Origin of the sequence: Microbacterium phyllosphaerae (assembly GCF_050628115.1) — a bacterium.
GTDB lineage: Bacteria > Actinomycetota > Actinomycetes > Actinomycetales > Microbacteriaceae > Microbacterium > Microbacterium phyllosphaerae_A.
Genome location: NZ_CP192502.1, coordinates 399460 through 455828 on the forward strand (window position 1 = coordinate 399460; position 56369 = coordinate 455828).

Annotated in this window: 53 protein-coding genes and 2 tRNA genes (2 of these 55 only partly in view); 16 read left to right on the top strand and 39 right to left on the bottom strand. The window is 68.0% G+C overall.

Annotation, left to right across the window (positions count from 1 at the left end; translation table 11 throughout):
- Positions 1–589, top strand: partial view of an ATP-dependent helicase HrpB gene (gene hrpB / locus ACQ4LY_RS01770; RefSeq protein WP_431074283.1) — the 3' portion only. Its footprint begins 1964 nt before the window's first position; the window shows 589 of its 2553 coding nt (coding positions 1965–2553); its start codon lies off the left edge, out of view; it ends in the stop codon at positions 587–589.
- A gap of 18 nt (positions 590–607) precedes the next feature.
- On the opposite strand, the gene ACQ4LY_RS01775 is transcribed toward hrpB, so the two are convergent.
- The 5 genes from ACQ4LY_RS01775 to ACQ4LY_RS01795 all read right to left on the bottom strand — a co-directional run bounded on the left by ACQ4LY_RS01775 (position 608) and on the right by ACQ4LY_RS01795 (position 5132).
- Positions 608–1342: an ABC transporter permease gene (locus ACQ4LY_RS01775; RefSeq protein ID WP_431074284.1), complete on the bottom strand. Its 735-nt coding sequence runs from the start codon at positions 1340–1342 to the stop codon at positions 608–610.
- On the bottom strand, positions 1339–2115 hold the full coding sequence (locus ACQ4LY_RS01780) for an ABC transporter ATP-binding protein (RefSeq protein ID WP_431074285.1): 777 nt from the start codon (positions 2113–2115) through the stop codon (positions 1339–1341). The genes ACQ4LY_RS01775 and ACQ4LY_RS01780 overlap by 4 nt, the downstream gene beginning before the upstream one ends.
- A gap of 77 nt (positions 2116–2192) precedes the next feature.
- Positions 2193–2789 carry a TetR family transcriptional regulator gene (locus ACQ4LY_RS01785; protein WP_431074286.1) on the bottom strand — a complete coding sequence of 199 codons (597 nt, stop codon included), beginning with the start codon at positions 2787–2789 and terminating at the stop codon, positions 2193–2195.
- A 34-nt stretch (positions 2790–2823) separates the two neighbouring features.
- A complete protein-coding gene (locus tag ACQ4LY_RS01790; protein WP_431074287.1) occupies positions 2824–3576 on the bottom strand; it encodes an AAA family ATPase in 753 nt (250 codons plus the stop codon).
- A gap of 59 nt (positions 3577–3635) precedes the next feature.
- On the bottom strand, positions 3636–5132 hold the full coding sequence (locus ACQ4LY_RS01795; RefSeq protein ID WP_431074288.1) for an L-serine ammonia-lyase, iron-sulfur-dependent, subunit alpha: 1497 nt from the start codon (positions 5130–5132) through the stop codon (positions 3636–3638).
- Positions 5133–5249: 117 nt separating this feature from the next.
- Here ACQ4LY_RS01795 and ACQ4LY_RS01800 point away from each other — a divergent pair, with 117 nt between their 5' ends.
- Entirely contained in the window at positions 5250–5567 is a 318-nt protein-coding gene (locus ACQ4LY_RS01800) for a hypothetical protein (protein ID WP_431074289.1), read from the top strand.
- 104 nt (positions 5568–5671) lie between these two features.
- Here the strand turns inward: ACQ4LY_RS01800 and ACQ4LY_RS01805 are convergent, their stop codons facing one another.
- On the bottom strand, positions 5672–7402 hold the full coding sequence (locus ACQ4LY_RS01805; RefSeq protein ID WP_431074290.1) for an L-aspartate oxidase: 1731 nt from the start codon (positions 7400–7402) through the stop codon (positions 5672–5674).
- Between the two features lie 71 nt (positions 7403–7473).
- Between ACQ4LY_RS01805 and ACQ4LY_RS01810 the strand changes: the two genes are divergently transcribed.
- On the top strand, positions 7474–8406 hold the full coding sequence (locus ACQ4LY_RS01810; RefSeq protein ID WP_431074291.1) for a LysR family transcriptional regulator: 933 nt from the start codon (positions 7474–7476) through the stop codon (positions 8404–8406).
- A gap of 50 nt (positions 8407–8456) precedes the next feature.
- Here the strand turns inward: ACQ4LY_RS01810 and ACQ4LY_RS01815 are convergent, their stop codons facing one another.
- The 6 genes from ACQ4LY_RS01815 to ACQ4LY_RS01840 form a co-directional block, all read right to left on the bottom strand.
- On the bottom strand, positions 8457–10517 hold the full coding sequence (locus ACQ4LY_RS01815) for a hypothetical protein (protein WP_431074292.1): 2061 nt from the start codon (positions 10515–10517) through the stop codon (positions 8457–8459).
- A 71-nt stretch (positions 10518–10588) separates the two neighbouring features.
- Positions 10589–11635: a family 43 glycosylhydrolase gene (locus ACQ4LY_RS01820; RefSeq protein WP_431074293.1), complete on the bottom strand. Its 1047-nt coding sequence runs from the start codon at positions 11633–11635 to the stop codon at positions 10589–10591.
- Positions 11632–14256 (bottom strand): family 78 glycoside hydrolase catalytic domain, encoded by a 2625-nt coding sequence (locus tag ACQ4LY_RS01825; RefSeq protein ID WP_431074294.1) that lies wholly within the window; start codon positions 14254–14256, stop codon positions 11632–11634. The genes ACQ4LY_RS01820 and ACQ4LY_RS01825 overlap by 4 nt, the downstream gene beginning before the upstream one ends.
- A gap of 1 nt (position 14257) precedes the next feature.
- Positions 14258–15163, bottom strand: a complete 906-nt coding sequence (locus ACQ4LY_RS01830; RefSeq protein ID WP_431074295.1) for a carbohydrate ABC transporter permease — start codon at positions 15161–15163, stop codon at positions 14258–14260.
- A 4-nt stretch (positions 15164–15167) separates the two neighbouring features.
- Positions 15168–16052, bottom strand: coding sequence for a carbohydrate ABC transporter permease (locus ACQ4LY_RS01835; protein ID WP_431074296.1), 885 nt, complete (start codon positions 16050–16052; stop codon positions 15168–15170).
- Positions 16053–16115: 63 nt separating this feature from the next.
- Entirely contained in the window at positions 16116–17435 is a 1320-nt protein-coding gene (locus ACQ4LY_RS01840; protein WP_431074297.1) for an ABC transporter substrate-binding protein, read from the bottom strand.
- A 168-nt stretch (positions 17436–17603) separates the two neighbouring features.
- On the opposite strand from ACQ4LY_RS01840, the gene ACQ4LY_RS01845 reads away from it, so the two are divergent.
- Positions 17604–18650, top strand: a complete 1047-nt coding sequence (locus tag ACQ4LY_RS01845) for a LacI family DNA-binding transcriptional regulator (RefSeq protein WP_431074298.1) — start codon at positions 17604–17606, stop codon at positions 18648–18650.
- A gap of 39 nt (positions 18651–18689) precedes the next feature.
- Here ACQ4LY_RS01845 and ACQ4LY_RS01850 read toward each other — a convergent pair whose 3' ends face one another.
- Complete coding sequence (locus ACQ4LY_RS01850) at positions 18690–18974, bottom strand: hypothetical protein (protein ID WP_431074299.1); 285 nt, start codon at positions 18972–18974, stop codon at positions 18690–18692.
- 203 nt (positions 18975–19177) lie between these two features.
- Between ACQ4LY_RS01850 and ACQ4LY_RS01855 the strand changes: the two genes are divergently transcribed.
- Both ACQ4LY_RS01855 and ACQ4LY_RS01860 read left to right on the top strand, forming a co-directional pair.
- Positions 19178–20716 carry a helix-turn-helix transcriptional regulator gene (locus ACQ4LY_RS01855; RefSeq protein ID WP_431074300.1) on the top strand — a complete coding sequence of 513 codons (1539 nt, stop codon included), beginning with the start codon at positions 19178–19180 and terminating at the stop codon, positions 20714–20716.
- A gap of 210 nt (positions 20717–20926) precedes the next feature.
- Positions 20927–24037 (top strand): DUF7507 domain-containing protein, encoded by a 3111-nt coding sequence (locus tag ACQ4LY_RS01860; RefSeq protein ID WP_431074301.1) that lies wholly within the window; start codon positions 20927–20929, stop codon positions 24035–24037.
- 198 nt (positions 24038–24235) lie between these two features.
- On the opposite strand, the gene ACQ4LY_RS01865 is transcribed toward ACQ4LY_RS01860, so the two are convergent.
- Both ACQ4LY_RS01865 and ACQ4LY_RS01870 read right to left on the bottom strand, forming a co-directional pair.
- Positions 24236–24308, bottom strand: a tRNA-Arg gene (locus tag ACQ4LY_RS01865).
- A 68-nt stretch (positions 24309–24376) separates the two neighbouring features.
- A complete protein-coding gene (locus tag ACQ4LY_RS01870) occupies positions 24377–24958 on the bottom strand; it encodes an asparagine synthase (RefSeq protein ID WP_431074302.1) in 582 nt (193 codons plus the stop codon).
- Positions 24959–25086: 128 nt separating this feature from the next.
- Here ACQ4LY_RS01870 and ACQ4LY_RS01875 point away from each other — a divergent pair, with 128 nt between their 5' ends.
- A complete protein-coding gene (locus tag ACQ4LY_RS01875; RefSeq protein WP_431074303.1) occupies positions 25087–25926 on the top strand; it encodes an SDR family NAD(P)-dependent oxidoreductase in 840 nt (279 codons plus the stop codon).
- A 1-nt stretch (position 25927) separates the two neighbouring features.
- On the opposite strand, the gene ACQ4LY_RS01880 is transcribed toward ACQ4LY_RS01875, so the two are convergent.
- The 7 genes from ACQ4LY_RS01880 to ACQ4LY_RS01910 form a co-directional block, all read right to left on the bottom strand.
- Positions 25928–26791: a hypothetical protein gene (locus ACQ4LY_RS01880; protein WP_431074304.1), complete on the bottom strand. Its 864-nt coding sequence runs from the start codon at positions 26789–26791 to the stop codon at positions 25928–25930.
- Positions 26792–26801: 10 nt separating this feature from the next.
- Positions 26802–27047 carry a hypothetical protein gene (locus tag ACQ4LY_RS01885; RefSeq protein ID WP_431074305.1) on the bottom strand — a complete coding sequence of 82 codons (246 nt, stop codon included), beginning with the start codon at positions 27045–27047 and terminating at the stop codon, positions 26802–26804.
- Between the two features lie 133 nt (positions 27048–27180).
- Complete coding sequence (locus ACQ4LY_RS01890; protein ID WP_431074306.1) at positions 27181–27798, bottom strand: GntR family transcriptional regulator; 618 nt, start codon at positions 27796–27798, stop codon at positions 27181–27183.
- 180 nt (positions 27799–27978) lie between these two features.
- Entirely contained in the window at positions 27979–28620 is a 642-nt protein-coding gene (locus tag ACQ4LY_RS01895) for an NADPH-dependent F420 reductase (RefSeq protein ID WP_431074307.1), read from the bottom strand.
- Positions 28621–28677: 57 nt separating this feature from the next.
- The gene (locus ACQ4LY_RS01900; protein WP_431074308.1) at positions 28678–29616 is read right to left on the bottom strand and encodes a GNAT family N-acetyltransferase; all 939 of its coding nucleotides are present in this window, start codon (positions 29614–29616) and stop codon (positions 28678–28680) included.
- Positions 29617–29660: 44 nt separating this feature from the next.
- Positions 29661–30095 carry a Fe-S cluster assembly sulfur transfer protein SufU gene (gene sufU / locus ACQ4LY_RS01905; RefSeq protein WP_431074309.1) on the bottom strand — a complete coding sequence of 145 codons (435 nt, stop codon included), beginning with the start codon at positions 30093–30095 and terminating at the stop codon, positions 29661–29663.
- Complete coding sequence (locus ACQ4LY_RS01910; protein WP_431074310.1) at positions 30092–31414, bottom strand: SufS family cysteine desulfurase; 1323 nt, start codon at positions 31412–31414, stop codon at positions 30092–30094. Before ACQ4LY_RS01910 ends, sufU begins: the two co-directional genes overlap by 4 nt.
- Positions 31415–31524: 110 nt before the next feature.
- Here ACQ4LY_RS01910 and ACQ4LY_RS01915 point away from each other — a divergent pair, with 110 nt between their 5' ends.
- Positions 31525–32172 carry a LysE family translocator gene (locus tag ACQ4LY_RS01915; protein ID WP_431074311.1) on the top strand — a complete coding sequence of 216 codons (648 nt, stop codon included), beginning with the start codon at positions 31525–31527 and terminating at the stop codon, positions 32170–32172.
- A gap of 9 nt (positions 32173–32181) precedes the next feature.
- Here ACQ4LY_RS01915 and ACQ4LY_RS01920 read toward each other — a convergent pair whose 3' ends face one another.
- Complete coding sequence (locus ACQ4LY_RS01920) at positions 32182–32982, bottom strand: DUF1206 domain-containing protein (RefSeq protein WP_431074312.1); 801 nt, start codon at positions 32980–32982, stop codon at positions 32182–32184.
- The gene (locus ACQ4LY_RS01925) at positions 32979–33410 is read right to left on the bottom strand and encodes a winged helix-turn-helix transcriptional regulator (RefSeq protein ID WP_431074313.1); all 432 of its coding nucleotides are present in this window, start codon (positions 33408–33410) and stop codon (positions 32979–32981) included. Before ACQ4LY_RS01925 ends, ACQ4LY_RS01920 begins: the two co-directional genes overlap by 4 nt.
- A 90-nt stretch (positions 33411–33500) precedes the next feature.
- Here ACQ4LY_RS01925 and ACQ4LY_RS01930 point away from each other — a divergent pair, with 90 nt between their 5' ends.
- Complete coding sequence (locus ACQ4LY_RS01930) at positions 33501–33893, top strand: nuclear transport factor 2 family protein (protein WP_431074314.1); 393 nt, start codon at positions 33501–33503, stop codon at positions 33891–33893.
- 85 nt (positions 33894–33978) lie between these two features.
- On the opposite strand, the gene ACQ4LY_RS01935 is transcribed toward ACQ4LY_RS01930, so the two are convergent.
- From ACQ4LY_RS01935 to ACQ4LY_RS01945, 3 genes are all read right to left on the bottom strand, one after another.
- Positions 33979–34611: a GyrI-like domain-containing protein gene (locus tag ACQ4LY_RS01935; protein WP_431074315.1), complete on the bottom strand. Its 633-nt coding sequence runs from the start codon at positions 34609–34611 to the stop codon at positions 33979–33981.
- Positions 34612–34718: 107 nt separating this feature from the next.
- Positions 34719–35582 carry an AraC family transcriptional regulator gene (locus ACQ4LY_RS01940; RefSeq protein ID WP_431074316.1) on the bottom strand — a complete coding sequence of 288 codons (864 nt, stop codon included), beginning with the start codon at positions 35580–35582 and terminating at the stop codon, positions 34719–34721.
- Positions 35583–35669: 87 nt separating this feature from the next.
- Complete coding sequence (locus ACQ4LY_RS01945; protein WP_431074317.1) at positions 35670–36839, bottom strand: ROK family transcriptional regulator; 1170 nt, start codon at positions 36837–36839, stop codon at positions 35670–35672.
- Between the two features lie 86 nt (positions 36840–36925).
- On the opposite strand from ACQ4LY_RS01945, the gene xylA reads away from it, so the two are divergent.
- Both xylA and xylB read left to right on the top strand, forming a co-directional pair.
- The gene (gene xylA / locus ACQ4LY_RS01950; RefSeq protein ID WP_431074318.1) at positions 36926–38113 is read left to right on the top strand and encodes a xylose isomerase; all 1188 of its coding nucleotides are present in this window, start codon (positions 36926–36928) and stop codon (positions 38111–38113) included.
- Between the two features lie 5 nt (positions 38114–38118).
- Positions 38119–39405, top strand: a complete 1287-nt coding sequence (gene xylB, locus ACQ4LY_RS01955) for a xylulokinase (RefSeq protein ID WP_431074319.1) — start codon at positions 38119–38121, stop codon at positions 39403–39405.
- Positions 39406–39522: 117 nt separating this feature from the next.
- Here the strand turns inward: xylB and ACQ4LY_RS01960 are convergent, their stop codons facing one another.
- From ACQ4LY_RS01960 to ACQ4LY_RS01970, 3 genes are read right to left on the bottom strand one after another with little or no spacing between them, the layout of a single operon-like run.
- A complete protein-coding gene (locus tag ACQ4LY_RS01960) occupies positions 39523–40584 on the bottom strand; it encodes a Gfo/Idh/MocA family protein (RefSeq protein ID WP_431074320.1) in 1062 nt (353 codons plus the stop codon).
- Complete coding sequence (locus ACQ4LY_RS01965) at positions 40581–41324, bottom strand: cupin domain-containing protein (RefSeq protein ID WP_431074321.1); 744 nt, start codon at positions 41322–41324, stop codon at positions 40581–40583. Before ACQ4LY_RS01965 ends, ACQ4LY_RS01960 begins: the two co-directional genes overlap by 4 nt.
- Positions 41321–42451: a Gfo/Idh/MocA family protein gene (locus tag ACQ4LY_RS01970; protein ID WP_431074323.1), complete on the bottom strand. Its 1131-nt coding sequence runs from the start codon at positions 42449–42451 to the stop codon at positions 41321–41323. The genes ACQ4LY_RS01965 and ACQ4LY_RS01970 overlap by 4 nt, the downstream gene beginning before the upstream one ends.
- Before the next feature lie 100 nt (positions 42452–42551).
- Here ACQ4LY_RS01970 and ACQ4LY_RS01975 point away from each other — a divergent pair, with 100 nt between their 5' ends.
- From ACQ4LY_RS01975 to ACQ4LY_RS01985, 3 genes are read left to right on the top strand one after another with little or no spacing between them, the layout of a single operon-like run.
- Positions 42552–43535: a LacI family DNA-binding transcriptional regulator gene (locus ACQ4LY_RS01975; protein WP_431074324.1), complete on the top strand. Its 984-nt coding sequence runs from the start codon at positions 42552–42554 to the stop codon at positions 43533–43535.
- A gap of 23 nt (positions 43536–43558) precedes the next feature.
- A complete protein-coding gene (locus ACQ4LY_RS01980) occupies positions 43559–44491 on the top strand; it encodes an NAD(P)-dependent oxidoreductase (RefSeq protein ID WP_431074325.1) in 933 nt (310 codons plus the stop codon).
- A 39-nt stretch (positions 44492–44530) separates the two neighbouring features.
- On the top strand, positions 44531–44926 hold the full coding sequence (locus ACQ4LY_RS01985; RefSeq protein WP_056309753.1) for a VOC family protein: 396 nt from the start codon (positions 44531–44533) through the stop codon (positions 44924–44926).
- 48 nt (positions 44927–44974) lie between these two features.
- Here ACQ4LY_RS01985 and ACQ4LY_RS01990 read toward each other — a convergent pair whose 3' ends face one another.
- The 4 genes from ACQ4LY_RS01990 to ACQ4LY_RS02005 form a co-directional block, all read right to left on the bottom strand.
- Positions 44975–45661 carry a GntR family transcriptional regulator gene (locus ACQ4LY_RS01990; RefSeq protein WP_431074326.1) on the bottom strand — a complete coding sequence of 229 codons (687 nt, stop codon included), beginning with the start codon at positions 45659–45661 and terminating at the stop codon, positions 44975–44977.
- A gap of 74 nt (positions 45662–45735) precedes the next feature.
- The gene (locus ACQ4LY_RS01995) at positions 45736–46710 is read right to left on the bottom strand and encodes an NAD-dependent epimerase/dehydratase family protein (protein WP_431074327.1); all 975 of its coding nucleotides are present in this window, start codon (positions 46708–46710) and stop codon (positions 45736–45738) included.
- A gap of 83 nt (positions 46711–46793) precedes the next feature.
- Positions 46794–47450, bottom strand: coding sequence for a GntR family transcriptional regulator (locus tag ACQ4LY_RS02000; protein WP_431074328.1), 657 nt, complete (start codon positions 47448–47450; stop codon positions 46794–46796).
- Between the two features lie 99 nt (positions 47451–47549).
- A complete protein-coding gene (locus ACQ4LY_RS02005) occupies positions 47550–48590 on the bottom strand; it encodes an aldo/keto reductase (RefSeq protein WP_431074329.1) in 1041 nt (346 codons plus the stop codon).
- Positions 48591–48766: 176 nt separating this feature from the next.
- Between ACQ4LY_RS02005 and ACQ4LY_RS02010 the strand changes: the two genes are divergently transcribed.
- Together ACQ4LY_RS02010 and ACQ4LY_RS02015 are read left to right on the top strand one after the other, a co-directional pair.
- The gene (locus ACQ4LY_RS02010; protein WP_431074330.1) at positions 48767–50098 is read left to right on the top strand and encodes a DUF1254 domain-containing protein; all 1332 of its coding nucleotides are present in this window, start codon (positions 48767–48769) and stop codon (positions 50096–50098) included.
- Between the two features lie 197 nt (positions 50099–50295).
- The gene (locus tag ACQ4LY_RS02015) at positions 50296–52914 is read left to right on the top strand and encodes an excinuclease ABC subunit A (protein WP_431074331.1); all 2619 of its coding nucleotides are present in this window, start codon (positions 50296–50298) and stop codon (positions 52912–52914) included.
- Positions 52915–52950: 36 nt separating this feature from the next.
- Here the strand turns inward: ACQ4LY_RS02015 and ACQ4LY_RS02020 are convergent.
- From ACQ4LY_RS02020 to ACQ4LY_RS02040, 5 genes are all read right to left on the bottom strand, one after another.
- Positions 52951–53039 (bottom strand) — tRNA-Ser (locus ACQ4LY_RS02020).
- Positions 53040–53246: 207 nt separating this feature from the next.
- Positions 53247–54254, bottom strand: a complete 1008-nt coding sequence (locus ACQ4LY_RS02025; protein WP_431074332.1) for a LacI family DNA-binding transcriptional regulator — start codon at positions 54252–54254, stop codon at positions 53247–53249.
- 43 nt (positions 54255–54297) lie between these two features.
- Positions 54298–54975, bottom strand: a complete 678-nt coding sequence (locus tag ACQ4LY_RS02030) for a hypothetical protein (protein ID WP_431074333.1) — start codon at positions 54973–54975, stop codon at positions 54298–54300.
- Between the two features lie 2 nt (positions 54976–54977).
- Positions 54978–55919 carry a carbohydrate ABC transporter permease gene (locus ACQ4LY_RS02035; RefSeq protein ID WP_431074334.1) on the bottom strand — a complete coding sequence of 314 codons (942 nt, stop codon included), beginning with the start codon at positions 55917–55919 and terminating at the stop codon, positions 54978–54980.
- A protein-coding gene (locus ACQ4LY_RS02040) for a carbohydrate ABC transporter permease (protein WP_431074335.1) crosses the window boundary here: on the bottom strand, positions 55916–56369 show its end. The gene runs 548 nt beyond the window's last position; 454 of the gene's 1002 nt are visible here — the last part of the coding sequence; the start codon falls outside the window, past its right edge; it ends in the stop codon at positions 55916–55918. Before ACQ4LY_RS02040 ends, ACQ4LY_RS02035 begins: the two co-directional genes overlap by 4 nt.

Below are 56369 nucleotides of genomic sequence, written 5' to 3' on the forward strand. Positions count from 1 at the left end.
CGGACTCGGCATGTTGTCATGGTCCGAGGGTGCAGACGCCCTGCGCCGCCGTCTGGCTCTGCTGCGACGGGAGATCGGCGATCCCTGGCCCGACGTGTCGGATCCCGGGCTGATCGCGACCCTCGATGCCTGGCTGGCGCCGGAGCTCGACGCCCTCGCGGGTGGTGTGCCCGTGAGCCGGCTGGATCTGACGTCGGCTCTTCGCCGGCTGCTCCCCTGGCCTGAGGCCGCACGGCTCGATGACCTCGTCCCTGACCGGCTGGAGGTGCCCACCGGTTCCCGCATCCACATCGACTACCCGCCACACGACGACCCGAGCGCACGCCCTGTCGTGGCCGTGAAACTGCAGGAGTGCTTCGGCTGGGCGGAGACCCCGCGGCTGGTCGACGGACGGGTTCCGGTGCTCTTCCACCTGCTGTCTCCCGCGGGGCGTCCGCTCGCGGTCACCGACGACCTCGCCTCGTTCTGGTCGGGTCCGTACTCCCAGGTGCGCGCCGAGATGCGCGGGCGCTACCCGAAGCATCCGTGGCCGGAGGACCCCTGGGCCGCGGTGCCGACCAGGCACACCAAGAACCGCTCCGCGCGCTGAGCGGTTCTCGAGCAGGTCTCAGGGCGTGCGGCGCCGCAATGTGAGCGACGCGAGCACCAGCGCGCCGACCCCGAACGCCACGACCACGAGCAGCGGCCCGTAGACGTCCCACCCGTCGTCGCCGGCCGTCACGGCGTTGATCGTGTCGATCGCGTAGCTGAGCGGCAGCCAATCCGAGATCGCGTGCAGCACGTCGGGCATCTGGTCGCGGGGCATGAAGAGCCCGCCGAGGATGATCTGCGGGAAGACGAGCAGGGGCATGAACTGCACGGCTTGGAACTCGGTCTGGGCGAACGCGCTGGCGAGCAGACCGAGCGCCGTGCCGAGAAGCGCGTCGACCACCGCGACGAGTCCGAGCTGCCACAGTTCGCCCTCGACGTCGAGACCGCACACTCCCACCGCGAACGACACAGTGACGACGGCCTGCAGCAGCGCCATGAGGCCGAAGGCCAGTGCGTACCCGAGGATGAAGTCGGCCTTGCCGAGGGGCGTCGTCATGAGCCGCTCGAGCGTGCCGGAACGCCGCTCTCGCAGGGTCGTGATCGACGTGATCAGGAACATCACGATGAACGGGAACAGCGCGAGGATCGCACCGCCGAACTGGTCGAACACTCCGTCCTGGTCGCTGAACAACCAGGCGAAGAGACCGACGAGCAGGCTCGGGGCGATGAGCATCAGAGCGATCGAGCGAGGGTCGTGGCGCAGCTGGCCGAGCACCCGTGCGGCGGTCGCGAGCATCCGTCGACCGTTCACTGCGCCGTCCCCCGCCGCTCGCGCCGTGTGGCGGGCGGTGCATGGCCTTCGTGCTCACGACTGTCGCGGTCGATCAGGGCGAGGAACGCCGCATCGGGGTCGGCGGTGCCGGTGTCGGCGAGCAGTGCCGCCGGGCTCGTGTCGGCGATGATCCGTCCGCTCCGCATCAGCAGCAGCCGATCGCATCGCAGCGCCTCGTCCATCACGTGACTCGACACGATCATCGTGACTCCGCGCTCGGCGAGCCCTCGGAACAGGTCCCAGAGCTCGACCCGCAGCACCGGATCGAGGCCGACCGTCGGCTCGTCGAGCACGATGAGCTCCGGCGTGCCGATGAGGGCCATCGCCAGCGAGATCCGCGTGGTCTGGCCACCGCTCAGTGATTCGACGAGCTGACCGGCCTGCGCGCCGAGACCCACCTCATCGATCACGCGGTCGACGTCACCCTTCGGCGCGTTGAGCACGGAGGCGAGGTACGACAGATTCTGGCGCACGGTGAGGTCGCCGTACACGGCAGCCCCCTGCGTGCCATAGGCCACCCGGTGACGCAGCTGTCGCGATCCGCCCGGCTCGCCCAGCACCGTCACCGTGCCTTCGGAGATCCGCTGCACCCCGACGATCGAACGCATCAGCGTCGTCTTGCCGCACCCGGACGGCCCGAGGAGTCCGGTGATCTCCCCCTGGGGGATCATCAGGTCGATCCCGTCGAACACCGACGTCTTCCCCCTGCGCACACGGAGCCCCGAGATCTCGACCGCCGCTTTATTCATCATGTGATGAATTATGCGCCTGCCGACGGGCGGGGTCAACGGGTTTCGAACGCTCGCGCGGCGGTAGGGCGAGCCCCGGCCTACTCGAAGAGGTAGCGCTGCACGGTAGGTCCGACGCGTGAGACGATGTCGTCGACGGATGCCGAGGCGATGGGCCCGAGCTTCAACACGTAGCGGGTGAGGAGCAGGCCCGCGATCTGCGAGGCGACGAGCGTCGCACGCAGGTCGGCATCTGCGACACCGAGCGTCTTCGCGATCTTGCCGATGAGCTCGCGCGCGAGGAATCCCGCCAGCAGCGGTGTCGTGAGCCGGCTGCCGATCGCCGTGCGGATGAGCATGACCCCTCGACGGCGGATGTCCGGTTGCTCGAAGGCGTCGAGCACGTAGCGCACGAGACGCTCACCGACGGCGTCACGCGGACCCGCGACGATGGCCGGCACATCGATGTCGGGGCGGAGAGGGATGCCGACCGCCTCGGCGAACAGATCGGCCTTCGTGCCGAAGTAGTGATGCACGAGAGCGGAGTCGACGTCGGCACGGGCGGCGATCGAGCGGATCGTCGAGCCGTCGTATCCGTGCTCGCCGAACTCGTCGACAGCCGCAGCGATGATGCGGTCGCGCGAGTCGGAGACGCCACGGGGGCGCCCGCGCTTCCTCGGCGTGCGCTGCTCGGTCATGGCGCCAGCCTACGACGAGGATGCAGTGGCGCCGTCAGTCGAGCAGATGCCGCAGGTAACGCTGCGGATCCTGCAGGAACGAGCGCCAGTGATTCACGATCTCGAGGTCATTCCATTCGGCGGGACGGATGCCCCAGTCGCCCACCTCGAGGATCCGAGCCCCTGGCAGCGCGGCGAGCACCGGCGAGTGGGTGGCGCAGAGCACCTGACCGCCCTCGTCGACTATGCGCTGCAGCACGGCGATGAGGGTGAGCGTCGACTGGAACGACAATGCGGCTTCGGGTTCGTCGAGACAGTAGAAGCCCGGTTCGTCGAATCGGCTCTCGAGGAGGGCGAGGAACGACTCGCCGTGACTCATCTCGTGGAACGGCACATCGCCCCGCGGCGAGGGGTTCTCTTCGAGGTACGTGTAGAACGAGTGCATCGTCTCAGCCCGCAGGAAGAATCCCCAGCGGTTCGCGCCGACCCCTCGTTGCAGCTGCAGCCACTCCGACAGCGGAGACTCGCTGGGCCGGGTGCTGTGTCTGGCGAACTTCGACCCGCCCTCGGGTGAGAGACCGTAGGCGATCGCGATTCCCTCGACGATCGTGGACTTGCCGCTGCCGTTCTCGCCGACGAGGAACGTCACACCGGGCGAGAGATCGATCCCCTCTTTCAGCACCTGCGCCACGGCGGGGATGCTCGCGGGCCAGACCCGACCGGGTTCGGGGGCGTCGTCGCTCGCTCGCACGGCGACGACCGGCTGCTCGCGTCGGCGACGGCTGCCCGGGGTCCAGATCGATTCCATGCGCTCCTCCTCCGAGGGAGGCTAGTCGCAGCCACCGACGCGAAGGCCGGGAGGCCCGCTCAGCACTCGATGACGTTGACCGCGAGTCCGCCCTCGCTGGTCTCCTTGTACTTCGTCGACATGTCGATTCCGGTCTGCCGCATCGTCTCGACGACCGCATCCAGCGAGACGTAGTGGCTTCCGTCGCCGCGAAGGGCGAGGCGTGTCGCCGTCACCGCGGTGGAGGCGGCGATCGCGTTCCGCTCGATGCACGGGATCTGCACGAGCCCGCCGATCGGGTCGCAGGTGAGTCCGAGGTGATGCTCCATGGCGATCTCCGCGGCGTTCTCGATCTGCCGGTTCGTGCCGCCCATCACGGCGGTGAGGCCGCCGGCGGCCATCGCGCACGCCGAGCCGACCTCGGCCTGGCATCCGCCCTCGGCCCCCGAGATCGACGCGTTCGCCTTGAACAGCGATCCGAGAGCAGTGGCGGTCAGCAGGAAACGCCGGATGCCGCGGCGACGGTTCGCCTCGGCGACCGCGTCGGGGTCGTCGATCGCTCCGACGGCGACGAGCGACGCCTCCGCGCCGAAACCGAGCAGTGCGCTGCCGACGAGCTCTCCGTACGGAGTGACCGCGTTGCCGGCCCCGAGGCCGGAGTCGGCGAGGAACCGCCACCAGTACATCGCGACGGCGGGGAGGATGCCGGCCGCTCCGTTCGTCGGTGCGGTGACCACCCGACCGCCCGCCGCGTTCTCCTCGTTGACGGCGAGAGCGAAGGCACCCAGCCATTCCCCCGGAAGCTCGCGGTGCCCGTCGGCCTCGGCCTCTTCGAGCTGCCCGCGGATGGCACTCGCGCGACGCTTGACCTTGAGCATGCCCGGAAGCACACCGTCGGAGTGCAGACCGTTGTCGACGCAGGCGGCCATCGCGTCCCAGATCGCGTCGAGGCCGGCTGCGACGTCCTCCTCCGAGCGCTGCGCAGTCTCGTTCAGGCGAGCGATCTCGGCGATCGACAGCCCGTGCTCGTCGCACAGCGCGAGCAGCGATGCCGCGTCCGCGTAGGAGTAAGGCAGCGGAGCCGCGGAGATCTTCGTCTCCTCGCCGTCCCGACGGATGAACCCGCCGCCGACCGAGTAGTACGTCTCCTCCGCCACGACCTGCTCGTCGGCATCCCACGCGCTGATCGTCATCGCGTTCGGATGGCCCGGCAGACGGGTGCGCGGCTCGAACACGATGTCCGTCTTCGAGAAGGGGATCTCGTGCGAGCCGTCGACGCGCACCGTCGCACCCTCGCGAAGGTCCGTCCAGGCGGCGCGCACCTCCGACGGATCGCAGGTCTCGGGGGCGAGACCGCGCAAGCCCGCGACGACGGCATCAGGCGTGCCGTGTCCGATCCCTGTGGCCCCCAGGGATCCGTACAGCGTGCACCCGACGCGAGCGACGCGGTCGAGCACCCCGGTCGAGCGCAGTCGGCGGGCGAACTCGAGTGCCGCCCGCATCGGCCCGACCGTGTGGGAACTCGAGGGGCCCACTCCGATGGAGAAGAGATCGAAGGCCGAGACGTACGCTGTCACGTCCTAAGCGTACGTCGTGATCCGCACCGCGGACGATCCGGACGCCGCCGTCAAGCCCCTTCGTCCCCACACACCGAGACTCCATCCTGGTCAGGCACTCGATGCGAAAGGACGATCATGACGAACAGCACACCCGAACAGGACCCGACTGCGAGTCGCGCCCCCGAGGCGCAGAGCCCGACCCCCACGCCGTCGTCCGGCGACGCCGGGGAGTTCAAGACCCCTGGAGAGAGCGCGGAGGCATCCGCCGAGGCGGAGTCGCCTGAGGACGCCGATCCGTCGGAGATTCCCGACAACGACGAACTCGAAGAGCCGAGCACCGAGAAGGAGCCCTCGGAGGAGCCCAAGGCCCCGTCACGAAATGACCCCGAGCCCGACCATGAGGCGGTCGGGATCGGGGTCATCGACGGTCCGGAGACCGACGAGGGCGACTGAGCGACTCCTACCTCGCTCAGGCCCTCCGCTCCCGTCGCGGTGTCTGTCGTGCCGAGGGCGATCGGCACGACGGATCGCGCGACGGGAGCGTGCTCGGATGCGGGCTACTCGACGAGCTTGCCCTCGGTGTCGACCTCGCGCATGAGCTCTGCGATCTCTGCGGGGATCTCGGGGATCGGTTCGTGCGTCACGCCGCCTGTGGGCGACCAGACGAGGTTGACCTGCAGCGTGGGGTCGGTGTCGGGGTAGTCGCTGCGGTTGTGGCATCCGCGCGTCTCACGACGCTCGAGTGCGGCCTCGATCGTGGCGCGTGCGGCAAGCGCCGACGCCTTGAGGTCGAAGGCATGCGCGAGATCCTGGAAGCCCGCGATGTCGGGGTGGATGCCGATGTCCTCCATTCGTCCCTCGATCATGTCGAGGTCGGCGAGGCCGGCACGGAGCCCCTCCTCCGACCGCACGACGCCGGCGTGCTGGGTCATGGTGTTGCGGATGGCGCGCTGCAGGGCTCGCACGTTCTCGCGCCCGTCCGCCGCGAGCAGATCGTCGATCTCGGCGCGGGCTTGCGCCACGGCATCCGCCGACCGAGGCTGGGCGTCGAGGGCGGCCGCGTGCGCCATCGCCGCCTGACCGACGATGCGCCCGTAGACGAGCAGCTCGATCAGCGAGTTGCCGCCGAGGCGGTTCGCCCCGTGCAGTCCGCTCGATGCCTCGCCGATCGCATAGAGGCCGTCGACGTCGGTCTGGTGGTCCTCCGGACGCACCCACACCCCACCCATCGAATAGTGCGCGGTGGGCGCGATCTCGATCGGCTCGGTGGTGATGTCGAGCATCTGCAGCTCCATCATCGTCTGGTAGACGCGGGGCAGTCGGGTCATGATCGTCTCGCGCGGCAGGTGCGACACGTCGAGCCAGACGCCGCCGTTGTCGGTGCCGCGGCCTTCGGCGATCTCGGTGTACGCGGCGAGCGCCACGCGGTCGCGGGTCGAGAGCTCCATGCGCTCGGGGTCGTACTTCGACATGAACCGCTCACCGAGGGCGTTGCGCAGGATGCCGCCCTCGCCGCGCGCGGCCTCGGAGATCAGGGTGCCGGCGGCGTTCTCGGGCTCGATGATCCCTGACGGGTGGAACTGCACGAGTTCGGGGTCGCGCAGCCGGGCCCCTGCCTCGACCGCGAGGCGGAACGAGTCGCCGGTGTTCTCATCGCGGCGCGACGAGGTGCGACGCCAGATGCGGTTGTGACCGCCGGCGGCGAGGATCACGGCATCCGCGTGGATCAGGTAGCGCGTGCCGTCGGACTGGTCGAAGCCGTAGGCGCCGAACACGACGTTGTCGCGCACGAGCAGCCGCGTGATGTAGACGTGATCGAGGATCGGGACCTCGAGCTGCTCGGCCTTGGCGACGAGCGTGCGCTGGATCTCGAGTCCCGTGTAGTCGCCGGCGAACGCTGTGCGGCGGAAGGTGTGGGCGCCGAAGAACCGCTGCGAGATGCGGCCGTCGTCTTCTCGGGCGAAGTCCATGCCCCAGCGCTCGAGGTCGCGGATGCCGCGCTCGGCCCCCTGCGTCACGATCTCGACCGTGTGGGGGTTTGCGAGCAGGTAGCTCTCCTTGATGGTGTCGGCGGCGTGCTGCTGCCAGCTGTCGCCTTCGTCCATGGTTCCGAGGGCGGCATTGATGCCGCCGGCGGCGAGAGAGGTATGGGCATCCTGTCGGGGGCGTTTGCCGACGGCGAGGACGTCGATGCCGTGCTCGGCGACCTCGATCGCCGCGCGCAGCCCGGATCCGCCGGTCCCGATGACCAGGACCGTGGTGGAGATCTGACGTTCGCGAGTACTCATGCATTCGACGCTAGTTAGGGGGCCCTAATAACTCCAATGCATTGTTCTACTGGTATCGATAGACTGCAGGCATGAACCTCGAGCAGCTCCGCGGGTTCGTCGAGGTCGCCCGCCTCGGCCACTTCACCCGCGCCTCCGAGCACCTGCATCTCGCCCAGCCGTCGCTCAGCCGACAGATCTCGACGCTGGAACGCGAGCTCGGCGCCGAGCTCTTCCACCGGGCCCGCGGCCACATCGCGCTCACCTCCGCCGGCGAAGCGCTCCTCCCCCGCGCACAGCGGATGCTCGCGGAATCCGACGCCATCCGCGAGGAGATGGGCGAGCTCGCCGGCCTGCGCCGTGGGCGCGTGCGTCTCGGTGCCCCTCCCACGCTCTGCATCAGCCTCGTCGCCGAAGCGATCAGCACCTTTCACGCCGCCCACCCCGGCGTCGACCTGCACCTCACCGAGAGCGGCTCGCGGCTGCTGGTCGACCAGCTCGCCGTCGGCGCGGTCGACATCGCGCTCATCACCGAGTCGGAGGGTCCCCCGCCGTCGGGGTTCAGCCTGTCGCGGATGCCACTGCTCACCGAGGAGCTCGTCGTGGTGTCGGCGGCATCCGAGCCCCCGGTGTCGTCGTCCTCGTCGATGAGCCTCGCTCACCTCGCCACCCTGCCCCTGATCGCCCTCGACGAGACCTATGAGCTGCGGGCGACGACCGATGCGGCGTTCCGATCGGCCGGGTTGACCCCGAACTTCGTGCTCGAAGGAGCGGAGATGGATGCCGTGCTGCGCTTCGTCGAACGCGGCGTCGGGGTCGCGGTCGTCCCGGCGATGGTGCTCCTCGATCAGCCGGCGCTGCGGTCGGTGCGGCTCACGCATCCGATGATGACCCGCACCGTGAGCCTCGCCCACCGCGCTGACGTCACCCCGGCGATCGCCGTCGCGGCGATGCGTCACGCGATCGTCGCGACGGCTGCCGAGGTCGCCAGACGCGACCCGGCGATCACGAGCCTGCTCGACTGAGGGCGCTCAGGCGCGAGCAGGGATGCCTCCTGCCGGAGGCATCCCCTTCCTCAGCGCAGATCGAAGGTGAAGGTCTTCGCGTTGCCTGCCACGTCATAGGCGACGAGCGTGTTGACCCCGCGCACGGCTCCGAACACCCCCGGTCTGATGCCGTTCACATCGGACCAGGCATCGTTCACGAGGTCTTTGACCACCCCGTTGATCGAGACCCTGTCGATCTTGCCCGCGTCGTGCAGCTTGACGCTGACCTTGTTGTAAACGCTCCCACGCTCCACCGTGAACTGTGCGCCCGACTTCACCGTGACGGTCGGCGGAGTGACATCACTCGGCACCGGAATCTTCCCGGGGTACTCCATGACGGTCGACGTTCCGAAGCCTCCGACCAACGCCGCGCCCTGGTCGTTGACGACGTGACTGATCGAGCCGTTGCCGGCGAGGAACACCGAGACCATGTTGCGCAGCTGTACCCCGTTTCGAAGCGGCACCTGGATCGCGGACTCGACGTCGATCGGAGCCCCCGAGTTGAAGAACGAGTAGACACCCAGTGCTGTCGCGGTGTGGGTGGTCACCGTGTCGGCCACTCGATACGAGGCGTAGCCGTTACGGGATCCGTCCATCCAGTCCGCCTGGGTCGGTGGGTCATAGGGCAGCTCGCTCTGGTAGAAGAAGGTGCTGCCTCCGTTCCCGTTCCAGACCACCTGGTTCTTCTGATAGTGCTCGACGAAGAGACCCCACGCCGAGACATCATCGCCGTTGACGACGAGACCGTGGTCACCGCGGTTCGTGTCCCATTCGGCTCCCGCGCCGTGGTCGGCGCGCCACATCCAGATGTGGTCGATGATGACGTCGTCGCTGTTGACCTCGAGTGAGGTGACCGCGCTTCCCGCACGCGCTCCGCCGATGCGCACGTACACATCCTGGATGCTCGTGGGATTCGCCGCGTGATCCTCCGAGGCGCCCGGGCCGCCGACCCGGATCAGGACGTCGGACTGCGGCTCGCCGGCTTCGACGGTGAATCCGGCGAGCCGGACGCCGTCGACGTCGGCGACCTCGACAGCGGCGTTGCCGGCTGTGGGCACGACGGTCGCATACCCCATGCCCAGCACGATCGTGTCCGGGTGGGTCACCTCGATCGGAGACGAGTACTCGTAGATACCCGGGGTGAGGATGAGGTCGCGCCCCGCAGAGAGTGCCGCGTTGATCGCCGCAATGCTGTCGTCCGGCTGGGCGATGAAGAAGTCGCCGATGGGCAGTGATTCACCGTCCGGTGTGCCGTCGGTCCAGCTCGCACCCCGGCTCTCATGCGCGAGGGCGGGAGCGAAGACCTGCCAGTCGCCCGCGTCGTCCACGTAGAGGAACGGCTTCTCGCGGCTCACCGTCGTCGTGTCGACCGTCGTGTAGGCAGGCGACGGGAAGGAGGTCGCCGGGGCGCCTTCGACGCCGGTGAACGCCTGGTTCCACACGGACCCGGCCCACGATCCCACCTCGCTGTTGCGGGTGTACCACTGCTGCTGAGGGCCTGAACCTGCCTCGCCATCGATCACCGAGTCCGCGAGGAATCCGCCGCTGGAGAACCCCCAGTACTGCGGATACAGCTGCAGATCACCCTGGATGTGCACCCGTCGCATCGGGGCGGCCTGCGAGACCGCCCAGCGCGCGGCTCCGCCCGAGGGCGTGATCGAGACGTTCTCGAGCGAGCGCCAGAAGTTGGTCAGGGCGTCGTCGACCCAGGGCTGAGTCTGATCCCACACGCGACCTTCGACGCGGATCTGTCCATCGATGCTGACGTCGTCGGGAAGAAGTCCGAGCCCGGCGACCGAGGTGTAATAGCCGAGCTGCGCGTCGACAGAGTACTCACCAGGCTTGAACAGCACCGCTGCGCGCTGATCGGTGAACTCTGCCGTCTCCAGGTCGCCGAAGAGCGACTCGAACAGCGACTGCGTCTGGGCCGGATCATCAGTGGGTTCGATGATGTGGACGTTCGGACCGAAGTCTGGCTCTCCGGCGCTCTCTTCGGCTGATGCCGCAGAGCCGGCGGCCATCAGGCCGGTCAGGAGCAGGGAGCCGACGCACAGTGCGGCGCCGATTCGGAAGGGTCGTCGAAGGTGCATTCATTTCTCCTCGTTGAGTGTGAATCTCGGGCGCGGGATCGCGCCCCCTCTTACGTCATGGAGCCGTCGGATCAGGCGTCCTCGTACTCGTCCGGCGACCACTCCGCTCGCCAATCGATGATCGGGCGGTCATTCTCGAAGCGGATCGGCAGCCAGACGTAATCGGCGATCGAGGTGTCGACGTAGGCGAACTCCTCCATCGGCTCGTCACCGTCTTTGCCGGGCGCGAAGTGCTCGATGAAGGCCTGACGAGCTCGATCGCCGTGGTCGAGGTAACGCGGAAGCCAGCGGTCGGCGATCGCGATGTAGAGGTCCTTCTTGCCCGGGTGCCGGAACACCGAGGAGATCTGCGAGTGGAACGACGTGCGCGAGTCGTCCTGCGGATGCAGATCGCCGAGCACCTCGAACGGGCCGTGATGGCTGCGCGCGACGGCCGACTCCGACGGGTTCGGGTAGTACCCCGTGGTGCCGGACGTCAGCAGGTAGTGCAGTCCGCCGCGCTGGAAGTGCGCCGGCGCCTCGCGCACGAACGGAGGCTGCGGCTGGGGGAAGTGGGTCGAGTAGTACCCGGTGACGTCGGTGTAGTCGCTGGTGAGATCCGCGCAGATCATCTCGGAGTGCACGCGCTCGAAGTAGTAGTACCCCTTGCCGTCGTGCGGGTCGACGACCAGATCGAAGTCGCCGGCGCTCATGTCGAGGGGTCGCAGCCAGGTGCGCTGGATCTCGTACGGACCGAGGATGCTGTCGGCGGTGAGCACCGTCGAGCGCTGCACCGATCCCTTGGTCATCACCTTCACCCAGCAGACGAACCTGCCGGTCTCGGCGTTGAAGATGATATGCGGGCGATCGAGGCCCTGCGCCGGATGCAGCGGCGAGGACTCATCACTTTCGTCGGGCGGGATGATGACACCGCGGTCGTCCCAGTTGACGAGGTCGGTCGACGAGTAGCACCGCACGCCCCAGTGCCAGATGCCGCTGCCGGGGGTGGAGAACTCCTTGTTCTCGCCGTACCAGTAGTGCACACCGTCGACCGTGAGTACCGAGCCGCCGTGGGCGTGGATGCGCTCGCCCTTGGTGTCGAGCCACACCTCACCCGGTCGGATGTGCGACTGTGTCATGCTGCTCCCTCATTCTCGAGAACGGGTTCTGGCCGGCGCCAACCGAAGAACGGACGGTCGGGATCGTCATCGACGGACCGGACCGTGGTGGCGAACGAGTGCCGGCCGGGGCCGACGGGAATCTGCTCCGCCGAGCCCGGCAGCACCAGGATGCCGGTGGATGCTGCAGGCACCTCGAGCTCGATCGACAGCCTCTCCCCCTCGCGCTGCCACGAGATCGACGCCGTTCCACGGACACTGTCGTATCGCGCGCTCGCACGCTCCAGACCGCCACCCGGGCGAGGCTCGAAGCGGATGCGCTCCCACCCTGGCGCGTCGGCGGCGAGCCCGGCCACAGCACGGTGCAGGAAGTCGGCGACGGCCCCCAGCGCGTAGTGGTTGAAGGACGTCATGTCGCCGGGGTTGATCGACCCGTCGGGGAGCATGCTGTCCCATCGCTCCCAGATCGTCGTCGCCCCCATGCTGACCGGGTACAGCCACGACGGCAGCTCGTCCTGCAGCAGCAGGTGATAGGCGTAGTCCATGCTGCCCGCGCGCACCAGAGCGTCGCAGATGATCGGTGTCCCGACGAACCCCGTCGAGATGTGGAACCCTCCGGCCCCCACCAGCTCCTGAAGCCGGGCACCGGCACGCAGCACTTGGTCCTCGTTCTCGAAGAGCTCGAACACGAGCGCGACGGCGATCGAGGTCGGAGTATCGCTGACCACTCGGCCGCTGTCGCTGAGGAACTCGTCCTGGAAGGCGCGGGCAGCACGATCGGCGATCGCGCGGTAGCGCGCAGCATCCGCGTCCTCGCCGAGAAGCGCAGCGGAGTCGGCCACGATACGCGCCGTGCGCACGTGATAGGCGGTCGCCACGAGGTACTTGTCGGTGTGCGACTTGCCCGGGTCCTCGGGCGGCGCGGTCGGGTCGAGCCAGTCCCCCAGTTGGAAGCCGGTGTTCCAGAGTCCGGTGTGACCGGTGAGGTCGTCGACCAGGTCGACCCATGCCCGCATGCTCGCGAACTGGTCGGCAAGGATGCGCAGGTCGCCGTCGTTGCGGTACATCTCCCACGGCACGATCACTGCCGCATCGCCCCAGGCGGCCGTCGGGAAGTTCGGGAACCCGCACTCCACCCACGGCACGAAGTTGGGCACGTGGCCCTGGTCGGCCTGCTCGAACGCGAGATCGCGCAGCCACCCGGTGAGGGTGCCGTGGGCGGCGAACAGACGAAGCGCGGTCGGCGCGAACACCTGGATGTCGCCGGTCCAGCCCACGCGCTCGTCGCGCTGCGGGCAGTCGGTCGGCAGATCGACGAAGTTGTCGCGCATGCTCCAGACGACGTTCGAGTGCAGCTTGTCGAGTCCCTCATTCGAGGACTCGAACCACGCCGTGCGGCGCATCCCGGTGTGGATCACCACCGCCTCGACGTCGCCGTCACGCAGCTCGCCCGGCCAGTTCTCGAGCTCGGCGTACTGGAAGCCGTGGATCGTGAACCGAGGACGGTAGATCTCCTCGCCGGTCCCTGCGGCCGTGTACGTGTCGACCGAGGTCGCCGCGCGAAGCGGACGGATGCCGAGTTCGCCGTTCTCGATCACCTCGGCATGATGCAGCGTCACCGTGTGCCCGGCATCCGCGCGAAGCCTGATGCGCAGCACGCCGGAGATGTTCTGCCCGAAGTCGAGTCGGATGCGTCCGCTCGGCTGTCGAGTGACCGACGCCGGGCGGAGGGTCTCGGTCGCCTGCACGGGGAGCGCGGTGGGCGGCTCGATCGCGGCCGGGAAGTCGGCACGGGGCAGAATGGCCGCCGGAGTCCACCTGGACGCATCGAAGCCGGGGGCGGACCAGCCGTCCTGCTCGAGCCGCGCATCGAAGGACTCTCCCTCGTACAGCCCCACCTCGATGATCGGCGACGGCGCCGTGGTCCATGCCAGGGGTACGTGATGGATCATGCCGTCGGTCGTGGTGACCTCGAGCTGCGCGAGCAGTGCGACATCGGAGCCGTAGATGTCCCAGACTCCGCCGTCGAAGCCGATGTGACCTCGGTACCAGCCGTCGGCGAGCCACGCGCCGACCACGTTCTCGCCGCCACGCAGCGCCGCGGTCACGTCGTGCGTCTGATACCGGATCCGGTGGCTGTAGCTCGTCCAGCCGGGGGCCAGCACGTCATCACCGATGCGCTCTCCGTTGACCTCGAGCTCGTACACGCCGTGCGCTGTCGAGTGGATCCGCGCGCGGACGATGCCCTCTGGCAACGCCCCCTCGGCGACGACCGCCCGCAGCAGGTAGGCGGGGCGGGGTGCATCGCGGCCGGCGACGACCGACGGTGACACGAAGTCGACTCGCCAGTCGTCAGCGATTCCGGCCTCGATCCTCAACGGCTCGCTCCAGACCCCGGAGTCGACGGCACGGATGCGCAGCCCTCCCCCCTCGCGCGCGGCGAGCGGGGCGAATGGCCACGGCACGTTCTGGGTCGACAGGATCCGTTCGACCTGCACCGTGCCGTCGTCCGCGGTGAACTCGGCGTCGAACGCGGATGCGACGGCATCCGCCACGAAGGAGATCCGCGGCTCGGCCTCTCCGATCCCGATGGTCATGCCATCGCGCCTGTTCTCCAGCCAGATCTCGATGATGTTCGTCATGTCAGCCCTTCACCGATCCTGCGGTCAGGCCCTTCATGACCTGCTGGTTGAGGAACACGTAGATCAGCAGTGTTCCGAGTACGTTGACCGAGATCGCGGCGAAGGTCGGCCCGTACTGGACCGCCCCGTACTCTCCGGTGAAGTTGAGCAACCCGACCTGGATCGTGCGCAGGTCGCTGCTGTTGGTGAAGGTCAGCGCGATGAGCAGGTCGTTCCAGAGGAAGAAGAACTGCACCAGGCCAATCGTGAACAGGGCGTTCTTGACCAGCGGGAGCCCGATCGAGAAGAACGACCGGAAGATCGAGGCTCCGTCGAGAGTCGACGCCTCGAAGATCTCCCGAGGCACCGAGCGGAAGAACGTCGCCATCATGAAGACCGTCAACGGCATGCCCAGCGCCACATAGGTGATGATGAGCGGCCACAGGGTGCCGGTCATGTTCGTGCGGAAGTAGATCGTGAACAGCGGCAGCAGGATCATCTGCGCCGGCACCATGATGCCGGCGAGGAAGAGCAGCAGGACGGTGCCCCTGCCCTTCCAGACCATGACCTCGAGCGCGAAGCCCGCGGCTGTGCCGAACACCAGGATGATCGCGAGTGACGGGAACACCGCGATCACGCTGTTGACGATGTACTTGCCGAACTCGCCGGTGGTGAAGACCTCGATGTAGTTGACGATGTCCCAGGACTGCGGCAACGCCCAGAACGGCTCGTTGAGGAACTCGCTCTGGGTCTTGAACGACCCGAGCAGCATCCACAGGATCGGGTAGACCTCGACGATGAGGAGCACGGCGATGAGCAGCCGGATCGGAAGCCGACGGAAGAAGTCCTTCGCGCCCCGGCGTTTCGGGTCGACGTCGCGTCGGGTGGGCAGCGGCGTGCCCGTGACGATGGTGGTGGTTGCGCTCACTGGTTCAGTCCTTCGTCAGGTCGCGGCGGGTGGAGCGGAAGATGAAGACCGTGAACAGCAGGCACAGGATCGTCAGCATCAGTGCGATCGTGCTTCCGTAGCCGTAGTCGCCGTAGGCGAACGAGGTGCGGAACATGTACAGGGTCAGCGGTGTGGTGGCGTTGCCGGGCCCGCCGTTGGTCAACGCCACGACGGTGTCGAACACCTTGAGCGTGCCGTTGATGCTGAAGATGATCGATGACAGCAGCACCGGAAGCGACAGGGGCAGGACGATCGTGCGGATGAGCTTCCAGCCGGATGCTCCGTCGATGCGGGCCGACTCGATGAGCTCATCGGGGATGTCGACGAGACCCGCGTAGAGCAGCACGGCGTAGAAGCCCATCGAGCGCCAGAGGTCCATCGCGATGATGACCCAGAATGAGGCATCAGGAGTGCCGAACCAGTCGAGGTTCTGGACTCCGAGGATGCCGAGGAACGAGTTCACCGGGCCGACCGTCGGCGCTGCCTCGAACAGCCGCTGGAACAGCAGCGCCACCGCGACCGTGGGCAGAACGACCGGGAAGAAGACGATGGTGCGGATGAGACCCGACCCCTTGCGGAGCCAGAAGACGTACATCAGGGAGAGCAGGTAGCCCACGATCACCTGCAGCGCGGTGAGGATGAGCGCGTACCTCAGAGTGAAGAGGATCGCATCCCAGGCGGCGGGGTCCTGGAAGAACTTCGTGAAGTTGTCGACCCCGTTGAAGGTGAAGCCGGTGATGGGATTGCCATCCTGCACCGTGTAGAACAGCGACCACACGATCGGGACGAGCATGACGAGCGAGTAGACGAGCAGCGCGGGTCCGAGGAGGACGAAGATGGCGCGCTTGTCACCGAGGACTTTGTGCATGGTGGATCTCCTGATGCGACGACGACGGTCTCGGGGTGGGCGATCGCCCACCCCGAGAATGGGTCAGCCTTCGTCGTTGGCTGCCTGGACGAGCTTCATGAACTCTTCGCCGGAGAGGCTGCCGTTGGCGAGGCCTGCACCGTTGTTCTGACTGATGCCGGTGGCCTTCGGAGTGAAGAGCGCCTCGAACCAGAGCACACTGGAGGGTGCATTCGCAATCTCCTCCTGCACGATCTGCGTCGTCGCAGGAAGGTCGGACGGCGGATTGTCGACCACGAAGCCAGAGACCACGCCGCTCTCGTTCAGCGCGGTGTCGCCGTATCCTTCGGCGATGCACTTCAGCCAGGCGGCCGACTCGTCGTCGTAGTTCTTCTCGGACAACATCACCGGGATGCCGACGTTCGCCGGGATCTCGTCGATGCTGCCCTTTCCGCCCTCGACGTCGGGGAAGCGTGCGAAGCCGATGTTGTCGGCGCCGATCTGGTTCTGCTCCTCGTCGTTGAAGTTCGCGAGAGCCCAGCTGCCCATGTAGAAGAAGGCGGCCTTGCCCGTGAGGAACAGGTTCATCGAGGCGTTGTAGTCGATCGATCCGACCGCATCACCGAAGAATCCGTCCTTGCCGAGTTCGGCGACCGCATCGGCCGCGGCGACGTACTCGGGGTCGGTGAGCTTGGCATCGCCATCGGCGACCTTCTGCAGGGCGTCGGCGCCGAGCGTGCGGAAGATGTAGTCGCCGACGAGGCGGGTGACGGGCCAGCCGTCCTTGCCTGCCGTCGCGAACGGCTGAACACCGGCGTCCTTCAGCGTGGAGGCGGCGTCGACGAGGTCGTCCCACGTCTCGGGAACCTCGACGCCACTATCGGCGAGGAGCTCCTTGTTGTACCAGAAGCCCTCGATGTTGAACTCGGTCGGCAGGGCGTAAAGGGCGCCGTCACCATAGAGCGCCTTGACGGTCGATTCGGCAGCAGGGACGAGTCGGTCCGAGACGCCGAGGTCATCGAGCGCCTTCGAGAGGTCGAGCACCTTGCCGCCCTCGATGAACTCCGACATCAGCGCGGGAGTGCCTGCAGCCATCTGCATGTCCGAGAGACCGTCCTGGCTGGCGAGCAGCTGCAGCTGCTGGTCCCACTGGGTACCCGAGATGTCGTCGGACGTCAGCGGCGCTGCCTCATCGGCGGCCTTGCACTGGTCACCGGCGAGGCTCTCGAGCGTGTTGATGATCGTGGTGTTCTCGGTCTGACCGAGGTAGGTGAACTCTCCGTCACCGGCGCCCGACTCGGATGACCCCGAGCCTCCTGAGCAGGCCGAGAGTGCGAGAGCACCGACGCCGATGAGCGCGATTGCGGGGGCCAGGCGACGGGCGCGCCTCATTGCTGTGGTCACTGTTCCTCCTTGAAGAGCGACGCCTCTTTTGAAGCGCTTCATTCACACCATGCCATATGAAAAAAGGGCATGTCAAGACCGTTACGAATCAGAAATGAAGCGCTTCATGACATCGAATGCTCTAGAGTTGAAGGACCAGGTCATGGCGACGACGCCGAGGAGGATGACGTGACCGACACTCCCCCGTCAGGGCGCGCGAAGCCCAGCATGGCGGACGTGGCTGCCCACGCAGGGGTCGCCCTCGGTACGGTCTCCAACACCCTGAACAACCCCGAGAAGGTGCGCGAAGCGACGCGGCGCAGGGTGCTCTCATCGATTGCCGAGCTCGGCTTCGTGCGCAACGATGCCGCGCGGTCGCTTGCTGCGGGCAACAGCACGTCTGTCGGCCTCGTGCTCGCCGACCTCGGGAACTCGTTCTTCGTCGACATCGCCCGAGGCGCCGAACGCGCCCTGCGACGACACAAGATGGATGTCCTCATCGTCAACTCGGACGTAGACCCCGATCGCGAGATCCACAATCTCGAGCTCCTCGACCGCTCGCGCGTCGCCGGGATCATCCTCGCCCCGCTCGACACCGCGCTCGCGAAGTCACCGCACCCCGACAACCGCACCACGCCGACAGTGCTGGCGAACTTCGAGTCGCCGTCGCTCGCCTACCCCGGCGTCACCGTCGATGAACGACACGGCGGGGCGTTGGCCGCCTCGCACCTGATCACGCTCGGACGCCGGCGCTTGCTCTTCGTCGGAGGGCCGCGGTTCCTCACCGCCGTCAACCAGCGTTGGGAGGGCGCCGAGCAGGCGACCGCCGCGCACCCGGACGCATCGATCGACATCCTCGAGACACGGGGCGTGAACATCCGGCATGGCCGGGATGCCGGAAGGCAGATCCTCGCGCGCGGAGCGGGCACCTACGACGCCATCGTGGCCGCATCCGACCTCGTGGCGATCGGACTCATCCAGATCCTCAACGAGGTGCCCGGATTCTCGGTGCCCGGAGACATCGCCATCACCGGCTATGACAACAACCACTTCGCGTCCGAGAGCGCGATCCCGATCAGCACGGTGAGCCAACCCGGCGAGGAGATGGGTGCCGTCGCGGCCGACCTGCTGCTCGAGCGCATCGCCAACCCCGGCGCGCCGTCGCGCAACGTGACTCTCGAGCCCCGCCTGCTCCCCCGCACGTCAACCCTCGGCGAGATGTGGCGCAGGGACTGATCACCGCTTTTTCCAGAGGGCCTGCTCGAGTGAGGGCGCTCAGCCGGCGAACACGCGCGTGAGCCGCACCACCAGCAGACCGACCGACACGATCAGCCCCAGATACGCGAGGCCGAGCCCGACGATCGCAGCGGCGCGGAATGCACCGTGACGCCGCGCGGAGGCGTGGCCGATCAGCGCAGCGGCTGCGGCGATCGCGATCGCGACGAGGTACCCCACGATGCCGCTAGGCAGCACGAACAGCGACGCGATCGCCAGGACGCCGCACACCAGGCCGACCACATGCCACACCCGATTGTTCTGGGCCTGCTCGGGAAGCGTCATGAGCACGAGCCTATCGAGCTGGGAGGTCTTCGCTCCCGTCTGCGTCCGGTCCTTGCGCGAACGACTGCAGGTCAGGGTGCGAAATTCGAACGCGGATGATCCCGTGTCACGTCGCGCCCTCATAGGCTGGTAGGCACCGTTGCGGCTGCTCCATCCCGTGCAGCACCGACGGGCAGGGTTTTCTGTGGGGAGGACAGAAACGGATGACCGAACAGAGCGATCTGGTCGAATCGCTGTCACGGGCTCGAGAGGCCGAAGAGTGGGACCGCGTCCTGGCGCTCCTCCGAGATGAATGGAGCGCACTCTCGCAGGACTTCCCCGAGCTCCTGCTCACGGTGCTCGCCGAGCTACCGCCGCAGGTGGTGGCGCAGAACTCCCGACTCCGATTGGCCGAGCAGTACCTGCGCCGCACGCTCGGCAGACAGCCCGAGGGGCGCGCCTATCCCGACATCATCACCGACGATCCGGGGGCAGCCCCGATCGACCGACTCGCGGCTCTGACGGGACGCATCGCCGTGGCACGGGGAGCGGGTCGCCACAGGGATGCCGTCGCGGCCACCGACATCGCGGTGTCGACGCTGCGCAGCATGCCGGTGGAGGTGATCCCGACGTTCGCGAACGCGCTGCCCGAGTTCCACTACCACTGGGGAGTCACCTTCCTGCTGGTCAGCCGCTTCGACGACGCGCTCGGCCAGTTCATCCAGAGCCACGATTGGGCGGTATCGGTCGGCAACCACATGGTCGACGCCCGCGCGATCGGCGCGGCCTCCCTCATCCATGCGCTTCACGGTCGGGGCCAGCAAGCCCGGGAATGGCTCGCGAAGCTCCCCCCGGTCCCGAACGATGCATGGTGGGCGAGCGACGCGACCACTCCGGCGCGTCTCGCCGATGCGATATTGCATACCGAACGCCTCGAACCGGATGCCGCCCGAGTCGTCCTGTCCGGCATCGACATCCGCCTTTCCATGGACTTCTGGGGTCCGTACTTCGCGCTCCGCGCCTTCCTGATGCCGGATGACCCGGGTGATGCACAGGCGCTTCTCTCCGAGTTCGATGCCTTCGTCGGGGGGCTGCCACCGGAGTACGCGGATATCCCGCTGAATGCCGAGTACACGACCATCACGCGATACCTGCTCCTGCAGATCCTGCACCAGCCGGACAGGGCAGCCAAGGCGCTCGGCGATGTCCACGTGAACCTCGACTCCAACGTGGTGCGGCAGACAGGGGCGACGCTTCACGCGCTTCGGATGCTGAAGCTCAACCACGCCAGCGATGCTCGAACGATCATCGCGCCGCTGTTGCACGCATCCAGCGCGCACCCACGAGTTCTCATCCCCGCTCTGCTCATCGCCGCCGAGACGGACGCGGTCGATCATCGAGACGCTCTCCTGCGCCGCACGGCAGCGCTGGCGGTGTGGAATCAGTGCCATGCCGCCCTCGCGCTGGGCACCGCCAGCACGCGGGAACGCCTCGCCGAACTGGTACGAGAGCGCGGCGAGGGCGAGATCGCCGACCGTCTGGGTGCCGTCGTCGAGAACGCGGCGATCGCAGGTAGCGATGCGCTGACCAGACGGGAGAGCGCGGTCGTGCGCGCCGCACTGTCCGGCCGCTCGAACGCCGAGATCGCCGCCGATCACCACGTCAGCGTCAACACCGTGAAGACCCACCTGCGCACCGCCTATCGCAAGCTCGGTGTATCGAATCGTTCGCAGCTGCAGCAGCTGTTCGAACTCGGCCGCTGACGCGCCTCGGAACCCGACCGACGGCGGCAGGGGTGAGGTTTTCTCCCGAAGGGTGATTTTGCTTCCTGTGGGTCCGCTGAGACCCGGGGACGCTGAAATACTCAGCCTGACTCGGACGCGAGTCGCTCCTCCACGCCGACGACCGGCGTGGCCGACGAGACGTCCTGGGTCGAAAGGGCCTGCCACTCCGGGCAGGCGGGGAGGGAAAACATGCGTACCTATTCACGAGCGCGCTCGCGCTCATCGTCTCCGAGACAGCTGGGGCGATCAGTCGCCGCCGCTCTCGGACTGCTGGCTCTTGCGAGCGCGTCGCTCGTCGGCGTCGCGACCGCGGCCCAGGCTGCACCGGGCACACCGGGAACGCCGCAGGCCAACTCGGTCGTGTTCCAGGAGAACTTCGAGAACGGCCCCGGCACGGCTCCGCAGCTGCTGAATGCCTACACCGGAGCCGGGGGCCAGACCTACACGGCCGCCCAGGGGTGGCTGACCGGCTGCAACGGCGCGGTCGTCAACTTCAACATCCCCTACACGTCGCTCGGCAACTGCGTCTCACCCAACAGCTCGGCGAATCTGCGTCAGCTCGCCTACGCGCTCGGTGCGCACAGCGGCGCGGCGAATCCGGCGGCGAACGACGCCATCGCAGCATTCACGGAGAATGATCCTGGCGCGAACGCCGTCGAGTTCCAGACGGTGAACAACATCCCGCTGGCTCAGTCGTCCGGACGCTTCCTGACATTCAGCGTCGACACCGCCGCCGTGAACTGCCAGGTGTCCGCACCTCTGTACCAGTTCGCGTTCCTCAACCAAGGCGGCGCCGCGACCAACGTCGGTGGACAGCTGAACGCCTGCACGTCGGGTTCGACGGTGACGGCCCCCGCGGTCGGACCGCTCGCTGCGCGCGCCGTCAACGTCGGCACCTACACGTCGAACGGCTCTGTGCTGTTCACCGGTTCGACGCTGGGCATCCGCATGACGAACGCGAACGGCTCCGGGCAGGGCAACGATGCGGCTTTCGACAACATCCGCATCCTCGACGTGACCCCGCAGCTCGACAAGGCGTTCAGCCCCGCATCCCTCGTCGCGGGTGAGGTGTCGACACTCACTCTCACCGTGACGAACACCGCTGACCTCGCGGCGAAGAACGGCTGGTCGCTCACCGACGCGCTGCCTGCCGGGCTCACGATCGCCGATGGAGCCGCCGCGACGACTTGCCCTGCCGGCGTGGTGACTGCACCGACAGGTGGCACGTCGATCACGGCATCCGGCAACCTGACCGCGGGAATGGCGTCGTGCACGATCACCGTCAACGTCACCGCGCCCGTCGCAGGCTCGTTCACGAACGGACCTGACAACATCACCAGCACGGGCCTCAACCCGCCCGCTGAGTCCACCGTCGTCTTCGACGAGCAGGCACCGGCGATCCGTGTCGTGAAGTCGGCCACGCCGACCTCTGAGGAAGAATTCACGGTCGGCCAGGAGGTCACCTACTCCTTCGTCGTCACCAACACCGGAAACGTCGCGCTGACCGACGTCGAGGTCGATGACACGGGCTTCACCGGCACCGGTGAACTGTCGCCCATCGTCTGCCCGGCAGGAGCCGCGAACCTCGCACCCGCCGTCTCCGTGACCTGCACCGCGACCTACACGGTGACGCAGGCCGACGTGGACACGGGGTCGATCACGAACACCGCGACCGCCACCGGCACCCCGCCGCAGGGCACTCCGCCGGTGTCCCCTCCCTCGGAGGTGACCATTCCCTCGGTCGACCCGGCGCCCGCGCTGTCGATCGTCAAGAGCTCTGATGTCGAGACGATCAGTGAGGCCGGCGAGACGATCACGTATTCGTTCCTGGTCACCAACACCGGAAACGTCACGCTGAACGACGTCACCGTCACGGAGACCGACTTCTCCGGCACCGGCGAGCTCTCGGCGATCACGTGCCCCGCTGGCGCCGGCGCCCTGGCACCCGGCGCGGATGTGACCTGCACCGCGACATACGTCGTGACTCAGGCCGACGTGGATGCCGGAGAGATCAGCAACACGGCTTCTGTGACCGGCACCCCGCCGAACCCGCTGACGCCGCCGCCCGTGACGCCGTCGAACGAGGTCGTGGTCGAGGTGCCGCCGGCGCCCGCCCTCGAGATCGACAAGACCGCGAACCCCACGACGATCACCGCCGCGGGCCAGACGATCACCTACTCGTTCCTGGTCACCAACACCGGAAACGTCACCCTGACCGACGTCGCCGTCACCGAAACCGACTTCTCCGGCACCGGTGAGCTCTCGGCGATCGCCTGCCCTGCCGGCGCTGCATCCCTGGCACCGGGCGCATCGGTCACCTGCACCGCGACGTATGTCGTCACGCAGGCCGACGTGGACGCAGGATCGGTGACGAACGCGGCCACCGGGACCGGCACCCCACCGAACCCGCTGACCCCGCCGCCGGTGTCCCCGCCGGACGAGGTCACGGTCGAGATCCCGCCGACGCCGGCCATCACGGTCGTGAAGTCCGCAGATGAGGCCGCGCAGGCCGACATCGCGCTGGGTCAGGAGGTCACATACTCGTTCCTCGTGACCAACACCGGGAACGTGACCCTGACGGACGTCTCCGTCGTCGAGGGTGAGTTCTCAGGCGCCGGCGAACTGGGTGCCATCGTGTGTCCCGAAGCAGCGGCCTCCTTGGCGCCCGGCGCTCAGGTCACCTGCACCGCGACCTACACGGTCGTGCAGGCTGACGTCGACGCGGCCACTGTGACGAACTCCGCCACGGCGACCGGCACGCCGCCCACCGGTCCGGACCCCGTGTCTCCGGAGTCCGAGATCACGGTCCCGAGCGCTCCGGCCCCGGGACTCAACGTGGTGAAGACGTCGAGCATCGACCGCGCGACCACGGTGGGACAGGCGATCACCTACTCGTTCGTGGTGACCAACACCGGCAACCTCACCCTCACGGACATCGTCGTGAACGAGACTGGCTTCACGGGGACCGGAACACTGTCGGCGGTCACCTGCCCGGCGGACGCTGCGTTGCTGGCGCCTGGCGCGCAGGTCACCTGCACCGCGACGTACGCGGTGACGCAGGCCGACCTGGACGCCGGCACCATCCGCAACATGGCGACGGCGGGTGGCAGCACCCCCGGTGGTGACCCGTTCACCTCTGACCCGTCGATCGTCGTCGTCGAGACGCCCGGCACGCCGCTCGCGGTCACCGGTGGTGAAGTCGCCATCGGCGTCGTGATCACCGGCCTGTCGCTGCTCGTCGGCGGTGGCGTGCTGCTTCTGATCCGTCGCCGACGGACGCAGGTCACGTCGGTCCTCTGATAGACCGACAGCAGTGAGACTGTGCGGTGCGTGCGACAAGGCACGCACCGCACAGTGCTTTCCGGCAGTACGGGCAGGCGAACGCTCGAGCGGTTCATGACCGCCTGGCGCGAATGCGTGCAGGCTCGCGAATCCGGGTGCCGGAGTCTGGAAAACGCAAAACCCCCGCCGCTTTCGCGACGGGGGTTTCAGCTGATGTGCGCCCGAAGGGACTCGAACCCCTAACCTTCTGATCCGTAGTCAGATGCTCTATCCATTGAGCTACGGGCGCTCCTGGACCGCTCAGCGGGCCGTGGAACAGCCTATAACAGTCCACACCCGAATGCGAATCGAGCAGGGTCAGTCGTCGTCATCGGGGACGCTCTGCTTCTTCTTGCGCTTGGCTTTCGCACGCTGCAGAGACGACAGAGCCTGCAGGTCCACGAGGCGCAGCGCCTGCATCCTCGCCTCGCGCATCCGCTCGTAGTCGGGGTCCTGATCGGGGCGCATGCCCTCGACGTGCAGCCGACGATCGAGGTTGTGACGCACGTCGGCCCAGGCACCCTCTCGGGCCTCCTCGACGATCGCGCGCAGCGCGGCCTCGTTCTCCATCGTCTCGCGCAGCTTGGTCGCGACGCCGTGCGACTGCTTCGCGCGGCGACGGAGGTTGCGCACATCGCGGTCGCGATAGTCATGCGTTCCGGAAGGGTCGGAATGGCGACCGCGAGCGCGCTTGCGCAGCTCGGCGAGGTTGCGTTCGACCTCTTCGGACTCCTCTGCCATCGCCCGCAGCGCTTCTCGCGCGTCGGCGACGTACTTGTCGGTGTCGAACACGCCGTTCTCGGCGATCGTGCCGATGAGGATGTGATTCTTCACGGCGAGGCGCGCGGCAGCGGTCGCGATCGCAACGCCTTCGGCGATGGCCTCCGCAGTTCGTCCCACCGCTACCTCCTCTCTTCGAGCGTACCGGTATCGCTCCCCGATGCAGTGGGCCAGAATGGATCGGAATCGGGTCGCCACGGCCTGCTCTATGACCTGCGGCACTCCCGAACGCCGCCAGGAGGAGTGCAATGAAGCGTCTCACCCTCACCGGAAGCACCACCGTCATCACCGGGGCCGCGAGCGGCATGGGCGCGGAGATCGCGCGGATCCTCGCCGCGGACGGCGTGCATCTGGCTCTGGTCGATCACAATGCGGAGGCTCTCAGCACCGTGGCCGCAGGGCTCCGGGGCACGAACGTCACCACGCACGTCGTCGATCTGCGCGACGATGAGGCCGTCTTCACCGCGGTGGGCGAGATCACCTCAGCGCATCCTCACGTGAACGCGCTGATCACGTGCGCCGGCTCCTCGATGCTCGGCACCCTCGACCAGCTGACGATGGAGGAGATGCGCTGGCTGACCGATGTGAACCTCTGGGGCACGGTGTCCATCACCAAGGCGCTGCTGCCGACGCTCCGCGCAGAGCGCGCCGCGCACATCACGCACCTCGCAAGCATCTATGCACTGGCTGCTCCCGCCGGGCGCATTCCCTATGCGCTCAGCAAGTACGCCGTGCGAGGGTTCTCCGAGGCGCTCCGCCATGAACTCGAGGGATCCGCGGTGACGGTCGGCGCGATCTATCCGGCAGGCGTGCGCACGGGCATCATCCTGCACGGTCGCTATGCCGCAGCCATCGACCCCGCGGTGGCGGCACGGGCGGCGGCGGCACAGGCGGCGATGTACCACACCGAGCCCGCGGATGCCGCGGCGCAGATCGTGAGGGCGACCGAACGACGTCGGGCGCGCACCATGGTCGGTCGGGAGGCGCGACTCGTCGACGTGCTCGTACGCGTCGCGCCGGCGGCATACTGGCGCGTGATGCGGCGCCCGCTGCGCGAGGCGGTCGACACGACCACCCCGGTCCGCTGAGTCAGCGGACCGCGCCGACCCAGATCCCCGATGCCCAGGCCTGCTGGTCGCCGTTGCAGCCGACCGCGCCGGGGAATCCGCGCACGACCGCCATGCAGTTCGCGAGGAACTCAGGATCCGCACCGAACATCGACTGGTACGAGCCCGACGAGGTGAGGGAACCCCAGACCCGGAACTGGTAGATGTGCGCGAGCTCGTGCGCCATCGCCCACCTCAGTCGATCGGCGCTCCAGTTCGAGATGTCGGCCCGGTATTTGATGTACCCGTTGCTGTTGGCGCAGGCCGGAGCCGTTCCTCCCGCGCACGACGACGACTCGTAGAGACCGACACCGCCGCCCCCGACAGCGTCCAGCGCGGCGCGCACTCTCGCGTAGCCGTCGGGCCCGCTCGACGACCAGGCCGGACCCTCAGGAGCCGCGTACTGGGCTGCCTCCCACGTCGTCACGTCCTCGCCGACCCTGTCGATGAGGGCATGGACCGTCGCGGTCGCCGCCACGACCGTGGCCGGATCCTTGCGCTCCGCGAGCACGGTCTGCTGGGCCGACAGCACGGACGCCCGATGAGCTGCCGTGTCGACCTTGCCCTCGGCGCCCGCCATCGCGGCACTGAGCGCGGCGACCTCCTCCACGAACGCGGAGCGCACCTCGAGCACCGCTGCGCGAGCTGCGGTGTCCCTCTCGGCGAGGTCGATCGCCCCCTCGAGGTGGTCCGTGCGCATCTGCGCGGTGCGCGTCGACTGCGACAGCGTCTGCAGCTCGGCGATGGCGACGGCTCTGTCCTCATCGAGGGCGACGGCGCGACCGATCACGCCGGCGGCGAGGAGGATCGCCGCGACCATGGTGACCGAGAAGACTCTCCGGATCACGACGCTCCCGTCATGGGAGGAACCCCGTGGTGTCGGCGAGCTGCGTCTCCTGCTCGGCGATCGCCGTGCGCAGCGCCGTCAGCTTCTCGGCGAGCAGGTAATTCGCGTCCCGAGTGGCGTCGAGCTGCTCCTCGGCCTGCGCGACTGCGGCTCGTGCCTCGGCGAGCGAGTCGACCCGCTGCTGATCCGCGGCCACGACGAGCACCGTCCCGCCGATCAACAGCAGGCTCCCGGTGACGACGGCGAGGCCCCTCATACCGCTCCCCAGAACACGATGATTTTCCGGAACGATTTCCGTAGGGCCAATATATCCTCGCGGACGGTGCCGTTCTAGCGCACTGTCTCGCCCGCCGCGCTCCGGAAGCGCCGGAGCGCTCAGGCTGTTGCGCTCAGATCGAGTTCGTCCGGCTGCTGAGACGCCGCTCCGCCGCCGCCTGACCGCTCGCCAGGTGACGCGGGATCAGCCAACGGAGCGTCTCGACATCGCGGGCGACGACCGCCTCGAGGATCACACGGTGCTCTTCCGCCATGGCGAGCAGATCGTCGTGCTGCCCGAACAGCCACCGCAGGCGCGTGACGAACACGCCGATCAGCTCCCCGAGCATCTCGTTGCCGGCCAGCTCCGCCGAGATCTCGTGGAACTCGCCCGCCGCGATGCGGGCGGCCTCGACGTTCCCCGCCTTCGACGCCGCGAGTTCGCGTTCGTACGCCGCCTGCAGCCTCGCGATCCCCGCATCGTCATGACGCTCGGCGGCGAACACGAAGATGAGGGTCTCGATCGCCTCTCGCACCTCGCCGAAGTCCTGGATGTCTCGATGCGTGAACTCGCGCACGACAGCCCAGGTGCGAGGTCGTGCGACGACCACGCCCTCGCCGACGAGCGTGCGGATCGCCTCGCGCACCGGCAGTCGCGACACGTTGAGCTCCGCCGCGATATCGCGTTCGACAAGTCGGGATCCGGGCGCACGGCGGCCAAGGATGATGTCATCACGCAGAATGCGCGTCACCCTCACCGACTCGAGTTCGCCGGCAGTCCCCACCCCCGCCATACCGTGATTGTCGCACCCGCGCACCGGTCCGACAAGTTTTGGTATCCCAACGGGAGTATTTGTTACGGCCTCGCGCCGCTCGACCCACAGAAGGGGCGGGGCAGATGCCGCAACATCCGCCCCGCCCCTTCGCCTCGCTCAGGGCAGACGGTTCGCGATCGCGAGGTTGGCTTCGAGCTCCTCGGCGGTCTGCTTCACGACGTAGGCGGGGCGATCGCGCTCGACACGCCAGGACTCGCTGAGCGGACCGACGTTGACCGTGTCGAAACCGGCCTCGTCGTAGAAGCGCGTGACGAACGCGACCGCCTCGGCGTCGTCACCCGCGGTCGCGAGCGCACGGCGCCCCTCGGTGCCGGCCGGGGTTCCGTCGGTCGTGATGTCGGCAGCGAGGATGTGATTGAAGGCCTTGGCGATCTTCGACGTCGGGAGCTGCTTCTGGAGCATCTCCGACGTCGTCGTCTCGCCCTTGTCGAGCGCCTCGATGTGGCCGTCGCGCTCGAAGTAGTAGTTGTTGGTGTCGAGCACGATCTTGCCGGCGAGCTGCTCGACGGGGAGGGCGTCGATCTTGCCGAGCGGCACCGTCACGACGACCGCGTCACCCGCTTCCGCCGCATCCGCGGCAGTGGCGGCCTTCGCCTGCGACCCGAGCTCAGAGACGAGATCTGCGAGCGTCTCCGGTCCGCGCGAGTTCGCGATCACGACGTCGTAGCCGTTCGCCACCGCGACTCGCGCGACCTGGCTGCCGATGTGTCCTGCACCGATGATTCCGAGAGTTGTCATGTTCGGGCCAACGCCTGCGGGATCGGGCTATTCCCTCGGTGACGCCGCGTGTCGCGATCAGAGGGCGAGGAGGAAGCGCTCTTCCACGCGGCGATACCCCAGGCTCTCGTAGAGACGGATCGCACCGGTGTTGAACCCGAAGACGTGCAGACCGATGGAGTCGGCTCCGAGCCGTGCGGCCTCCCGTTCGGCCGCGTGCATGACGTCGCGGCCGTAGCCCTTGCGCCGCTGGTCGTCGGCGATCTCGATGTCGAGGATGAACCCGTGCGGACGTCCGCCGCGCGAGCGGACGCCGATCCAGAGCACCCCCACCTCGACGTCGTCGACCTCGGCGGTGAACAGCTCCTGGCCCTCCGACGCGACACCGTCGGGCAGCTCCAGCTCCATCTGCCTGTGGGACTCGACCGCCGCGTCCTCAGCCGAGTACCGGCCGGAGGCGGCGAGGTCCTCGGCGAAGGCCGCTTCGGATGCCGCGGCGAAACTCGTGAAGCGCTCTGCAGTCATGGGCCTCACGACGACGCGCGAGTCCGTCTCGCGCGTCGGGAGCGGCTCGAGGAGCATCTGGATCGAGGCGACCTCGAATCCGCCCCGTTCGACGAACGCGCGGCTCTCGTCGTCGGAGGCGTAGACGCCCATACTGATCCGATCGACCTGCTGCTTGCGCGCGAGGGCCTGCAGCGCGTCGAGCACAGCACCTCGCTGCTCGACGGTCGGCGCGAGCTCGAAGGAGAGATCCACGACGAAGAGGACACCGTTGTTCGCGGCGAGCCAGATGCTTCCCAGCCGCGTCCCGTCATCCTCGATCTCGAGGATCAGCGAGGTCTGCGTCTCATGCCCCTCCGCGAGCAGCTCGGCGAGGAACTCCTCGACGCGGGCGGCGGCATCGTCGCCGACGAACATCCCCGAGTCCTGCCGGAGAGCGATCAGACGCTCGCGTGTCGCCCTGAGCCAGTCGTCGAAGCGGTCTGCACCGAGAGGATTCAGAAGAAGAGGCATGGTTCCATCCTGCACCTCACGGCACCGGTCGCATGCCCTGCGCCTCATGCCTTGTGCAGGGCGTCCTCCACGGCGACCCAGGCCAGCATCGCGCACTTCACCCGTGCCACGTACCGCGAGACGCCGCCGAGGGCTGCGACATCACCGAGAAGCTCCTCGTCCGGCTCGATCTTGCCGCGCGAGCGCATCGCCTCGCGGAAAGCCGCGATGCGGATCTCCAGCTCCTCGACGGTCAGTCCCTCGGCGAGCTCGGCGAGAAGCGAGGCGGATGCCTGCGAGATGGCGCAACCGTGCCCCTCCCACGCGATCGCCTCGATACTGCCGTCTCCGGCGCGATGCACCTGCAAGGTGACCTCATCACCGCAGGTCGGGTTCACCTGGTGCGACTGCGCCGTGATCTCGCCGCGGAGCCCGAACCCGTGCGGGGTGCGGGAGTGGTCGAGGATGAGTTCCTGATACAGGTTCTGCAGGTCGCTCATGCGCCCCTCCGGAAGAAGTCGATGGCACCCTGGACACCGTCGAGCACGGCATCGATCTCGGCATCGGTCGTGTACAGATACGTGCTCGCCCTGGTCGACGAGGTGACGCCGAGGCGTCGATGCAGCGGCTGCGCGCAATGGTGCCCGACGCGCACGGCGATGCCGCGGTCGTCGAGGAACTGGCCGAGGTCATGGGAGTGGATGCCGTCGACGTCGAAGCTCGCGAGTCCCACCCGCGGCAGGTCAATGCCGGCGCCGAGCACGCGCACCCCGTCGATGGCGGAGAGCCCGTCGACGAGACGCGCCCCGAAGGCGGCCTCGTGCGCGGCGATGCGCGGCATCCCCACCGCGGTCAGGTAGTCGACCGCCGCGGCGAGCGCGACCGCCTGCGACACCTTCTGGGTGCCGGCCTCGAAGCGCTGGGGTGGTGGCAGGTACGTGGCCTCGGTCGTGGTCACGGTGGTGATCATCGAACCTCCGGTGAGGAACGGCGGCATGGCTTCGAGAAGCTCGCGGCGACCGTAGAGCGCACCGATCCCGGTGGGTCCGAGCATCTTGTGCCCGGACAGCACCGCGAAGTCGACATCGAGCTCGCGGACGTCGAGCGGCAGATGGGGCGCCGACTGGCAGGCGTCGAGCACGACGAACGCGTCGACCGCCCGCGCCAGAGCGACGAGCTGCTCGACGGGGTTGATGACGCCGAGCACGTTCGACACGTGGGTGAACGCGACGAGCCTGGTGCGCTCTCCGATCAGCTCGGCGGCGACATCGAGACGCAGCGCGCCCTCATCGTCGAGCGGGATCACCCGCAGGGTCGCGCCGGTGCGCGCTGCGAGCTCCTGCCAGGGGATCAGGTTCGCGTGGTGCTCCATCTCGGTCGTGACGATCTCGTCACCCTCGCGCAGCCGGAGGCGCTCGGCGGCCGCTCCCCCACGACCGAGGGAGGCGTTGGAGATCGAATAGGCGACGAGGTTGAGCGCCTCGGTGGCGTTCGAGGTCCAGACGACCTCGCCCTCATCGGCGCCGATGAATCGCGCGACGGTGGCGCGAGCATCCTCGAAGATCTCCGTGGCCTCCGCTGCGAGCGTGTGGGCTCCACGGTGCACGGCCGCATTGAGAGTCGTCACGAACGTGCGTTCCGCGTCGAGCACCGCGAACGGGCGCTGCGATGTGGCCCCCGAGTCGAGGTACGAGAGCGGATGTCCGTTGACCTCGACCTGCAGGATCGGGAAGTCCTCACGCAGTCGCCGTACCTCGGCATCCGTCAGGGGATCGTCGCTCAGCGGGGCGATCACGTCGGCATCGCGAGAAGCACTCATCCTTCTAGCTTCTCATCCGGTGCGCCGAGCAGGGTCACGACCGCTGCCTCCGCGAGCCGCCAGCGGCTCCTTTTCGATCGGATGCTGCCCGGCTGCCCTAGGCTCGCAGCATGTTCAGCGCCGACACCCTCGTGACCTTCGTCATCGCTGCCTTCATCATGGTCGTGATCCCCGGGCCGACCGTGCTCTTCACCATCGGCAGGGCGATGGCACTGGGCAGGGTCGGCGGCTTCCTGAGCATCCTGGGCACGGCGATCGGATCGATCCTGCTCGTCGTCGGCGTCGCGCTGGGCGTGGGCACCGTGGTCGCGCAGTCGATCGTGCTCTTCACGATCGTCAAGGTCCTCGGCGCGGGCTACCTCGTGTTCCTCGGGATCCAGGCGATCAGGCACCGCAAGGACGCGGCGAAGGCGATGACGGGAGCCGTGCCCCGCCGCTCAGGTCGGCGACTCCTCGGCGAAGGCCTGGTCGTCGGGGTCACGAACCCCAAGTCGATCGCGTTCTTCCTGGCGATCCTGCCGCAGTTCGTCGACCTTCACTCGGGATCGGTGCCGATGCAGCTGTTCGTGCTCGGGGTCATCGTCGTCGCGATCGGTGTGGCGTGCGACGCGATCTGGGTGCTGCTCGCAAGCGCGGCCCGGGACTGGTTCGGTCGCTCGCCGCAGCGGATCGAAGCAATGAGCGCGACCGGCGGAGGCCTCATGATCGGCCTCGGGGCGTTCCTGCTGGTGTGGAGCGAGAAGCCCTCGAGCGCCTGAGGCCCTGATTCACATGCGGGCGTAGCGCGCGCGGACCATCGAGAAGATGCCGTAGATCGCGAGTCCCGCGCCGACGAGCCACAGCACGAAGCGTCCGAAGGGCAGGTCGGTGAGACTGCGCAGCGCGGCGTCGAGGCCCGCTGCCTTCTCGGGGTCCTGCGTCCACGCGGCGACGACGAACAGCGCGCCGGTCACGGCGACCGCGATGCCCTTGGCGATGTAGCCCGTGATCCCGAGGGCGATGATCCCCGGGCGTGCAGCGCCCGTCGGCACGTCCATCGTCTTCTCGAACCCCCGCGTGAATCCGATGACGATGAACCCGACTCCGACACCTGCCACGCTGAGCCCCAGGACGATGAGCAGCACCACCCCGCCGGGAGCGGAGAGCACCACGGCACTGAGGGTCTGCGAGGTCTTCTCGGACTCGACAGAGCCGCCGAAAGCGAAGATCAGTGCGAGCCCGGCGATCACCAGATACGCCACCGCGATCCCGATCAGCTTCACCCGCTGCCCCCACTTGCGTGGTTCCCTGCCCGAGGCGAGCATGCCGCTCGCGACCTGCCAGATCGCCAGCGCGATCAGCGCAGCGGCGACCACCGCGAGCAGCAGCCCGCCGATCGGAGTGGAGCGGATCTGCTCCATGGCGCCGTCTTGATCGGCATCCCCGCCGCCACCTGACGCGATCGAGATGGCGATGGCTCCGATGATGATGTGGACGACCCCCACCATCACGAAGCCTGTGCGCGCCACACGACGGAAGGCGTCGGAATGCTGGGCGGTGCGCGCGGCATCCTTCGGGGAGGAAGTCATCCGTGCAGGATATCGCCGCGCCGGGAATCGGCGGAGGGGCTTGCATCCAGGCCCTCACCGAGGAGTCTCCTGTCGACCTCGTCGTCGTAGCGGTCCTGAGCGTCGAGGACCTCCTCGACATGCGATTCCGCCCAGAGCTGCAGAGCCTGCAGCGGTTCGTGCAGTGTGCGTCCGAGCGGGGTGAGGCGGTAGCGTGCGTGTCCGTCGTCGTCCACCGCATGCACGAGCATGCCGTCACGATCGAGGGCGCGGAGAGTGTCGACCAGGACCTTCTTCGTGATCCCCTCGACCTTGCGATGCAGCTCGCCGAACCGCAGAGGCTCCTCGTGCAGGAGGATCACGATCATCGCGGTCCACTTGTTCGCCACCCGCGCCAACGACGCCCGCGACGGGCAGCTCGACGAGAACACGGTCCACTCGGGGCTCATCCGCTCGGAGTCCTTCCGGTGACGTTGAAGTGACCAGGCTCGGGTGGAGACGCTGGATCCTCAGAGTACCGAGTCAATGAGGAGGACATCATGTCGGCGATCGACATCGTGGGGCAGTACGGCGCGGCCATGGCCGAGGGGGACATGCAGGCGCTCGCGGCGACATTCGCTGCGGATGCCGTCTGGCACCAGCCCGGCGGAAGCCAGGTCTCGGGCGACAAGGTGGGGCCTGCGGCGATCATCGCGCACCTCGGACGCTTCATGGAGCTGAGCGGCGGCACCTTCGTGCTCGAGACCGAGTCTGCGACCGAGAGCGGTGACCTCGTGTCGGCGACCGTGCGATTCCGGGCTGTGCGCGAAGGCCGTGCGGATCTCGAGCAGCACGGGGTCGACGTGTTCCGCGTGGCGGACGGCAGGATCGCGGAGGTCTGGCTGATCAGTGAGGACCAGCAGGCGGAGGACGCGTTCTGGGGTCATGCCTGAGGCCGAGATCTGAGAACGGAGGCCGGAGAAGCACAGGCCGCTGATGCATCTCGTGCGATCTCCGGCTTCCGTGAAGCAGGGTGGGTCACCCCACCCGCTCGACCGGTTGACGGAGGATGGTGCGGAGCTTCGCCGGCTCGACCCGTCGGACGTCGCTGAGATAGATCTCGTGGTGCAGGCCCGTCATTCGCAGTCCGCTCTCGGGGATGAAGCGCTGGTGCAGGTCGTCGAGCACCGGGGCTTCGTCATCGTAGGAGCCGACGTGCAGGGTCTGCACACAGAGTCCCTCGTCGAGTGTCTCGAGGCGCACCGAACGCAGCGCCGGTGTCGCCAGCTTCTTCTTCGCCGACTTCTGCGTGACCGCCTCGACGGCGTCGGCGAACATCTCGGGGGTGACGTGGTCGGGAACCAGGATCATCAGCGTCCACAACCACGCCGATTTGTCTCGCCGCGATGTGAACGACTCCATGTCCGGCGCGTGCCAGAGCCCTTCCAGAGGCATCACGACGGTGTCGACGCCCAGACTCTTCCGGCTCTCGAACTTGAGCGTGTACGCCAGCGGGAAGAGTGCCGCGACGGCATCCGAATACGCCGGCGCCGTGTTCGGGTCTCCCGCGCCGTCGATCATGAGGTACTGCATCGCGGGGATCTCGAGAATGCGGAACTCGCCCCGCTTCGCCTGGTACGCGTCGAGCGTCTTCTTCGGGTCTGTCGCCATCGCCGTTCCTCTCGCTGCCTGTCACGACCTCCGGCCGCGGCGACAGTGTCGCACGGGCGGCCGACATCGGGTGGACGATGCGCAGCGGATCGCCCACCCGATCGCGATCAGGCCTGCTCGACGGCCAGCCAGAGTTCGCACGACGCATGCGTGCCGGTGAACTCGAGGTACCGCACGATCGACGGCCCCGGTCGCAGCCTCCACGGGTTCGACGGGAACCAGTCGCTCGCGGTGGCGGCCCACAGGTTCTGCAGGGTCTCGGGGAACGGACCCTCGGCGGCGAAGACCGCCCACGAACCTGCCGCGACCCGAATGATGTCGAGGTCATCGGGTACCGGTGCAGCCGGACTCACCGAGACCCCGTGCAGGTAGGTCAGCTCCGTGCCTTCGGGTGCGTCCGGCGCGATGTCGCCGGTGATCGCGAGGATTCCCGCGGGCTCCGCATCGCTCAGCTGCTTGAGCCTGATGTGCTCCTCCGGTGCGATCGCCGTGATGTGCGCCTGGATATGCGGATTGACACCGGCGTGGATGAGCGGGACTCGCGCGGCATGGCCCACGAGCACGAGCTCGGGCATGGTGGTGATGGTGACGTCCATCGGGGTGCTCCCTTCGACGCTCAGGCGGAACCGGAGCGTGGGTTGTGTACGGAGAGGACCCCCGTCTCGGCGCGCGTCGACGGGGCCGATGCCGTGCACCGCACGGAATGCGCGACCGAACGCCTCGGATGAGCCGTAGCCGTGTCGCACCGCGACCTCGAGCACGCTCGTGGCACCCGCCGCGAGCTCGGCACCCGCGAGCGTCATCCGACGTCGACGGATGTACTCTGACAGCGGCATACCCGCCAGCGCCGAGAACATCCGGCGGAGGTGGTACTCGGTCGTGCCGTTGATCCGGGCGAACCCGGCGATGTCGAGGTCTGCGTGCGAGTCGCTCTCCACGAGCTCGACCAGAGCGTTGAGCGTTCCGATCATGAGGTCCTCCTTTCCCCACCATCGTGCGCCGATCGGGGCCGCGCCACCCGATCATCCGGATCGGATGCGATCAGGCGGTGCGACCGGTCAGGCGCGCTCCCCCGGATCGGCCAGCAATCCGGCGAAAGCCAGCTCCGCAGCTCCGATGAGCAGCCGGTCCACGCCGAGAGCCGCAGGGCGGATCTCGAGCCCCTCGACGCTCTCGGACATGGCGAGCGCGCCGACGTCGGCGGCGATCTGCTCGGAGCGCAGGTCCGCGATCGTCGCAAGGAATCCTCCCAGCACGACGAGTGCCGGATTGAGCACGTTGACCGCGTTGGCCAGTGCGCTCGCGAGCACATGCGCCTGCCGCGTGATCTCGTTGACCACTGTCGGCGACTCGGATGATGTGAGCTCCGCGTCGAGGGTCTCGTCGTCAGCGGCACCCAGCCCCACCGCGTCGAGCAGCAGCCGCCTGCTCACCTCCGCCTCCAGCACGCCGTCGCCCGTGCGACGGTCGCCGTCCGCCGAGATCCGCGGACGGTTCTGCCCGAACTCCCCCGCGTATCCGCCCGCACCCGCGACCGCTCGACCGTGGATGATCAGGCCGCCGCCGATTCCGGAGGCGCCGCCGTTCAGATAGACGATGTCGTCGATGCCCCTGCCCGCTCCGTAGCGGTGCTCGGCGATCGCACCGAGGGTGGCGTCGTTGTCGATGGCGGCCCGCGATCCCGTCGCCGATCGCACGAGATCGGCGAGCGGCACATCGGTCCACTCGAGGTGAGGGGCATTGCGGACGACGCCGTCCGACGTCCGCACCAGGCCCGGCACGGCGATTCCCACGGCCTCGATCCGCGCCCCGGCGAGCGGCCCCGCTCGCCAGGCCTCGACGCGCTCCCGGACGGTCTCGGCCACGCCCTCGGGCGTGGGCAAGCCCTCGTTCGGCAGTCGCTCGCGAACCAGGATGCTCCGGTCGAGCCCGACGGCGGCGATCTCGATCGCATCCACCTCGGGGTTGACCGCGATCGCTGCGACGCGCGCAGAAGCCGTCACGACGGGCGACGGGCGCCCCACTCTGCCCGGCAGGTCGGGCACTCGTTCATCGACGAGACCACGCCTGACCAGCTCTGCGACCAGATCAGCGATCGTCGATCGGTTGAGCCCAGTCGCCTCGGTGAGTGCCGCCCGCGACTGCGCGCCCTCTTCGTGCACGAGGCGCAGGATGCGGGCGAGATTGTGCGCGCGCGTTCCCGATGCGGGACTCGGCTGTGACGGCATCCCTTCACTGTAGGGGGTGGACGCCGCTCCTGTCGTGATATATGTTGTGAATCACAACTTATTCGATGACCTGCACAGGAGCAGCCATGCCCACCCCCACCCGTGACGACAAGTTCTCCTTCGGCCTGTGGACCGTCGGCTACAACGGAGCCGACCCGTTCGGCGGCCCGACCCGACCTGCACTCGACGTCGTGCACGCCGTCGAGAAGCTCGCAGAGCTCGGCGCCTTCGGTCTGACCTTCCACGACGACGACCTCTTCGCTTTCGGTTCGACCGATGCCGAACGCCAGACCCAGATCGACCGCCTCAAGGGCGCTCTGTCCGACACCGGCCTCGTCGTGCCGATGGTGACGACCAACCTCTTCAGCGCACCGATCTTCAAGGACGGCGGCTTCACCTCGAACGACCGCGACGTGCGACGCTACGCCCTGCGCAAGGTCTTCCGCCAGCTCGACCTCGGCGCTGAGCTCGGAGCCAAGACCTTCGTCATGTGGGGTGGCCGCGAGGGTGCCGAGTACGACTCCGCGAAGGACATCCGCCAGGCGCTGGAGCGCTACCGCGAGGCCGTGAACCTGCTCGGCGACTATGTGACCGACAAGGGATACGACATCCGGTTCGCGATCGAGCCGAAGCCGAACGAGCCCCGAGGCGACATCCTGCTGCCGACCCTCGGCCACGCGATCGCGTTCATCGACTCGCTCGAGCGTCCCGAACTCGTCGGAGTGAACCCCGAGGTCGGTCACGAGCAGATGGCCGGACTCAACTTCACCGCCGGCATCGCTCAGGCGCTGTTCCACGGCAAGCTCTTCCACATCGACCTCAACGGCCAGCGCGGCATCAAGTACGACCAGGACCTCGTGTTCGGTCACGGCGACCTGCACAACGCCTTCTCGCTCGTGGATCTGCTCGAGAACGGCGGCCCCGGCGGCGTTCCCGCCTATGACGGCCCGCGCCACTTCGACTACAAGCCGAGCCGCACGGAAGACGAGAAGGGCGTCTGGGATTCGGCCGCCGCGAACATGCGCACCTACCTGCTGCTCAAGGAGCGGGCGGCCGCGTTCCGCGCCGACCCGGAGGTGCAGGAGGCACTCGCCGCCGCCCGCGTCGACGAGCTCTCGACGCCGACGCTGAACGCCGGCGAGACCTACGACGACTTCCTCGCCGACCGCTCGGCCTATGAGGACTTCGACGCGGACTCCTACTTCGGCGGCAAGGGCTTCGGGTTCGTCCGTCTGCAGCAGCTCGCGACCGAGCACCTGCTCGGCGCCCGCTGAGCGTCATGCCGCTGGTTCTCGGGGTCGATTCGTCGACCCAATCGTGCAAGGCCGTGGTCGTCGACACGTCGACCGGGGCCGTCGTGCGCTCCGGTCGAGCGCCTCACCCGGAGGGGACGTCGGTCGACCCCGAGGCCTGGTGGCAGGCGCTGAACGCCGCACTCGCGGACGCGGGGGCTCTCGACGACATCGCCGCATGGTCGATCGGCGGCCAGCAGCACGGCCTGGTCGCTCTCGACGAGTCCGGTGCCGTCATCCGCGATGCGCTGCTGTGGAACGACACCCGCTCGGCGGGCGCGGCGCAGGATCTGATCGACGAGTTCGGTGCCGATGAGCTGGCGTCCCGAACCGGTCTCGTGCCCGTGGCGTCGTTCACGATCACGAAGCTGCGCTGGCTGCGCGATCACGAGCCCGAGAACGCTGCGCGGGTTGCTGCGGTGGCTCTGCCGCACGACTGGCTCACCTGGCGGCTGCGCGGCTTCGGCCCCGACAACCCCGTGCTCGAGGAGCTGATCACGGATCGCTCCGACGCGTCGGGGACCGGGTACTGGAACCCTGCGACGGGTGAGTACGACCGGGAGCTCCTGGCGGCAGCACTCGGCCACGATGCGTTCCTGCCGCGCGTGCTCGCTCCCGACGAATCGGTGGCGGAATCCGACGGACGGCGAGTCGGCGCGGGAGCGGGAGACAACGCCGCGGCGGCGCTCGGACTCGGCGCCGCGCCCGGCGACGTCGTGGTGTCGATCGGCACGTCGGGCACCGTCTGCGCCGTCAGCACCACGCCGATCAGCGATCCGAGCGGCACCGTGGCCGGCTTCGCCGACGCCTCAGGCAACTTCCTGCCACTCGTCGCGACACTCAACGCGGCTCGGGTCGTGGACGTCACCGCCCGCCTGCTCGGGGTCACCCACAGCGAGTTCAGCGACCTGGCGCTGCAGGCATCGCGGGGAGCCGGCGGCCTGACGCTGCTCCCCTACTTCGAGGGCGAGCGCACCCCGAACCTGCCGGATGCCACAGCATCCCTCACGGGCATGACACTCGCTTCCGCGACCAGGGAGAACCTCGCCCGGGCGGCCGTCGAGGGGATGATCCGAGGACTCGGCGCAGGGCTCGACGCGCTTCGCGACCTCGGCATCCCGCTCGAGAGGGCGTTGCTGATCGGCGGTGGCGCACAGTCGGAGGCCGTGCGCCACATCGCACCCGAGGTTCTCGGCCTGCCGGTCGAAGTACCTGAGCCCGGCGAGTACGTCGCTCTCGGCGCCGCACGCCAGGCAGCGGCGCTGGTCGTCTGAGCGTCGCACCTTCGTTCCTTCGGGAGGAGAACTGCGCTTCGGGCTGACGAATACGCTGCATCCGTCCTCCCGAGGCGCAGTTCTCCTCCGCAGGAGCCTCAGCGCGACCGGGTTCCGTCAGCCGGCGAGCACCCGAGCATCCCGTTGCGCGATGATGCTCAGCTCTGCCGCCGCGAAGGCGTGCTGCTGCGTCATCGCGTGCTCAGTGCGGTCGAGGCAGTCGCGGATCAGCTGGCCGAAGAACGGGAACCCGGTCTTGCCCGTCGCATCGAAGCGGAACTGACCGTCCTGGTTGACGAGCAGCACCTGCCCTCCGCCATTGTCGGTCGTGATGTCGGTGTACTTGCGCAGCTCGATGTATCCGTCGGTTCCGAGCAGCACCGTGCGCCCGTCGCCGAAGACGTCGAGCCCCGCGGGGGTGAACCAGTCGACGCGGACGTATCCGGTGGTGCCGTTGTCGAGCACGACATGCGCATCGCCGAAGTCCTGCAGTCCTGGGGTCTCGGGGTGCGCGTAGTTGGCGACCGTCGAGCTGACGATCTCGCCGTCGGTCGCGCCCGTGTAATGGAGCATCTGCTCGAAGTTGTGGCTGCCGATGTCGCAGATTATGCCGCCGTACTGCTCCGGGTCGTAGAACCAGTCCGGGCGTCCTGCCCCGATGCGGTGAGGGCCGAACGATGCCACCTGCAGCACGGTTCCGATCGCACCCTGATCGATCAGCTGGCCGGCGAGGATCGCCGCCTCAGAATGCACGCGCTCACCGTAGTAGACGGCGAATTTGCGGCCCGTCCGCTCGACAGCCGCACGCGCAGCCGTGAGGTCGTTCATCGTCGTGATCGCGGGCTTGTCGGCGAAGAAGTCCTTGCCCGCATCCAGCACGCGCACGCCGAGCGGAGCCCGCTGATTCGCGATCGAGGCGCTCGCCACCAGCTGCACGGCGGGGTCGTCGAGCACCTCCTGCTCGCTCGCGGCGGCTCGTGCCTGCGGAAACCGCTCGACGAAGTCGGCGACCTTCGCCGGGTCGCCGTCGTAGACGAGTGAGAGGGTCGCGCCGGCGGCGATGAGCTGCTCGACCATCCCGTGGATGTGCCCGTGTGCCAGGCCCACGGCCGCGAAGACGAATTCCTCGGGGCCCAGGACCGGCTCGGGCAGCGGATCGAAGGTATAGGCGCGGGTCATCGGTCGTTCTCCTCGTCGGTCATGTCAGGGTCGGTCGCTTCATAGGTGCGTAGGCGTCCGCACATGCCGAAACCGCGGTCTCCCACCGAGGGTACGGCCTGGTGGACGCGGGCATCAGCGAGGTGCGCCACCGAACCGGACACGACGGCTGCCGCGAGTGCGAGCGACTGCTCGGCCTGGGCGAGCGGACGCTCCCGCACGAGGTCGCCCCAGGCCTCGGCTCGGTCACGCACGAGCGCCCCCGCAGCGGCATGGAAGGCCTCGAGAGCAGCACGATCGCCGGCGACGACGGCATCCCTCAAGGTCTCGAATCCGGCCACGGCGAGGTTCCGACGCGCGGACGCACGCTCGGCTCGGCCGCCTTCGTCTCCGAGCGACGCCGCCGCTGCGTACGCTGTCGGGTCCGCCACGATCTCTGCGGGGAAGGTCATCACGGCATCTCCCGCCTCGGGCAGCCCTGCGTTGCTCATCAGCACGACGACCCGAAGGTCTCCGCGGTTCACGGCGCGATGGATGGTTCCCGGGGTGAACCACACGACTGATCCCGCCGACAGCGGCGTCTCACGAAAACCGTCCGCGTCGATCGTCTGCAGCGCGCCCTGCCCCGAGAGCACCACGTAGGCCTCGGTCGAGACGAGGTGCATGTGCGGGCTCCCGCCGCAGATGCCGTCGGGGGCCGCATCCGCATAGACGTCGAGATACGACAGCGACGTGCCGCCGGGAAACGAGGATGCGGTCACGATGCCGCCTCGATCAGCGAGGTCGTCTTCTCGAAGAAGTGCGGCGCGTTCGCGACGAGCTGCCCGGCCCGGTAATACGGATCGGATGCCGCGATCGGCAGAGAGACGAAACGGCGCTCGAAGCCCGCCTTGTAGATGGCGGTGACGACCTCGACCGCATTGCGTCCGTCACGGCCGTCGGCGATCGGCGGCCTGCCGTCGCGGATCGCGCCGAGCAGATCACCGATCTGGCCTTCGTGCCCGAGGTGAGCGAGCGGCGTGCGTTCGGCGACGAGCGCCTCGATGCGCGCCACCACGTCGGCATCGCCGCCCTCCTCCGGGAAGCCGTCAGCGCGGGACCGCTCGGCGGCGATCGAGAACGGCTGCGAGACTCGGGCATTCGCACCCTGGATCACGATCGCCTGTTCCTGTCCGTGGTGCACCACCGAGCTGGTCAGCTGGGCCAGGCACCGGTCGTAGCGGAAGATCGCGACCGACAGGTCCTCGACCTCGGCGTTGTCGTGCTGCGCGTTCGCGAGCATCGCGGTGACCTCGCTCGGGGTGCCGAGCAGCCACAGCAGCAGATCGATGTGATGGATGGCGTGGTTCAGGGTGCATCCGCCGCCCTCCTTCTCCCACGTGCCGCGCCACCAGAGGTCGTAGTAGGGCAACCCCCGCCACCACGCCGAGTCGACCCGGACGTGCGAGATCGGTCCGAGCAGCCCGGAGTCGACGACGTCCTTGAGTGTCGCGAGATCGTCGCGGAATCGGTTCTGGGCGACGACCGAGAGCACCTTGCCGGAGCGCTGCTGCGCCGCGAGCATCGCATCGCATTCTTCGAGCGACGGGGCCATGGGCTTCTCGACCAGCACGTGGAGGCCGGCATCGAGAGCCTCGATCGCGAGCGACGCGTGCGTCGACGGCGGGGTGGCGACGCTCACGATGTCGACCAGCCCGGAGGAGATCATCTCGAGCGGATCGTCGAACGTCGCGACGGCTGTCAGATCGAAGGCCTCAGCCTTCTGCGCAGCCTTGCCGGGGACCACGTCGGCGAGTGCTGCGATCTCGCACTCGCCCGGGAAGGCGAGGTATCCGTTGATGTGCGCGTCGGCGATCCCGCCGGTGCCGATGATTCCGATCCTGAGCATCCACTGCCTCCTCGATGAGGTGTTACTACGTATTACTAAGACGTAGTAGATACTATCGAGAGAGACACCGGTCGCGTCAAGCCCCGAAAGGACGGATGCCGTGGAGAAACGCCCGACGAGCCATGACGTCGCCCATCTCGCCGGGGTGTCGCAATCCACCGTGTCGTTCGTCTTCACCGGACGCGCCGGAATCTCCGAGGCCACCCGCGAGAAGGTGCTGCGTGCGGCATCCGAGCTCCACTACCGGCCGAACCTCGCCGCCCGATCGATGCGCACGCAGCGCACCGGCCGCCTCGCCGTCGTGGTGCCGATCGCGACGATGAATCCGCTCACTCTGCTGGCGGGGGCGATCGCCGCCGCGCGAGAAGAGGGGTATGTCGTCGAGGTCGTCAGCCTGCCCGACGACGCTGAGGAACGCATCGACCGGTTGACCGAGGTGGTCGAGTCGGGGCAGTACGAGGGCGTGCTCGCGTTCACTCCGCTCCCCTTCACCGACACGACCGGAGGAGGGCCGATCGTGCTCTCGGTCGGCGAGTTCGATGACGCTATGCACATGACCGGCGAGTTCACCGACTCACGCCCGATCGCCGAGATGATCGAGCGCCTGGCAGCGCACGGGCACCGACGATTCATCCACCTGGCCGGGGCCGAGGACTTCCCCTCCGCGCGCGCACGCCGCGACGCCTATCTCTCGACGATCGACCGACTCGGACTCGAGTCCCTCGGGGTCACCGACGGCGACTGGAGCGGGAAGGCCGGCGAGGATGCGATCGACGCACTGCCCGACGATGCTCCCCCGCTCGCCGTGATCGCCGCGAACGACGTCATCGCGACCGGCGCCATCCGGGCCGCCACCCGCCGAGGATGGAAGCTTCCGCAGGACGTCGCCGTCACCGGCTGGGACGACCACCATCAGAGTGCGTTCCTCGTGCCCTCGCTCACGAGCGTCTCGCAGGACCGCGAGCGTCTCGGTGCCTACTCGATGCACCGCCTCGTCGCGGCGGTGCGAGGTGGCGAGCCGCCCGAGAAGCCCGACGGACTGCTCACCATAGTGTGGCGCGAGTCGACCGAGTCCCCTCAGTGACTACCGTGGAAGCGGAGGCCCCCATGAAGATCCTGATCCCGAACACCATCGACCTGCCGGTGAAGGCCGACGTCGAGGCAGTCGTCTACGACATCGACGAAGCCGTCCCGGACGAGCACCGCGACGCCGAGGTGCTGGTCGTCTGGCACAACTCGTCGGAATGGCTGCAGGAGGCCGCCCGCGTGCTTCCCCGGCTCCGGCTCGTGCAGGCGCTCGCCTCGGGTGCCGATGTCGTGCTGAACGCCGGATTCGGCGATGAGGTGCGCATCTGCTCCGGTCGTTCGCTGCACGACGGCCCGGTCGCCGAGCACGCGTTGGCGTTGATCCTCAGCGCGGTGCGGCGCCTCGATCGGCTCCACGATGCGCAGCGCGAGCACCGCTGGGACGACTTCAACGACGTGCAGAGCGCTCCCGACACGCAGCAGTCCTACACGCTCGTCGGCGCACGGGTCACGATCTGGGGCTTCGGCTCGATCGCCGGCACTCTCGCTCCCTTCCTCACGGCGCTGGGCGCCGATGTGCAGGGCATCGCCCGCAGCGCAGGCACCCGATCGGGTTACCCGGTGCACGCGGATGCCGACGCCACGGCGATCCTCGCCGAGACCGACGTGCTCGTCTCGATCCTCCCCGCCACAGCCGAGACCACCGACCTGTTCGACGCCGAGGTCTTCGGCGCGCTCAAGCCAGGAGCAGCCTTCGTGAACGTCGGCCGTGGCGCGACGGTCGACGAGGCCGCCTTGATCGCGGCACTCGAGTCGGGCCGACTGCGCGCGGCCGCCATCGACGTCACGAAGTCGGAGCCGCTTCCGGCATCCGATCCGCTGTGGGATGCACCGAACCTGCTCATCACACCGCACATCGCAGGCAACCGGCCGGTCGGTGCCGCGGACCTGGTCGACCAGAACGTGACGCGACTGAACGCCGGCGACGACCTCGTCAACCAGGTACGCCCGTAGGGTCTGGACACCGCGCGGCGAGCGGCGCATGCTGAACGCATGACCGCCTTTCAGACCACGCACGCGTTCAGCGGGTTCAGCGTCGACGACATCGACGCCGCCCGCTCCTTCTACGGCGACACCCTCGGGTTGGACGTCACCACCAACGCCATGGGCTTCCTCGACATCAGCCTGCCCGACGGGGGCTCGATCCTCGTCTACGCCAAGCCGAATCACACGCCGGCGAGCTTCACGATCCTCAACTTTCCCGTCGACGACATCGACGCGGCGGTCGACGACCTCAACGGGCGCGGAGTCGTGACCAAGATCTACCCCGATTCGGACTTCGACACAGACGACAAGGGCATCCTCCGCGGCGGCCCTGATCGCGGCCCCGACATCGCGTGGTTCACCGATCCTGCAGGCAACGTGCTCGCGGTGATGTCAGCCGCCTGAGCGACGCGGCCGCCGCGACCGGTCAGGGCGTGCGTGTGCTCGACGCGATCAGCGCGCGCCCCAGTGCGGCGGCTCCCAGGAGTTCGACGGCAGCGGAAGCAGATGCATCTCCTCGAGGGCCAGCTCCGCAGCGATCGGATCCCCGTCTTCGACCGCGCGGCCCAGACGACCCCACCCGGTCTCCAGCATCACCCAGTTCGGCTCGCGATCACCCGCCGTGATGCGGATCTGGTAGCTCATCGGGGTCATCGCAGCGCGCGCGAGCGAGACCAGCGCGGCATTGGCGCAGCGGCCGAGGAGCAGCTCGTACATCTCGATGCCCAGACGCAGGTGCTCATGCGTGTCTCGCGCTGCGAGGGCCGCCTCGACACGGCGGACGATCGCGGCGAACCCGGCCCGGTCGGTGTCGTCGAACACACCCACCGTGGTTCGGGTCACTCCACCCATCACCACGCCCAGAGTCTGGATGAAAGACTCCACGTGGTCAGGGTCAGGCTTCACGACACGCGTGTAGCTCTGCGCAGCCGACTCGACGAGTCCTTCCATCGCCAGGCCCTGCAGTGCATCGCGAATCGGTGTGCGCGAGATGCCGAGCCACTGCTGCAGCTCTTTGTCGTCGAGGCGTTCGCCCGGTTTGAGCGTGCCGTCGAGGATGGCGTCGCGGATCGCGTCGTGGGCTTCATCACGCAGAAGCCGTCGCTGGACGGTCGGCTTCGAATCATTGGGAACCGGCATGTGGCTTCCTGCTCGGGGGTCGGGAACGCTCCAGCACAGGTTACCGGTGCGCCACCGGTGTCAGATCTCCCGGCTCACGCGAGCAGCGTGTCGAACAGCGCGTTCATGGCGGGGTCGACGCGCTGCAGCTCGGGGTGCGAGTCATGCCAGTCGATGATCTCGCGCGCCGCGGTGTGCAGGGGGACGACCGGGGCGAAATCCGGCACGACGCGGCGGATCTTCGTGTTGTCGAAGATGACCGAGTGCGCCATGTCGCCGGTGAGCTGACCGGCGCGGTCGGGCGCGGCATCCTCGATCGTCGCGCTCGTGGCGTAGCGGATCTTCGGCTCGGCCCCCGCCGCTCGTCCGAGGATCGCGTAGATGTCGTTCCAGGTGTAGACGAAGTCGCTGGTGATCTGGAAGGTGTCTCCGTAAGCGAGCGGGTTGCCGAGCAGCCCTGCGAATCCGACCGCGAAGTCGCTCGAATGGGTGAGGGTCCACAGCGACGTGCCGTCGCCGTGGACGATGATCTCCTCGCCGCGGCGGATGCGGTCGATCGCCGTCCATCCACCGAACGCGGGGATGGTCCACCTGTCGTAGGTGTGCGATGGGCGCAGCACCGTGACCGGGAACCCGCGGTCACGGTAGGCGGCGGTCAGCAGATCTTCGCAGGCGATCTTGTCGCGCGAGTACTGCCAGTACGGATTGCGCAGCGGCGTGGACTCAGTGATCGGCAGGCGCGCCACGGGCTTCTGATACGCCGATGCCGAGCTGATGAAGACGTACTGCCCCGTGCGGCCCTCGAAACGATCGATGTCGCGCTGCACCTGATCGGGAGTGAAGGCGATCATGTCGGCCACCACGTCGAACTCGCGGCCGGCGAGAGCGGCGTCGACAGCAGCAGCATCCGAGACGTCCGCCGTCAGCACCTCGACGCCCTCGGCGGGCTCACGTCGAGACTGCCCGCGGTTCAGCAACGTCACCTCCATGCCCCGAGACGCGGCGAGCGCGCTCGCCGCCGAGGAGATGATCCCTGTCCCACCGATGAACAACACCTTCGTCGCAGTCATGCTCCGACTCTATCGACGGGGTGGGCGCCGAGCTCCGATCGCTGCCGGTCGCGGCACAGCCCGGGGCCGAGGAACGCCGTCGTCTACACGAGCTGATCGAAGAGCGCGCGAACGGCCGTCTCGGCGACCTCCGGCTCTGCCGCCCGTATCGCGCGGGCGGCGGTTCCTGCCGCAGCCGACTGCGCCTGCGTCGCCTGGTCAGGGAGCGACGCTGCGGCGAACTGCAACGCGCAGCGCGCCAGAATGGTGCTCTCCACGAGGTGCATGGCCTGTCGAGGATGATCCACGAGGTCGGCTACGGCACTGAGGAATGCGATCACCGCGGCGTTGCGGTCCCCCGCCGTCTCCGCGCGACCGATCAGCTCGAGATCTGCCGCGAGGTCACTCCGGACCTCATCCGCAGTCGTGGACAGAGTCTTTCTGAGTGCAGCTCCGGCGAGCACCCCCGCATAGCCGATCGCCGCACGCGACTCGGGGGTCGAGAAGTCGGCGACCTTGGTGTACCGGGCGGGAGTGACCTGCACCAGTCCGATGTCGCGAAGCCGGATGATCGCTTCGCGGATCGGATTCAACGACATGTCGAGCTCCTTCGCGAAGCGCAGGGTGCTGAGCGTGTCGCCCGACAGGTAGTCCCCTCGCAGTATCGCCGCGAGGATGTGCTGGAACGCCCGTTCGGGCAGCGGAACGGCACCGTGATGATTCCACTGGCGCGTCCGTGGCTCCGCGTAGGCGATGGTCATCGGTGCTCCCGGGTCGTCCGTGGACGCCTCGGCGTGAGGAGCCTCTACTGAACAGACGCGCTGCCGCCGGGAATATTACGCAGAATGCACCGATCCGCCTCAGACGACGGTGGCCCCGGGGGTGGCGGCGAACTCTTCGAGAGCGGCGATGACGTCGACCGAGAGCACGACCTGGCTCGCCGCGACGGCGTCGTCGATCTGCCCCGTGCGCGATGCACCGATGATCGCAGTGGTCACCACCGGATCGCGCAGCACCCAGGCGATCGCGAGCTGCGGGATCGACAGGCCCGCGTCCTTGGCGACGCGGTCGATGCCGCGGATGCGCTCGAGATAGCTGTCGGTCAGTGCCGATCCGTTGAGGAAGTGGCTGTTCGCCGCACGCGAGTCGGCGGGCACATCACCGTCGATGTACTTGCCGGTGAGCAGCCCCTGGGCGAGCGGCGAGAAGACCGCGCTGCCGACCTTCAGCTCGCGCAGCGCCGGGAACAGCTCGGCCTCGGGCGTGCGATCGAACAGCGAGTAGCGGGGCTGGTGCAGCAGCAGCTTCACGCCCTGCTCCGCGAGCAGCTCATACGCCCGACGAGCGAGCTCGGCCGGGTAGTTCGAGATGCCGACGTACAGCGCCTTGCCGCTGCGGACGATGTCGGCGAGGGCCGTGACCGTCTCTTCGAGCGGGGTCTCGGGGTCGGGGCGGTGCGAGTAGAACACGTCGACGTAGTCGGTCTTCATGCGCTGCAGGCTCTGCTCGAGCGAGCGCGTCAGGTATTTGCGCGATCCGCCGTCGCCGAAGGGTCCGGGCCACATGTCGTACCCGACCTTGGTCGTCACGAACAGTTCGTCCCGGTAGCGGGCGAGACCGCTGCCGAGAACCGCGCCGAACGTCGACTCGGCCGAGCCGTAGGGCGGGCCGTAGTTGTTGGCGAGGTCGATGTGCACGACCCCGCGATCGAAGGCGTGCAGCACGATCTCACGCTGGCTGTCGAAGGTGCGGTCGCGGCCGAAGTTCTGCCAGAGGCCCAGCGACACCTTGGGGAGCTGCACACCGCTGGCACCGGCACGCTGGAAGGGCACGTCGGCGTACCGGGTGGAGGCGGCCTCGAAGGGGGTCGTCAGGCGGGGGTCATCGGCGGCGATGGGCATGAGGGATGCTCCTGTATGCGAGGCGGGGAAGGCCTTCAGGATAGCGCTTGCTCGGCCATGGACGCCCTGCGTCCGCTCATCCGAAGCGGGTGAGGCGGCGGGCCGGAACCCGGCGTTCCGCGCTAGCGTCGGGCCGCAGACCTTCATGCCCGTGCGAAGAGGAACCGGAGCCCACGATGAACCCCGACCTGACAGCGCTCGCCACCGAGGCGTACGTCTTCGGCTTTCCCCTGGTCTTCAATCTCGACCAGGTTCGTCGTTACGTGCACGAGGGCGTCGGAGCGAACCCGGCGGCTCCCTTCAATTCGTTCAGCCACGCGCGCACGATGGCCGGCCCCGCAGACACTTTCGTGACCATCAACAACGACACGCTCTACTCGATGGCCCAGGTCGACCTCAGCGTCGGCCCCGTGCTCCTGCGGGTGCCGGATACGGCGGGGCGCTACTACGTCCTGCAGTTCGTCGATGCGTGGACCAACAACTTCGCCTATATCGGGCACCGCGCCACGGGCACGCAGGCCGGGAAGTTCCTTCTCGTCCCTCCCGGCTGGTCCGGCGACGCGGAGGATGACGTCACCACGATCGAGTTCCCCACCCGCGTCGCTTCGATCGTCGGGCGCTGGGCGTGCGCCGGAGATCACGACCTCGCCTCCGTCGCCGCGCTGCAGGATGGAACCACGTTGACGCCACTGGACCCGCGAGCGCGGCCGACCGGCATCCCGCAGCCCGCCGACTCCGACTCCGACGCCCTCGTCTTCTTCGACAAGCTGCGTCTGTGGAGCCAGGCCTTTCCCGCCCCGGAGCGCGACCAGGAGCTCCAAGCACGCCTCACGCCTCTCGGGATCAACGCCGCCGATCGGTCGATACCCGACGTCGACGAGGAGGTCGCGTCCGCACTCACCGCGGGCTACGAGCATGGGCAGGCCCTCATCGAGAAGGTGCTCCACTCCGGCGGCACCAGCCCCGAGGCGAACGGGTGGAAGCTCACCTTCCACGCGTTCGACTACAACCTCGACTACTTCCAGACCGGCGCACTGGATGATCCCCGGTTCAAGATCAGCGACCCGAAGATGCGCATCATCGAACGAGCGGCGGCTGCCGCAGGAGGCCTGTGGGGCAACCACTCCTACGAGGCGGCGTACATCATGACCTACCTCGACGATCAGGGTGAGCAGCTCTCGGGATCGCGCACGTACACCCTGCACCTCGATCCCACACCTCCGGTGGGTGCCTTCTGGTCGTTGACGATGTACGACGTGCCGAACTTCTTCATGGTCGAGAATTCGATCGACAGGTACTCGATCGGAGATCGAACTCCGGGCATCGTCTACGAGCCGGACGGTTCATTGACGATCACGATCAGCCACAGTGTGCCCGCTGACACCGCTGCCCGAGCGAACTGGCTGCCGTCGCCGGCGGGCGATTTCCGCCCCGTGCTGCGCATGTACGAACCGGATCAGTCAGTGCTCGACCGCAGCTACGAGGTTCCGGCGATCGTCCGCGCCTGACGCACCCGCCGCGCACAGAGGAAGGCCGCACTCTGCGGCAGTCACGTCACCGGTGTGAGATCGGAGGGTCCGATCGAGCCCTGTCAAGGACTCCGACGAAGTCGGACGGGCGAGGTAACGTGACGCGGAGTCGGCGAATGTCGCATCCGTCCCCGCTGCATCCATCCACGCTGTGCGCGGGATATGAGAAGAGGTCCATGATGGGCGGGACCCCACCGTCGAAGCTCTCCGGCACGTCGAACGCCATCGTCGTGACCGGAGCACGTGTGCACAACCTTCGTGACGTCAACGTCGCGATTCCCCGCGACGCCCTCGTCGCTTTCACGGGTGTCTCCGGTTCGGGAAAGAGCTCCCTCGCTTTCGGCACCCTCTACGCCGAAGCCCAGCGCCGCTACTTCGAGTCCGTGGCGCCTTACGCGCGGCGGCTGATGAGCCAGGTCGACATCCCCGACGTCGACGCCATCGCGGGGCTGCCCCCGGCTGTCGCCCTCCCCCAGCAGCGCACCGCGGGCAGTGCGCGATCCACCGTCGGCAGCGCCACGTCGATCGGCAACGTCGTGCGCATGCTGTTCTCGCGCGTCGGCACGTACCCGCCCGGCGCAGAGCCGTTGTTCGCCGAGGACTTCTCAGCGAACACCGTGCAGGGCGCCTGCCCCCGGTGCCACGGGATCGGGCAGGTGTACGACGTGCCGCTGCACCTCATGGTTCCCGATGAGTCGCTGTCGATCCGAGACCGCGCTCTCGACGCCTGGCCGAGGGCATGGCACGGCAAGCAGCTCATCGACAGCCTGATCTCTCTCGGCTACGACATCGACATCCCGTGGCGCGATCTGCCTGAGGAGCAGCGCCAGTGGGTGCTGTACACCGAGGAGTCCCCTCAGGTTCCGGTGTTCACCGACCGTGGTCCTGCACAGGTGCGCAAGGCCGTCGCGGCCGGCATCGAGCCGTCGTACATGAGCACGTTCGTCGGAGTGAGGCAGTACGTGCTCAACACCTTCGCCCACTCGAAGAGCGCCAAGATGCGCGAGAAGGCAGCGAGCTTCATGGTCAGCGTCCGCTGCCCGCTGTGCGACGGCCGCCGGCTGAAGCCGGAGGCTCTCGCCGTGACGTTCGCCGGTCTCGACATCACCGAGATGGCCGGGCTGCCACTCGCCGACCTCGCCGCTCTGCTCGAGACGGCACTCGACCGATCCGACGGCGGGTCTGGCGCCGATCACGCAGTCGGCGAGGCGCTCTCGCCCGAGAAGCAGCTCGCGGCCGAGCGGCTGGTCGACGAGCTGCGAGATCGGGTGTCGCCCATCATCGAGCTCGGTCTCGGCTACCTCTCACTGGATCGATCGACCCCCACGCTCTCGTCCGGCGAACTGCAGCGGATGCGGCTTGCCACTCAGGTGCTCTCGCAGCTGTTCGGGGTGATGTTCGTGCTGGACGAGCCGTCCGCCGGGCTCCATCCCGCCGACGGCGAAGCGCTCGTGAGCATCCTCCGCTCGCTCAGGGACTCAGGCAACACCGTCTTCTTCGTCGAGCACTCCCTCGACGTGATCCGGCACGCCGACTGGATCGTCGACATCGGCCCCGGTGCGGGAGCGACCGGAGGCGAGATCGTCTACTCGGGTCCGATCGACGGGCTCCGACAGGCGGAACACTCCCAGACTCGGCGGTACCTGTTCGCCGACGAGCTGCGTGCCGACCAGCCGACGACGAAGCCTGCCTCTCGCGAGCCCGACGGCCGGCTCGAGCTCACCGACGTCTCACGGAACAACCTCCGCGGCGTCTCCGTGTCGATCCCCCTGGGCTGCCTCACCGCCGTCACCGGCGTCTCGGGCTCGGGCAAATCGTCTCTCGTCACCCAGGCTCTGCCCGATCTGCTGCAGAAGAGCCTTTCCAGCGAGGTGGACGGCTCTACCATCGACGCGTCGAGAGAGGAGCAGAGCGGCACGACAGCGGATCCGCTGTTCTCCTCGCCGACGAGCGAGACGACCGGACGCGCTTCCGGTCCCGCCGACCGCGTGCGGCGCGTCGTGCAGGTCAGTCAGAAGCCGATCGGCCGCACGTCACGATCGAACGTGGCGACGTACACGGGGCTCTTCGACCGCGTCCGCGCTCTGTTCGCTGCGACGCCCGAAGCACGCCGGCGACGCTACGCCGCGAGCCGGTTCTCGTTCAACCTCCCGAACGGACGATGCCCCACCTGCAAGGGCGAGGGCACGGTCGAGGTGGAGCTGCTCTTCCTCCCCACCGTCCACGCGCCCTGCAGCACGTGCGGTGGCACCCGCTACAACCCGGAGACCCTCGAGATCGAACTCCACGGGCACACCATCGCCGACGTCCTCGCTCTGAGCGTGAACGACGCACGTGCACTCTTCGCCGACGATGCCGACGTCGCGCGACACCTCGATGCCCTGCTCGATGTAGGGCTCGGATACCTGCCGCTGGGTCAGTCGGCGACAGAGCTCTCCGGCGGCGAGGCGCAGCGCGTGAAGCTGGCGTCCGAGCTCCGGCGCGCGCAGCACGGCGACACCCTCTACCTGCTCGACGAGCCCACTTCAGGACTGCATCCGTCGGACACCGACCGGTTGCTGGTGCACCTTCAGCATCTGATCGACGCCGGCAACACGGTCGTGATGGTCGAGCACGACATGCGCGTGGTCGCACAGGCCGACTGGGTGATCGACATGGGTCCGGGCGCCGGAGACCTCGGAGGCACGGTCGTGGCGCAGGGAACTCCGCGCGCAATCGCCTCGGAGAGCGGGAGCACGACGGCGTCATACCTTGCGGATGCCCTCGACGCTCAGGACCTCAGAGTCAGCACCTGAAACAGAAAATCCCTGCCGAGGCAGGGATTTCATCTGCGGAGACGAGGGGATTTGAACCCCTGGTCCCCGTGAGGGGACTCCACCTTAGCAGGGTGGTGCACTCGGCCGGACTATGCGACGTCTCCAGGCATCCGAACTCTCACGAGCGGATGCACCTTGCAAGCATAACGGGTTCAGCGGACAGTCACGAATCGGGACTCAGGCGACTTCGGCCGGGGCCGTCTGCAGGACGAAAGCACGTCTGCAGGACGAAAACAGACGGATGCTCCCGCATCCGTGCCCCGGTCCTGCACACTGCACGGGTTCCGAGCGCGCCACCCACCGACGATCGCTCAGCGACCGCTGGCGCTCGACTCCCGCACGACGAGCTCGGGCTGGAATCGCACCCGGCGGTCGTGCTCGACGCCGTCGAGCTCCTTCAGCAGCAGATCGACACCCGTCCAGCCGAGCAGCCTCGCGGGCTGGCGCACCGAGCTCAGCGGCACGACGGTGGCCGAGGCGAAGTCGATGTCGTCGTAGCCGACCATGGCGATGTCCTGGGGCACGCGGATCGCGGATCCGAAGCTGAACGCCTGAAGCAGACCGACGGCGAGCAGGTCGTTCGCGGCGAAGACCGCATCCGGGCGCGATTCAGGGGCACGCGCTGCGATGGCCTCACCCGCGGCCCTCCCCTGCAGCACGGTGAGCGCGGACTGCTCGAAGATCTCGAGAGTGACGTCGGGGTGGGCTGCGACCGCCGCCTGCACCCCCCGAAGACGATCGGCGACCTGATGCACCGACTGCGGTCCTCCGACGAACGCCAGTCGGCGTCTTCCGGCCGAGAGAAGGTGCTCGGCGGCGAGCCGGCCGCCCTCGACATCGTCGACCGACACCGAGGGAAGAAGCCCCTCCTCCACCTCACGGTCGACGAGGATCACCGGCATGCCGCCCGCGGCGAAACGGTGCACGGCCGAGAGGTCGTCGGAGGCGGGGGTCAGCAGCACCCCGTTGACCCGCTGCTCCTGGAAGAGTTCGAGATGAGCGACCTGGCGCTCATCTCGCTCGTCGCTGTTGCCGAGCAGCACGGTCATGCCGGCATCCGCTGCTCTGTCTTCTGCCCCGCGCACGACCTCGGCGAAGAACGGGTTGCCGATGTCGGGCACCACGAGGCCGATGCTGCGGCTGCGTCCTGCCCGCAGCTGTCTGGCCGCGTCGTTGCGCACGAAGCCGAGCTCCTGGATGACGCGCTGGACGCGTTCGACCGTCTTCGCGGACACGCGTTCCGGTTGGTTGAGCACGTTCGAGACGGTGCCGACCGAGACGCCGGCCGCAGCCGCGACGTCCTTCACCCCTACTGCCATGGCGTGCCTCCGTCCGTCCGCGCGTGCGCCAACGACTACCTTCTCATCCCTCGTGGTTCTCCCGGCGCCGACGACGCCCCGGCACGGCGACGACGGCGAGCGCCGCGCAGCCGATTCCGGCGATGAAGAGGGGCGCGAGCGCCCAGGTCACGACACCGGTGAAGACGGCTGCGGCCGCGATGTAGGCGGCACCGGCAGCATCCGCCCTGATCGCTCCTGGCACCGCACGCACGGCGTCCTTCCACCCGAGCGAGGGCGACCAGGCGCCCGCTGCGAGGAGCACGGCGACGGCGAGAGCGAGCAGCCCCGCCCAGCCGACGACCGCGATGGCCTCGCCACCGGGCAGAGCACCCGACCCCGCGAGCACCACGTCGATGGTCAGCGCGGTCGCGATCAGCGCAGCCGGCACGCCGACGGCGAGCGACGGCAGGATGCCGGCGCGCACGTCCTCCCAGAACAGCGCAGTGCGCGAATCCTCGGCGGCGACGAAACGTCGCAGGTGACGGATGCCGGCGGCCAGCGCGATCGGCAGGGTGACGACGCCGAGGGCGATGATCGTCATGAGCAGCCCGACTGTGAGCACCTCGCCGAACAGTCCGAACTTCGCTGTCGCGCCGGGGTTGACCCCCGGTTCGATCCCGGCGACCGTCGGACCGGCACCTGAGCGCGCCTCACGCTTCGCGGCGCGATGGGCCCGACGGTCTTCGCGGATGACCGACATGGCTATCCCTTCAGCCCCTGCGTGGCCACACCGTCGACGAGGAACCGCTGGAAGACCACGAAGAACAGCAGCACCGGCAGCAGTGCGACGAACGAGGCCGTGACGGTCGCACCGTAGTCGGACGACGAGGTCTGGTCGTTGTAGAGACGCAGCGCGATGGGCAGTGGGTAGTTCTCGGGGCTCGTCAGGTAGAGCAGGGGTCCGAGGAAGTCGTTCCACGCCCAGATGAACGAGAAGATCGCGCAGGTGATCAGCGCCGGCTTGATGAGCGGCAGGATGATCGACCAGAAGATCCGCAGGTGACCCGCACCGTCGATCTTCGCGGCCTCGTCCATGTCGCGCGGCATCTGACGGATGAACTGCACGAGCAGGAAGACGAAGAACGCCTCGGTGGCGAGGAACTTCGGCAGGATCAGCGGGATGAACGTGTCGACCCAGCCGAGCTGGTTGAAGATGATGTACTGCGGGATGATCACGACGTGGAACGGCAGCAGCAGCGTGCCGATCATCGCTGCGAACAGCACCCCGAGTCCCTTGAACTGCACGCGGGCGAACGCATAGGCCGCGAGAGCAGAGGAGAGCACGGTGCCGACGACCGCGGAGACCGCGAGGATCAGCGAGTTCAGGAAGAAGCGCCACATCGGCACTCCGGCGATGCCCTCCATGACCTTGCCGTAGTTCTCGATGGTCGGCGCCTGCGGGAACAGACCCGGGTTCTGACCGAACTCGGAGTTCGGCTTGAACGTCGACAGGAACAGCCACAGCAGCGGGTACAGCACCACCGCGGTGAGCACGATCAGACCGATGAACCAGATGACGGTCTGCCAGGTCTTGCGCTTGATCCTGCGACGAGGGGCAGGCGGGCCGGCGGGCGTCGTCTGCTGTGCGGCGAAGACCGGGGTCGACGCGGCACCCGACGTGGTGGCCTGGTTGGAGGTACTCATTTGTCGTCTCCCGAGTAGTGCACCCACGACCTCTGGGTGCGGAAGAGGATGAAGGCGATGATCGCGACGACGACCAGCAGCACCCAGGCGATCGCCGCGGCGTAGCCCATCTGTCCGTCGGAGAATCCGCGCTTGTACAGGTACACGGTGATGAAGTTCGTCATGCCGGCAGGGCCGCCGGTGCCGTTGGAGATGATGTAGGCCGAGGCGAACACCTGGAACGCACCGATCAGACCGAGCAGCAGGTTGAAGAACATCACCGGCGAGAGCATGGGGATCGTCACTGCGCGGAACCGGCGGTAGGCGTTCGCGCCATCCATCTCGGCCGCCTCGTAGAGCTCCTTGGGGATCTGCTTGAGACCCGCGAGGAAGATCACCATCGTCGCGCCGAACTGCCACACGGCGAGCAGGATCATCATCGGGAGCACGAGCCCCGGGTTCCCGATCCAT

Bases quoted from the DNA above. Each gene is read 5' to 3' on its own strand.
- ACQ4LY_RS01980 (WP_431074325.1), top strand. From the start codon at position 43,559: ATGAAGATCCTGATCCCGAACACCATCGACCTGCCGGTGAAGGCCGAC.
- ACQ4LY_RS01810 (WP_431074291.1), top strand. From the start codon at position 7,474: ATGAACCTCGAGCAGCTCCGCGGGTTCGTCGAGGTCGCCCGCCTCGGC.
- ACQ4LY_RS01940 (WP_431074316.1), bottom strand. From the start codon at position 35,582: ATGATCGGAACGCTCAACGCTCTGGTCGAGCTCGTGGAGAGCGACTCG.
- ACQ4LY_RS01900 (WP_431074308.1), bottom strand. From the start codon at position 29,616: ATGCCTCTTCTTCTGAATCCTCTCGGTGCAGACCGCTTCGACGACTGG.
- ACQ4LY_RS01915 (WP_431074311.1), top strand. From the start codon at position 31,525: ATGTTCAGCGCCGACACCCTCGTGACCTTCGTCATCGCTGCCTTCATC.
- ACQ4LY_RS01935 (WP_431074315.1), bottom strand. From the start codon at position 34,611: ATGGCGACAGACCCGAAGAAGACGCTCGACGCGTACCAGGCGAAGCGG.
- ACQ4LY_RS01790 (WP_431074287.1), bottom strand. From the start codon at position 3,576: ATGGAATCGATCTGGACCCCGGGCAGCCGTCGCCGACGCGAGCAGCCG.
- sufU (WP_431074309.1), bottom strand. From the start codon at position 30,095: ATGAGCGACCTGCAGAACCTGTATCAGGAACTCATCCTCGACCACTCC.
- ACQ4LY_RS02000 (WP_431074328.1), bottom strand. From the start codon at position 47,450: ATGACCATCGCCTACGCGGAGCCACGGACGCGCCAGTGGAATCATCAC.
- ACQ4LY_RS01850 (WP_431074299.1), bottom strand. From the start codon at position 18,974: ATGACGCTTCCCGAGCAGGCCCAGAACAATCGGGTGTGGCATGTGGTC.
- ACQ4LY_RS01785 (WP_431074286.1), bottom strand. From the start codon at position 2,789: ATGACCGAGCAGCGCACGCCGAGGAAGCGCGGGCGCCCCCGTGGCGTC.
- ACQ4LY_RS02030 (WP_431074333.1), bottom strand. From the start codon at position 54,975: ATGTCGGTCATCCGCGAAGACCGTCGGGCCCATCGCGCCGCGAAGCGT.
- ACQ4LY_RS02005 (WP_431074329.1), bottom strand. From the start codon at position 48,590: ATGCCCATCGCCGCCGATGACCCCCGCCTGACGACCCCCTTCGAGGCC.
- ACQ4LY_RS01800 (WP_431074289.1), top strand. From the start codon at position 5,250: ATGACGAACAGCACACCCGAACAGGACCCGACTGCGAGTCGCGCCCCC.
- ACQ4LY_RS01820 (WP_431074293.1), bottom strand. From the start codon at position 11,635: ATGACACAGTCGCACATCCGACCGGGTGAGGTGTGGCTCGACACCAAG.
- ACQ4LY_RS01895 (WP_431074307.1), bottom strand. From the start codon at position 28,620: ATGACAACTCTCGGAATCATCGGTGCAGGACACATCGGCAGCCAGGTC.
- ACQ4LY_RS02010 (WP_431074330.1), top strand. From the start codon at position 48,767: ATGAACCCCGACCTGACAGCGCTCGCCACCGAGGCGTACGTCTTCGGC.
- ACQ4LY_RS01885 (WP_431074305.1), bottom strand. From the start codon at position 27,047: ATGAGGGGCCTCGCCGTCGTCACCGGGAGCCTGCTGTTGATCGGCGGG.
- ACQ4LY_RS01925 (WP_431074313.1), bottom strand. From the start codon at position 33,410: ATGAGCCCCGAGTGGACCGTGTTCTCGTCGAGCTGCCCGTCGCGGGCG.
- ACQ4LY_RS01860 (WP_431074301.1), top strand. From the start codon at position 20,927: ATGCGTACCTATTCACGAGCGCGCTCGCGCTCATCGTCTCCGAGACAG.
- ACQ4LY_RS01920 (WP_431074312.1), bottom strand. From the start codon at position 32,982: ATGACTTCCTCCCCGAAGGATGCCGCGCGCACCGCCCAGCATTCCGAC.
- ACQ4LY_RS01855 (WP_431074300.1), top strand. From the start codon at position 19,178: ATGACCGAACAGAGCGATCTGGTCGAATCGCTGTCACGGGCTCGAGAG.
- ACQ4LY_RS01970 (WP_431074323.1), bottom strand. From the start codon at position 42,451: ATGCTCAGGATCGGAATCATCGGCACCGGCGGGATCGCCGACGCGCAC.
- ACQ4LY_RS01930 (WP_431074314.1), top strand. From the start codon at position 33,501: ATGTCGGCGATCGACATCGTGGGGCAGTACGGCGCGGCCATGGCCGAG.
- ACQ4LY_RS02025 (WP_431074332.1), bottom strand. From the start codon at position 54,254: ATGGCAGTAGGGGTGAAGGACGTCGCGGCTGCGGCCGGCGTCTCGGTC.
- ACQ4LY_RS01875 (WP_431074303.1), top strand. From the start codon at position 25,087: ATGAAGCGTCTCACCCTCACCGGAAGCACCACCGTCATCACCGGGGCC.
- ACQ4LY_RS01805 (WP_431074290.1), bottom strand. From the start codon at position 7,402: ATGAGTACTCGCGAACGTCAGATCTCCACCACGGTCCTGGTCATCGGG.
- ACQ4LY_RS01825 (WP_431074294.1), bottom strand. From the start codon at position 14,256: ATGACGAACATCATCGAGATCTGGCTGGAGAACAGGCGCGATGGCATG.
- ACQ4LY_RS01835 (WP_431074296.1), bottom strand. From the start codon at position 16,052: ATGCACAAAGTCCTCGGTGACAAGCGCGCCATCTTCGTCCTCCTCGGA.
- ACQ4LY_RS02035 (WP_431074334.1), bottom strand. From the start codon at position 55,919: ATGAGTACCTCCAACCAGGCCACCACGTCGGGTGCCGCGTCGACCCCG.
- ACQ4LY_RS02015 (WP_431074331.1), top strand. From the start codon at position 50,296: ATGATGGGCGGGACCCCACCGTCGAAGCTCTCCGGCACGTCGAACGCC.
- ACQ4LY_RS01815 (WP_431074292.1), bottom strand. From the start codon at position 10,517: ATGCACCTTCGACGACCCTTCCGAATCGGCGCCGCACTGTGCGTCGGC.
- ACQ4LY_RS01910 (WP_431074310.1), bottom strand. From the start codon at position 31,414: ATGAGTGCTTCTCGCGATGCCGACGTGATCGCCCCGCTGAGCGACGAT.
- ACQ4LY_RS01985 (WP_056309753.1), top strand. From the start codon at position 44,531: ATGACCGCCTTTCAGACCACGCACGCGTTCAGCGGGTTCAGCGTCGAC.
- xylA (WP_431074318.1), top strand. From the start codon at position 36,926: ATGCCCACCCCCACCCGTGACGACAAGTTCTCCTTCGGCCTGTGGACC.
- ACQ4LY_RS01995 (WP_431074327.1), bottom strand. From the start codon at position 46,710: ATGACTGCGACGAAGGTGTTGTTCATCGGTGGGACAGGGATCATCTCC.
- ACQ4LY_RS01990 (WP_431074326.1), bottom strand. From the start codon at position 45,661: ATGCCGGTTCCCAATGATTCGAAGCCGACCGTCCAGCGACGGCTTCTG.
- ACQ4LY_RS01960 (WP_431074320.1), bottom strand. From the start codon at position 40,584: ATGACCCGCGCCTATACCTTCGATCCGCTGCCCGAGCCGGTCCTGGGC.
- ACQ4LY_RS01945 (WP_431074317.1), bottom strand. From the start codon at position 36,839: ATGCCGTCACAGCCGAGTCCCGCATCGGGAACGCGCGCGCACAATCTC.
- xylB (WP_431074319.1), top strand. From the start codon at position 38,119: ATGCCGCTGGTTCTCGGGGTCGATTCGTCGACCCAATCGTGCAAGGCC.
- ACQ4LY_RS01780 (WP_431074285.1), bottom strand. From the start codon at position 2,115: ATGATGAATAAAGCGGCGGTCGAGATCTCGGGGCTCCGTGTGCGCAGG.